Annotated in this window: 57 protein-coding genes and 1 tRNA gene (1 of these 58 cut by a window edge); 27 read left to right on the forward strand and 31 right to left on the reverse strand. The window is 68.7% G+C overall.

What is annotated here, in order from left to right:
• Positions 1–567, forward strand: partial view of a YggS family pyridoxal phosphate-dependent enzyme gene (locus tag FJ694_RS12155; protein ID WP_157267501.1) — the 3' portion only. 147 nt of this gene lie to the left of the window's left edge; the window shows 567 of its 714 coding nt (coding positions 148–714); the start codon falls outside the window, past its left edge; it ends in the stop codon at positions 565–567.
• A 15-nt stretch (positions 568–582) separates the two neighbouring features.
• Here FJ694_RS12155 and FJ694_RS12160 read toward each other — a convergent pair whose 3' ends face one another.
• A complete protein-coding gene (locus tag FJ694_RS12160) occupies positions 583–1554 on the reverse strand; it encodes a Bug family tripartite tricarboxylate transporter substrate binding protein (RefSeq protein WP_157267502.1) in 972 nt (323 codons plus the stop codon).
• A gap of 71 nt (positions 1555–1625) precedes the next feature.
• Positions 1626–2900, reverse strand: a complete 1275-nt coding sequence (locus FJ694_RS12165) for a Glu/Leu/Phe/Val family dehydrogenase (RefSeq protein ID WP_157267503.1) — start codon at positions 2898–2900, stop codon at positions 1626–1628.
• A 176-nt stretch (positions 2901–3076) separates the two neighbouring features.
• On the opposite strand from FJ694_RS12165, the gene proC reads away from it, so the two are divergent.
• Positions 3077–3889, forward strand: a complete 813-nt coding sequence (gene proC, locus FJ694_RS12170; protein ID WP_157267504.1) for a pyrroline-5-carboxylate reductase — start codon at positions 3077–3079, stop codon at positions 3887–3889.
• Positions 3886–4431, forward strand: coding sequence for a chorismate--pyruvate lyase family protein (locus FJ694_RS12175; protein WP_157267505.1), 546 nt, complete (start codon positions 3886–3888; stop codon positions 4429–4431). Before proC ends, FJ694_RS12175 begins: the two co-directional genes overlap by 4 nt.
• Here FJ694_RS12175 and FJ694_RS12180 read toward each other — a convergent pair.
• Positions 4421–5326, reverse strand: coding sequence for an HNH endonuclease (locus FJ694_RS12180; protein WP_157267506.1), 906 nt, complete (start codon positions 5324–5326; stop codon positions 4421–4423). The two genes, FJ694_RS12175 and FJ694_RS12180, sit on opposite strands and share 11 nt — an antisense overlap.
• 101 nt (positions 5327–5427) lie before the next feature.
• Entirely contained in the window at positions 5428–6339 is a 912-nt protein-coding gene (ubiA, locus tag FJ694_RS12185) for a 4-hydroxybenzoate octaprenyltransferase (protein ID WP_157267507.1), read from the reverse strand.
• 131 nt (positions 6340–6470) lie between these two features.
• Between ubiA and FJ694_RS12190 the strand changes: the two genes are divergently transcribed.
• Positions 6471–6911 carry a hypothetical protein gene (locus tag FJ694_RS12190; protein WP_157267508.1) on the forward strand — a complete coding sequence of 147 codons (441 nt, stop codon included), beginning with the start codon at positions 6471–6473 and terminating at the stop codon, positions 6909–6911.
• Positions 6912–6947: 36 nt separating this feature from the next.
• Here the strand turns inward: FJ694_RS12190 and FJ694_RS12195 are convergent, their stop codons facing one another.
• The 5 genes from FJ694_RS12195 to FJ694_RS12210 all read right to left on the reverse strand — a co-directional run bounded on the left by FJ694_RS12195 (position 6948) and on the right by FJ694_RS12210 (position 11919).
• Positions 6948–8564 (reverse strand): peptide chain release factor 3, encoded by a 1617-nt coding sequence (locus FJ694_RS12195; RefSeq protein WP_157267509.1) that lies wholly within the window; start codon positions 8562–8564, stop codon positions 6948–6950.
• 124 nt (positions 8565–8688) lie between these two features.
• Positions 8689–9168 (reverse strand): Dps family protein, encoded by a 480-nt coding sequence (locus tag FJ694_RS12200; protein WP_157267510.1) that lies wholly within the window; start codon positions 9166–9168, stop codon positions 8689–8691.
• A gap of 76 nt (positions 9169–9244) precedes the next feature.
• Positions 9245–9373, reverse strand: a complete 129-nt coding sequence (locus FJ694_RS37595) for a hypothetical protein (protein ID WP_259373163.1) — start codon at positions 9371–9373, stop codon at positions 9245–9247.
• A gap of 38 nt (positions 9374–9411) precedes the next feature.
• The gene (locus FJ694_RS12205; RefSeq protein WP_157267511.1) at positions 9412–10869 is read right to left on the reverse strand and encodes a catalase; all 1458 of its coding nucleotides are present in this window, start codon (positions 10867–10869) and stop codon (positions 9412–9414) included.
• A 126-nt stretch (positions 10870–10995) separates the two neighbouring features.
• On the reverse strand, positions 10996–11919 hold the full coding sequence (locus FJ694_RS12210; RefSeq protein WP_157267512.1) for a LysR substrate-binding domain-containing protein: 924 nt from the start codon (positions 11917–11919) through the stop codon (positions 10996–10998).
• Between FJ694_RS12210 and panB the strand changes: the two genes are divergently transcribed.
• Genes panB through FJ694_RS12230 form a run of 4 tightly spaced genes read left to right on the forward strand, consistent with a single transcriptional unit; the run spans position 11894 to position 14333 of the window.
• On the forward strand, positions 11894–12787 hold the full coding sequence (gene panB / locus FJ694_RS12215; RefSeq protein ID WP_157267513.1) for a 3-methyl-2-oxobutanoate hydroxymethyltransferase: 894 nt from the start codon (positions 11894–11896) through the stop codon (positions 12785–12787). The genes FJ694_RS12210 and panB overlap by 26 nt on opposite strands.
• Positions 12788–12822: 35 nt before the next feature.
• Positions 12823–13650 (forward strand): pantoate--beta-alanine ligase, encoded by an 828-nt coding sequence (gene panC, locus FJ694_RS12220; RefSeq protein ID WP_157267559.1) that lies wholly within the window; start codon positions 12823–12825, stop codon positions 13648–13650.
• A gap of 38 nt (positions 13651–13688) precedes the next feature.
• Positions 13689–14003 (forward strand): nucleotidyltransferase domain-containing protein, encoded by a 315-nt coding sequence (locus tag FJ694_RS12225; RefSeq protein ID WP_157267514.1) that lies wholly within the window; start codon positions 13689–13691, stop codon positions 14001–14003.
• 6 nt (positions 14004–14009) lie between these two features.
• The gene (locus FJ694_RS12230) at positions 14010–14333 is read left to right on the forward strand and encodes a hypothetical protein (protein WP_157267515.1); all 324 of its coding nucleotides are present in this window, start codon (positions 14010–14012) and stop codon (positions 14331–14333) included.
• A 117-nt stretch (positions 14334–14450) separates the two neighbouring features.
• Here FJ694_RS12230 and recG read toward each other — a convergent pair whose 3' ends face one another.
• Positions 14451–16448 (reverse strand): ATP-dependent DNA helicase RecG, encoded by a 1998-nt coding sequence (recG, locus tag FJ694_RS12235; protein WP_232540001.1) that lies wholly within the window; start codon positions 16446–16448, stop codon positions 14451–14453.
• 138 nt (positions 16449–16586) lie between these two features.
• Here recG and queA point away from each other — a divergent pair, with 138 nt between their 5' ends.
• From queA to tgt, 3 genes are all read left to right on the forward strand, one after another.
• On the forward strand, positions 16587–17636 hold the full coding sequence (gene queA / locus FJ694_RS12240; RefSeq protein WP_157267517.1) for a tRNA preQ1(34) S-adenosylmethionine ribosyltransferase-isomerase QueA: 1050 nt from the start codon (positions 16587–16589) through the stop codon (positions 17634–17636).
• Positions 17637–17856: 220 nt separating this feature from the next.
• Complete coding sequence (locus tag FJ694_RS12245; protein WP_157267518.1) at positions 17857–18243, forward strand: c-type cytochrome; 387 nt, start codon at positions 17857–17859, stop codon at positions 18241–18243.
• 146 nt (positions 18244–18389) lie between these two features.
• On the forward strand, positions 18390–19517 hold the full coding sequence (gene tgt / locus FJ694_RS12250; protein ID WP_157267519.1) for a tRNA guanosine(34) transglycosylase Tgt: 1128 nt from the start codon (positions 18390–18392) through the stop codon (positions 19515–19517).
• 155 nt (positions 19518–19672) lie between these two features.
• Here the strand turns inward: tgt and FJ694_RS12255 are convergent, their stop codons facing one another.
• The gene (locus tag FJ694_RS12255) at positions 19673–20365 is read right to left on the reverse strand and encodes a CAAX prenyl protease-related protein (protein WP_157267520.1); all 693 of its coding nucleotides are present in this window, start codon (positions 20363–20365) and stop codon (positions 19673–19675) included.
• 40 nt (positions 20366–20405) lie between these two features.
• The gene (locus FJ694_RS12260; protein WP_157267521.1) at positions 20406–21260 is read right to left on the reverse strand and encodes a 23S rRNA (adenine(2030)-N(6))-methyltransferase RlmJ; all 855 of its coding nucleotides are present in this window, start codon (positions 21258–21260) and stop codon (positions 20406–20408) included.
• Positions 21261–21375: 115 nt separating this feature from the next.
• Between FJ694_RS12260 and FJ694_RS12265 the strand changes: the two genes are divergently transcribed.
• Positions 21376–22470, forward strand: a complete 1095-nt coding sequence (locus tag FJ694_RS12265) for an alkene reductase (protein ID WP_157267522.1) — start codon at positions 21376–21378, stop codon at positions 22468–22470.
• Between the two features lie 30 nt (positions 22471–22500).
• Positions 22501–23601, forward strand: coding sequence for an AbrB family protein (locus FJ694_RS12270; RefSeq protein WP_157267523.1), 1101 nt, complete (start codon positions 22501–22503; stop codon positions 23599–23601).
• 9 nt (positions 23602–23610) lie between these two features.
• On the opposite strand, the gene FJ694_RS12275 is transcribed toward FJ694_RS12270, so the two are convergent.
• Positions 23611–24144, reverse strand: coding sequence for an MOSC domain-containing protein (locus FJ694_RS12275; protein ID WP_157267524.1), 534 nt, complete (start codon positions 24142–24144; stop codon positions 23611–23613).
• A gap of 339 nt (positions 24145–24483) precedes the next feature.
• Here FJ694_RS12275 and FJ694_RS12280 point away from each other — a divergent pair, with 339 nt between their 5' ends.
• From FJ694_RS12280 to FJ694_RS12295, 4 genes are all read left to right on the forward strand, one after another.
• The gene (locus FJ694_RS12280; protein WP_157267525.1) at positions 24484–26352 is read left to right on the forward strand and encodes a phosphoenolpyruvate carboxykinase (GTP); all 1869 of its coding nucleotides are present in this window, start codon (positions 24484–24486) and stop codon (positions 26350–26352) included.
• 134 nt (positions 26353–26486) lie between these two features.
• Entirely contained in the window at positions 26487–27293 is an 807-nt protein-coding gene (locus FJ694_RS12285; protein WP_157267526.1) for a YecA/YgfB family protein, read from the forward strand.
• 50 nt (positions 27294–27343) lie between these two features.
• Positions 27344–28120 carry a metallophosphoesterase gene (locus FJ694_RS12290; RefSeq protein WP_157267527.1) on the forward strand — a complete coding sequence of 259 codons (777 nt, stop codon included), beginning with the start codon at positions 27344–27346 and terminating at the stop codon, positions 28118–28120.
• 101 nt (positions 28121–28221) lie between these two features.
• Positions 28222–28644, forward strand: a complete 423-nt coding sequence (locus tag FJ694_RS12295; RefSeq protein ID WP_157267528.1) for a universal stress protein — start codon at positions 28222–28224, stop codon at positions 28642–28644.
• A 100-nt stretch (positions 28645–28744) separates the two neighbouring features.
• On the opposite strand, the gene FJ694_RS12300 is transcribed toward FJ694_RS12295, so the two are convergent.
• A complete protein-coding gene (locus tag FJ694_RS12300; RefSeq protein WP_157267529.1) occupies positions 28745–29677 on the reverse strand; it encodes a LysR family transcriptional regulator ArgP in 933 nt (310 codons plus the stop codon).
• Positions 29678–29751: 74 nt separating this feature from the next.
• Here FJ694_RS12300 and FJ694_RS12305 point away from each other — a divergent pair, with 74 nt between their 5' ends.
• Entirely contained in the window at positions 29752–30372 is a 621-nt protein-coding gene (locus tag FJ694_RS12305) for a LysE/ArgO family amino acid transporter (protein ID WP_157267530.1), read from the forward strand.
• 101 nt (positions 30373–30473) lie between these two features.
• Positions 30474–31754, forward strand: coding sequence for an Hsp70 family protein (locus FJ694_RS12310; RefSeq protein WP_157267560.1), 1281 nt, complete (start codon positions 30474–30476; stop codon positions 31752–31754).
• Between the two features lie 4 nt (positions 31755–31758).
• On the opposite strand, the gene FJ694_RS12315 is transcribed toward FJ694_RS12310, so the two are convergent.
• From FJ694_RS12315 to FJ694_RS12330, 4 genes are all read right to left on the reverse strand, one after another.
• Entirely contained in the window at positions 31759–32433 is a 675-nt protein-coding gene (locus tag FJ694_RS12315) for a YecA/YgfB family protein (protein WP_157267531.1), read from the reverse strand.
• Between the two features lie 195 nt (positions 32434–32628).
• Positions 32629–33063, reverse strand: a complete 435-nt coding sequence (locus tag FJ694_RS12320) for a hypothetical protein (RefSeq protein WP_157267532.1) — start codon at positions 33061–33063, stop codon at positions 32629–32631.
• Positions 33064–33205: 142 nt separating this feature from the next.
• A complete protein-coding gene (locus FJ694_RS12325) occupies positions 33206–33739 on the reverse strand; it encodes a septal ring lytic transglycosylase RlpA family protein (protein WP_157267533.1) in 534 nt (177 codons plus the stop codon).
• A gap of 197 nt (positions 33740–33936) precedes the next feature.
• Positions 33937–34012: transfer RNA gene (locus FJ694_RS12330), tRNA-Arg, on the reverse strand.
• Positions 34013–34247: 235 nt separating this feature from the next.
• Here FJ694_RS12330 and FJ694_RS12335 point away from each other — a divergent pair.
• Positions 34248–35126, forward strand: a complete 879-nt coding sequence (locus tag FJ694_RS12335; protein WP_157267534.1) for a c-type cytochrome — start codon at positions 34248–34250, stop codon at positions 35124–35126.
• 73 nt (positions 35127–35199) lie between these two features.
• Here FJ694_RS12335 and FJ694_RS12340 read toward each other — a convergent pair whose 3' ends face one another.
• Genes FJ694_RS12340 through purU form a run of 4 tightly spaced genes read right to left on the reverse strand, consistent with a single transcriptional unit; the run spans position 35200 to position 38122 of the window.
• On the reverse strand, positions 35200–35778 hold the full coding sequence (locus tag FJ694_RS12340; RefSeq protein WP_157267535.1) for a DUF2946 family protein: 579 nt from the start codon (positions 35776–35778) through the stop codon (positions 35200–35202).
• A gap of 26 nt (positions 35779–35804) precedes the next feature.
• The gene (locus FJ694_RS12345; protein WP_157267536.1) at positions 35805–36767 is read right to left on the reverse strand and encodes a YheT family hydrolase; all 963 of its coding nucleotides are present in this window, start codon (positions 36765–36767) and stop codon (positions 35805–35807) included.
• Between the two features lies 1 nt (position 36768).
• Positions 36769–37221 carry a YybH family protein gene (locus FJ694_RS12350; protein WP_157267537.1) on the reverse strand — a complete coding sequence of 151 codons (453 nt, stop codon included), beginning with the start codon at positions 37219–37221 and terminating at the stop codon, positions 36769–36771.
• Between the two features lie 16 nt (positions 37222–37237).
• Complete coding sequence (gene purU / locus FJ694_RS12355; RefSeq protein WP_157267538.1) at positions 37238–38122, reverse strand: formyltetrahydrofolate deformylase; 885 nt, start codon at positions 38120–38122, stop codon at positions 37238–37240.
• 53 nt (positions 38123–38175) lie between these two features.
• On the opposite strand from purU, the gene FJ694_RS12360 reads away from it, so the two are divergent.
• Positions 38176–38811: a sigma-70 family RNA polymerase sigma factor gene (locus tag FJ694_RS12360; protein WP_157267539.1), complete on the forward strand. Its 636-nt coding sequence runs from the start codon at positions 38176–38178 to the stop codon at positions 38809–38811.
• A gap of 1 nt (position 38812) precedes the next feature.
• Positions 38813–39517 (forward strand): anti-sigma factor, encoded by a 705-nt coding sequence (locus FJ694_RS12365; protein WP_157267540.1) that lies wholly within the window; start codon positions 38813–38815, stop codon positions 39515–39517.
• 76 nt (positions 39518–39593) lie between these two features.
• Here FJ694_RS12365 and FJ694_RS12370 read toward each other — a convergent pair whose 3' ends face one another.
• The 5 genes from FJ694_RS12370 to radA form a co-directional block, all read right to left on the reverse strand.
• On the reverse strand, positions 39594–39806 hold the full coding sequence (locus FJ694_RS12370; RefSeq protein WP_157267541.1) for a zinc-finger domain-containing protein: 213 nt from the start codon (positions 39804–39806) through the stop codon (positions 39594–39596).
• A gap of 19 nt (positions 39807–39825) precedes the next feature.
• Complete coding sequence (locus tag FJ694_RS12375; RefSeq protein WP_157267542.1) at positions 39826–40749, reverse strand: branched-chain amino acid transaminase; 924 nt, start codon at positions 40747–40749, stop codon at positions 39826–39828.
• A gap of 158 nt (positions 40750–40907) precedes the next feature.
• Positions 40908–42614, reverse strand: coding sequence for a group II intron reverse transcriptase/maturase (ltrA, locus tag FJ694_RS12380; RefSeq protein WP_157267543.1), 1707 nt, complete (start codon positions 42612–42614; stop codon positions 40908–40910).
• Positions 42615–43699: 1085 nt separating this feature from the next.
• Positions 43700–44143: a hypothetical protein gene (locus FJ694_RS12385; protein ID WP_157267544.1), complete on the reverse strand. Its 444-nt coding sequence runs from the start codon at positions 44141–44143 to the stop codon at positions 43700–43702.
• A gap of 27 nt (positions 44144–44170) precedes the next feature.
• A complete protein-coding gene (gene radA, locus FJ694_RS12390) occupies positions 44171–45541 on the reverse strand; it encodes a DNA repair protein RadA (protein WP_157267545.1) in 1371 nt (456 codons plus the stop codon).
• A 142-nt stretch (positions 45542–45683) separates the two neighbouring features.
• Here radA and FJ694_RS12395 point away from each other — a divergent pair, with 142 nt between their 5' ends.
• Positions 45684–46874, forward strand: coding sequence for an SGNH/GDSL hydrolase family protein (locus tag FJ694_RS12395; RefSeq protein WP_157267546.1), 1191 nt, complete (start codon positions 45684–45686; stop codon positions 46872–46874).
• Between the two features lie 31 nt (positions 46875–46905).
• Here the strand turns inward: FJ694_RS12395 and arfB (FJ694_RS12400) are convergent, their stop codons facing one another.
• Positions 46906–47274, reverse strand: coding sequence for an alternative ribosome rescue aminoacyl-tRNA hydrolase ArfB (gene arfB / locus FJ694_RS12400; protein ID WP_157267547.1), 369 nt, complete (start codon positions 47272–47274; stop codon positions 46906–46908).
• On the opposite strand from arfB (FJ694_RS12400), the gene FJ694_RS12405 reads away from it, so the two are divergent.
• The 3 genes from FJ694_RS12405 to FJ694_RS12415 all read left to right on the forward strand — a co-directional run bounded on the left by FJ694_RS12405 (position 47252) and on the right by FJ694_RS12415 (position 50909).
• Positions 47252–48982 (forward strand): recombinase family protein, encoded by a 1731-nt coding sequence (locus FJ694_RS12405; protein WP_198320807.1) that lies wholly within the window; start codon positions 47252–47254, stop codon positions 48980–48982. The genes arfB (FJ694_RS12400) and FJ694_RS12405 overlap by 23 nt on opposite strands.
• On the forward strand, positions 48930–49361 hold the full coding sequence (gene arfB / locus FJ694_RS12410; RefSeq protein ID WP_157267549.1) for an alternative ribosome rescue aminoacyl-tRNA hydrolase ArfB: 432 nt from the start codon (positions 48930–48932) through the stop codon (positions 49359–49361). Before FJ694_RS12405 ends, arfB (FJ694_RS12410) begins: the two co-directional genes overlap by 53 nt.
• 126 nt (positions 49362–49487) lie before the next feature.
• The gene (locus tag FJ694_RS12415; RefSeq protein ID WP_157267550.1) at positions 49488–50909 is read left to right on the forward strand and encodes a hypothetical protein; all 1422 of its coding nucleotides are present in this window, start codon (positions 49488–49490) and stop codon (positions 50907–50909) included.
• A 264-nt stretch (positions 50910–51173) separates the two neighbouring features.
• Here the strand turns inward: FJ694_RS12415 and FJ694_RS12425 are convergent, their stop codons facing one another.
• Together FJ694_RS12425 and FJ694_RS12430 are read right to left on the reverse strand one after the other, a co-directional pair.
• Positions 51174–51644, reverse strand: a complete 471-nt coding sequence (locus FJ694_RS12425) for a hypothetical protein (RefSeq protein WP_157267552.1) — start codon at positions 51642–51644, stop codon at positions 51174–51176.
• On the reverse strand, positions 51645–52010 hold the full coding sequence (locus FJ694_RS12430; protein WP_157267553.1) for a hypothetical protein: 366 nt from the start codon (positions 52008–52010) through the stop codon (positions 51645–51647).
• A gap of 194 nt (positions 52011–52204) precedes the next feature.
• Here FJ694_RS12430 and FJ694_RS12435 point away from each other — a divergent pair, with 194 nt between their 5' ends.
• Complete coding sequence (locus tag FJ694_RS12435) at positions 52205–52783, forward strand: recombinase family protein (protein ID WP_157267554.1); 579 nt, start codon at positions 52205–52207, stop codon at positions 52781–52783.
• On the opposite strand, the gene FJ694_RS12440 is transcribed toward FJ694_RS12435, so the two are convergent.
• Positions 52774–53368 (reverse strand): hypothetical protein (locus tag FJ694_RS12440; protein ID WP_232540002.1); only part of this gene is annotated, 595 nt, incomplete at its 5' end. The genes FJ694_RS12435 and FJ694_RS12440 overlap by 10 nt on opposite strands.

A 53368-nucleotide genomic window follows, 5' to 3' on the forward strand; every position in this document is an offset into this window, starting at 1 on the left:
GGCCAGCGCGCCTTCGGCGAGAACTACGTGCAGGAGGCGCTGGACAAGATCGCCGCGCTGGCCGAGCTGCGGGCGCAGCTGGAGTGGCACCTGATCGGCCCGCTGCAGAGCAACAAGACGCGCGTGGTGGCCGAGGCCTTCGACTGGGTCCACTCGGTGGACCGGCTCAAGATCGCCGAGCGGCTGTCGGCGCAGCGCCCGCCGCAGCTGGCGCCGCTGCAGGTCTGCCTGCAGGTCAACGTCAGCGGCGAGGCCAGCAAGAGCGGCGTCGCGCCGGGCGAGGTGGCGGCGCTGGCGCGCGCGGTGGCGCGGCTGCCCGGGCTGCGGCTGCGCGGTCTGATGTCCATCCCCGAGCCGGCCGAGGGCTTCGAAGCGCAGCGCGCCCCGCACCGCCGGCTGCGCGCGCTGCTGGACGAGCTCAACGCCGAAGGGCTGGCGCTGGACACGCTGTCGATGGGCATGAGCGCCGACCTCGAAGCCGCCGTGGCCGAGGGCGCCACGCTGGTGCGCATCGGCACCGCCATCTTCGGCGGGCGCAGCTACCCGGCGGCGCAGCCCGCGGCCTGACGCGCCCGGGTCACGTCACGGCTCCAGCCGCAGCCCGATGCGGCGGATGATCGTGCCCCAGCGCTGCGTCTCCGCGGCCACCAGCTCGCGGAACACCGCGGCGCTGCCGCCCACGGGCGTAAGCCCCTGCTGCTCCAGCGCGACGCGCACGCCGGCGTCCTGCAGCACCGCATTGACGTCGGCATTGATGCGCCGGACCACGTCCTCGGGCGTGCCCGCCGCGGTGAACAGGCCGTTCCAGGCGAGTGCGTTGACGCCGGGAAAACCCGCCTCGGCCAGCGTGGGCACGTCACGCAGGCCTTCCAGGCGCTGGCGGCTGGTCACGGCCAGCAGCCGCACGCGCCCGGCGCGCACGTGCGGCAACAGCGCCGGCGCGACCATCAGCGTGGCGTCGGTCTCGCCCTGCGCCACCGACATCGCGCTCGGCGGCGAGCCGTTGAAGGGCACGTGCGTGCCCTGGAAGCGGGCCTCGGCCATCAGCAGCTCCATGGTCAGGTGCGAGCTGCTGCCCTTGCCCAGCGAGGCGTAGTTCATGCGCCCGTTGCGCTCGCGGGCCCAGGCCACGAACTCGGCCACCGTCTTCACCGGCAGCGCGGCGTTGACGGCCAGCACGTTGGGCTGCGAGGTCGTCATCACCACCGGCGCCAGGTCGCGCGCCGGGTCGTAGGGCAGCTTCGCGTACATGAAGGGCGCGAAGGCGACGGGGCCGTTGAATCCCAGGGCCAGCACGTGGCCGTCGGGCGGCGCCTTGGCCGCCGCGTCCATGCCCAGTAGCCCGCCGGCGCCGGGCTTGTTCTCCACCACCACGCTCGCGCCCCAGCGGTCCTTGAGCTTGTCGCCCAGCAGCCGGGCCACGATGTCCAGCGAGCTGCCGGGCGGGGCCGGCACGACCAGGCGCACGGTGCGCGTGGGCCAGCCGTCCTGGGCCAGCGTGAGGGAGGCGGGCAGCGCGAGGGCCGCGGCGGCGAGCAGGGTTCGGCGGTGCATGGCGCAGTGGTCAAAACGGAACCGCCGATGCTAAGCCGCTCCCAGCACCGCCCCGGCGTGCGCCAAAGGTGTCAGGGATACAAGCCCCGCTCCTCGCGCGCCGTGAGGATGCGCTCGCAGGCGACGGCGAAGGTGGCGGTGCGCAGGCTGATGCGGTGCTGGTCGGCGGTGTCCCAGATGCGGCGCAGCGCGCCGATCATGATCTTCTCCAGCCGCAGGTTGATCTCGTCCTCGGTCCAGAAGAAGCTGGAGAAGTCCTGCACCCACTCGAAGTAGCTCACCGTCACGCCGCCGGCGTTGCAGATCACGTCGGGCACGACCAGCACGCCGCGCTCGGCCAGCACGTCGTCGCCGTCGGGCGGGGTCGGGCCGTTGGCGCCTTCGAGCACCAGCCTCGCCTTCACGCGTCGCGCGCGCGCGGCCGTGAGTTGCCCTTCCAGCGCGGCCGGGATCAGGATGTCGCAGTCCACGTCCCAGAAGCTCTCGTCGTCGATCGCTTCCGCCCCGGTGAAGCCGCCGACGGAGCCCTGGCGCTGCACCAGCGGCATCAGGTCGCCGAACTCGATGCCGCCGCCGTTGAAGATGGTCCCGGTGTGGTCCTGGATCGCCACCACCTTGGCGCCGGCCTGCACGAACAGCTCGGCTGCCGACGAGCCCACGTTGCCGAAGCCCTGCACCGCCACGCGCGCGCCGTCGAGCGGCAGGTTGATGCGCCGCGCCGCCTCGCGCCCGGTGACGAACACGCCCCGGCCCGTGGCCTTCACCCGGCCCAGCGAGCCGCCCAGGTGGATCGGCTTGCCGGTGACGACGCCGGTGGCGGTGGCGCCGACGTTCATGGAGTAGGTGTCCATCATCCAGGCCATGATCTGGGCGTTGGTGTTGACGTCCGGCGCCGGGATGTCCTGCTGCGGGCCGATGATCAGCCCGATCTCGCTGGTGTAGCGGCGCGTCAGCCGCTCCAGCTCCTTCTTGGACAGCTGCTTGGGCTCGACGCGGATGCCGCCCTTGGCGCCGCCGTAGGGCAGGTTGACGGCGGCGTTCTTGATCGACATCCAGGCGGAGAGCGCCATCACCTCCTCCAGCGTCACGTCCGGGTGGTAGCGCACGCCGCCCTTGCCGGGGCCGCGGCTGAGGTTGTGCTGCACGCGGTAGCCCTCGAAGTGCGCCACGCTGCCGTCGTCGAGCTCGATGGGGATGTCCACGATCAGCGCGCGCTTGGGGCGCTTGAGCGTCTCGACCCAGCGCGCCAGATGGCCCAGGTAGGGCGTGACGCGGTCCACCTGCGACAGGTAGGTCTGCCAGGGGCTGCCGGGAGTCGGGTGCACGAAGGACAGGCTCGAATTCATGGACGGCTCTCCTCGTTGTCTTGACGTTGCTCGTTGTCGCGCGCGGCCGGCCGCGCCGGGCGGCGGCCGCCCGGCCACTGTAGGCGCGGCGGCCTCGCCTTGCGCGCGTGGCGGGGGCAGGGCGCGTGCCGGGTGCCGTGGCGGCACCCCCGGGCGCGGCGCCTAAACTGGCACGCATGAGCACAGTTGCATTCATCGGCGGCGGCAACATGGCCGGCGCCCTCATCGGCGGGCTGCTGCAGTCGGGCCGCCCGGCCTCTTCGATCCTGGTGGTGGAACCCATGGAGGCGCAGCGCGTGAAGCTGCTGCAGACCTTCGGCGTGGTGGCGCTGCCGGCCGCGGCCCCGGCGCTGTCGCAGGCGCAGGTGGTGGTCTGGGCGGTGAAGCCCCAGCTGTTCAGGGAAGCGGCCGCCCCTTGCGCCGGGCGCGTGCAGCAGGCGCTGCAGCTCAGCGTGATGGCGGGCATCCGCAGCGACGCCATCGCCGCGGCCACCGGCAGCGACGCCGTGGTGCGCGCCATGCCCAACACGCCGGCGCTGATCGGCCAGGGCATTGCCGGGCTGTACGCGCGAGCGGCCGTGAGCGCGGCGCAGAAGGGCGAGGTCGAGGCGCTGCTGTCGCCCACCGGGCGCACGCTGTGGGTCGAGCGTGAGGAGGACCTGGACGCCGTCACGGCGCTGTCGGGCTCGGGGCCCGCCTACGTCTTCTACGTGGTCGAGGCCATGATGGCCGCCGCCGAGAAGATGGGCCTGACGGCCGAACAGGGCCGCGAGCTGGCGCTGGCCACCGTGGCCGGCGCCGCGGCGCTGGCGCAGCAGTCCGACGAGAGCCCGGCCGTGCTGCGCGAGCGCGTCACCTCCAAGGGCGGCACCACCCACGCCGCGCTGAGCTCGCTGGAAGCCGACGGCGTGCGCGACGCCTTCGTGCGCGCCCTGCAGGCCGCGCAGGCGCGCGCCCGCGAGCTGGGCGACGAGTTCGGCCGGGCGTGAGCCTGGCGCTGCGGCGCTGGCAGCGCGCGCCGGGCTCGCTCACGGCCCGGCTGAAGGCCCTGGGCGAACGCTTCGAGGTGCGCACGCTGCGCCAGCGTGTGGCGCCGCTGCTGCCCGAGGAGCGGTGCGTCCTCGGCGCCGGGCGGCACCTGGTGCGCGAGGTGGTGCTGTGCGTGGACGGGGTACCGCTGGTGTGGGCGCGCAGCGTGGCGCCGGCGCGCACGCTGCGCGGGCCGTGGCGCGCGCTGGCCGGGCTGGGTACCCGGCCGCTGGGCCAGCTGCTGTTCGACGACGCGCGGGTGGCACGGTCGGCGCTGGTTCCCCATCACTGGCATCGCGGCCACCCGGGCCACGGGCGCGTGCGGCGCGACTGGCTCACCGTCACCGGCGCCGACTGGCCGGCGGCGGTGGTGGCGGGGCGCAGCTCGGTGTTCAAGCGGCGCGGGGCGAAACTGCGGGTGTTCGAGGCGTTCGCGCCGGAACTGATCGAATTTGCCTCCCGGACGAAAAATCAGGCGGCCGGCCCGGAATTCAGGGCCTGAATACCTGCTCGTTATGCCATTGAAGGAAGGCGGGTGAGGGTCGCTGGTTTTCCTGCTTTGGAATGCTGGCCAGCCGGCTTCCATTGAGCCGGTAGTAGGCCTTGCCGTTGAACCATTCTTCGCGGATGCGGCTGCTGATTTGGACGGTCAAATCCGGTGTCACGGTGACCAGTCCCAGGTCGAACAGCTTGTGGAAATCCGTTCTCAGCAGCATGCCGTTGGTGACGGCGTGAGGGCCTTGCTCCGCATAGGGAACGATGTGTGCGGCGTCCAGTACCGGCAGCGTGCTTTCGCCGGTGATGGCGCAGCGTCTTGAATAGGCATCGGTGACCAGTACCCTGAAAGCCCCCTGTCCCAGTCGCGGAGTCACCAGTCGGGGTTCGCCAAAACGTCTTTCGGAGACGTCGAAAACAGCCTGGGATCCCAGGCGTTCCTGAACTTGAGCCCAGAGGGATGCGCCATCCTGAAGCGTCGAATCGTAATAGCGGCCACGAACAATATTGCCGCTCCAGCCCAAGGGTTCCCTGATCCAGAGCCCCTCGGGCCAGAAAAAGGGCATTGTCAGAACCGTACAGCCGATCATCGGATCGGATTTGGCCTCGGACTGAGCAATGCTGCGAATTGAATTCGCGAAAGAAGAAAAGCTTGCGGCGCCGTTTTTTGGTCCGAAGGTATCCCAGGCAACTGAAAGGGGAAGCTCCGTGGATCTCACGAAGAAACCGCCGCCGGCAATGTGGTTGTGCGGTTTCTTGAGTTTGAACAGGAAAAGTGAGCCGGGCTCCAGGCCTTTGTAGGCTACGGCGCCATTGGGCTGCCAGAAGTTGACTTCGTCATGTCCTGATTTTGACTGATATTTGAACCAGGCATTGTCGGTAGTGCCAACCCAGAATTTCACATTGAATCCTTGAATTGAGGGTCTGCCAAATGCCTGTCAATGGACTTGCTTCAAATGTCAAAGCAGGGGCAGTGCAGGCAGTCCCAGGTTCAAATCGTCAATCATTTGAAGAACAAGTCCACCACCGTCCCCGCGAACACCGCGAACCCCAGCCAGTGGTTCAGCCGGAAGGCCTTGAAGCACCCTTCGCGCGTGCGGTGCCGGATCAGCGTCCAGTGCCAGGCCACCTGCACGAGCGCGGCGGCGATGCCGGCCAGGAACCAGGCGCCTAGACCCAGGTGCAGGCCGATCCAGGTCCAGGACGCGAGGTGCAGCAGGTAGAAGGCGGTGACGCCGATCACGTCGAAGCGGCCCAGCGTCAGCGCCGAGGTCTTGATGCCGATGCGGATGTCGTCGTCGCGGTCCACCATCGCGTACTCGGTGTCGTAAGCCAGCACCCAGAACAGGTTCGACAGCAGCAGCGCCCAGGCGATCGGCGGCACCGCGTCCGCCACCGCGCCCGGGCCCCAGGCGGAGCCGCCCAGCACGGCCGAGAAGGCCATCGGGATGCCGAAGCTGAAGGCCACGCCCAGCACCGCCTGCGGCATCGACACCACGCGCTTGGCCCACGGGTAGGCGATGGCAATCGCCAGCGCGGCAAAGGACAGCGTGATGGTCGGCCCGTTGGTGGTCAGCACCAGGAAGAAGGCCGCCAGCGCCAGCGCCGCGCCCACCAGCAGCGCCTCGCGCGTGCCGATGGCGCCACGCGTCACCGGGCGCTGCGCGGTGCGCTTCACGTGGCGGTCGAAGTCCTGGTCGGCCACGTCGTTGACGCAGCAGCCGGCGCTGCGCATGAGGATGGTGCCCAGCACGAACACCGCCAGCAGGTGCCAGCCCGGGAAGCCGTCGGCCGCCATCCACAGCGCCGACAGCGTCGGCCACAGCAGCAGCAGCCAGCCGGCGGGCCGGTTCCAGCGGATCAGGTCGAGGTACAGCGCCAGGCGCGACGGGGGAGTGACGGCATGCGTGCTCATGGCCGCGGATTGTCGCGCGCGCCCATCGGGCGGCTGCGCGCGGAACTTGGGCGCACGGGCCTTGCTCCACGGCAAGGGCGCGCGCCGGTGCCGCGCCGACCATGTCCTCTCAACGCCAGGAGAAACGCCCCATGCCCACCGCCGTCCGCCACACCGACAGCCCCGAAGCCCTGGCCCGCCTGCTGGCGCTTTTGATCGTGGCCGATACCCGGCTCGATCCGCGCGAGCTGGCCATGCTCGACGAGCTCGACGCCTATGCGCGCCTGGGGCTGGAGCGCGCCGACTTCATGCACGTGGCCGGCGCGCTGTGCGACGAGCTCGGCGACCGGCTGCAGCAGCGGCCCTGGCTGTCGCTGTCGGAGCGGGCGCTGATCGACGCCGAGCTGCAGTGCGTGCAGGACCCGGCCAAGCGGCTGCTGGTGGCGCGGCTGGGCGCGGCCATCATCACCGCCGACGGCCGCGTGCAGGACAGCGAGCGCGCGCTCTTCGACCACCTGCTGCTGCGCTGGGGCCTCACGCGCGCGGACGTGACGCAGGCGATCCGGGAGGATCGGCCGGCTCGGGCCCAGTAAGGAGTGAAGCGGCCGGGTGCTCCCGGCCGCGCCTGGTCAAGCCTCCAGCCGCTGCTGGAACATCAGCCCCGCGTGCTCGCGCAGGGCGTGGAACTTGATCTTGGGCCAGTTGTCCTGCATGGCGCGCAGCTCGCCGGCGTATTCCAGCAGCACGCAGGGCGCGTCCACGGCATCGAAGGCGACGCGGTGCGCGTTGTGGTCGATGAAGCGCTGCAGCTCCTTGGGCTCGTCACACGTCACCCAGCGCGCCACGTTGTAGCGCACGGGCTGGATGCGCGCGCGCACGCCGTACTCGTGCTCCAGGCGGTGCGCCACCACCTCGAACTGCAGCTGGCCCACGGCGCCCAGCAGCAGCACCGAGCCGGCGGCCGGGCGGAACACCTGGATCGCGCCTTCCTCGCCCAGCTGCGTCAGGCCCGCACGCAGCTGCTTCGTCTTCAGCGGGTCGGCCACTTCCACGGCGCGGAACATCTCCGGCGCGAAGAAAGGCAATCCGGTGAACTGCAGTGCCTCGCCCTCGGTGATGGTGTCGCCCAGCTGCAGTACGCCGTGGTTGGGGATGCCGATGATGTCCCCGGCAAAGGCCTCGTCCAGCAGCTCGCGGCGCTGCGACAGGAAGCTCACCACGGAGTTCGGGCGCAGCTCCTTGCCGGAGCGCACCACCTTCAGCCGCATGCCGCGCTCGAAGTGGCCGCTGGCCACGCGCAGGAAGGCGATGCGGTCGCGATGCGCCGGGTCCATGTTGGCCTGGATCTTGAACACCACGCCGCTGAACTTGCTCTCCTCGGGCTTCACCTCGCGCTGGATCGCCACGCGCGAGCCCGGCGCCGGCGCCAGCTCCACCAGCGCGTCCAGCACTTCCTTGACGCCGAAGTTGTTGATGGCCGAGCCGAAGAACATCGGCGTCTGGCGCCCGGCCAGGAATTCCTCTTCATTGAAGGCGGGTGCCGCCTCCTGCACCAGCTCGATCTCGCCGGCGGCCTGCTCGTAGGACATGCCGAAACGATCCGCCAGCGCCGGGTTGTGCACGCCCTCGACGATCTCGTCGTCGTCGTGGTGGCGGTCCTCGCCGGGCGAGAACACGCGCATCTGGTCGCGGCGCAGGTCGAGCACGCCGCCGAAATGCTTGGCCATGCCCACCGGCCAGGTGAAGGGCACCACCGACATGCCCAGCTCGCGCTCGATCTCGTCCATCAGCGCCAGCGGCTCCTGCACCTCGCGGTCCATCTTGTTGACGAAGGTGAGGATCGGCGTGTTGCGCGCGCGGCAGACCTGCAGCAGGCGCCGCGTTTGCGGCTCCACGCCGTTGGCCGCGTCGATGACCATCAGCGCGGCATCGACCGCGGTGAGCACGCGGTAGGTGTCTTCGGAGAAATCCTGGTGGCCCGGGGTGTCGAGCAGGTTGATGACGCAGTCGCGGTACTCCATCTGCATCACCGAGGAGGCCACCGAGATGCCGCGCTGCTTCTCGATCTCCATCCAGTCCGAGGTGGCGTGGCGGCTGGCCTTGCGCGCCTTGACGGAGCCGGCGATCTGGATCGCGCCCGAGAACAGCAGCAGCTTCTCGGTCAGCGTGGTCTTGCCCGCGTCGGGGTGGGAAATGATGGCGAAGGTGCGGCGGCGGCGCACCTGGGAGAGGAGGTCGGCGGACATGCGGCGTGCGGCCGCAAACCCGACCGCTCGTGTAGAGGGAAACCCGCGATTATCGCGGGCCCGCCCCGGCCGGGCGGCGCAGCGGGCATTGGCCCGCGCGCCGGGGCCGTGCGCTTGTTCTCCCTTATTCCTCCAGCAGCGAGCGCAGCATCCAGGCCGTCTGCTCGTGCACCGTCAGGCGCTGCGTGAGCAGGTCGGCGGTGGGCTCGTCGCCCGCCTCGTCGGCCTTGGGGAAGAGCTCGCGCGCGGTGCGCGCCACGGCTTCGTGGCCTTCGACCAGCAGCCGCACCATCTCCAGCGCCTTCGGGGGCTGGGCCGGGGCGTCGCCCACCGTGGCGTTCTGGCCGAACTGGCCGTAGGAGCCCTGCGCCGTGTGGCCCAGCGCGCGGATGCGCTCGGCGATCGGGTCCACCGCGTTCCACAGCTCGGTGTACTGCTCCATGAACATCACGTGCAGCGTGTTGAACATCGGGCCCGTCACGTTCCAGTGGAAGTTGTGGGTCTTCAGGTAGAGCGTGAAGGTGTCGGCCAGCAGCTTGTTGAGACCGCCGGCGATGGCGGCGCGGTGCTCTTCACTGATGCCGATGTTGATGGGCGCGGGCATGCGTTTCTCCTTCTGAAGGGATCGAGACAAGGTGCGGCGAGGCGCTGCCGCGCAGGCACAGGGCCCTCGCGGCGGCTCAGGAGCCGCGCGTCAGCAAGGGCAGTGCCTGTGCCAGCGCGTGCAGCGCGCCGGCGCTGAATATCGTCCATCCCGCCATGCGGCGCACCCGGGACAGGTCAAGGCGGGTCAGGGCTTTCGTGTTCATGAGCGTTTCTCCTGGAAGCGGACGGTTGCCGGCAGCCTTCAGGCCTTGAGCGCGCCGCGCTCGCGCAGCGCCGCGCGCACCCCGGCGCCGTAGGCGGCGTCGGCGCGGTCGAAGTGGCCGAGCTGGCGCTGCTGCGTCTCGGCATCCACGCTGGACAGGGCGGCGCCGAGGTTGTCGAAGAGGCGCTGCTTCTCGTCGGCGGGCAGCAGCCGGAACAGGTTGCCGGCCTGGGTGAAGTCGTCGTCCTGGCCGCGCGTATCGAACCGGCCGGTGGTGCCCTCGACCCCCCAGCCCGCGCCCGGGTCGGCCTGGGCCCCGGCGCGCACGCCGCCCGCCGCCACCGGGGCGTAGTTGGGCCAGGAGCCGAAGTTGTCGTAGGCCATGGCGCCGTCGCGCTGGTGGTGGAACACCGGGCAGCGCGGCCGGTTCACCGGCAGCTGCTGGTGGTTGGTGCCGACGCGGTAGAGCTGCGCGTCGTGGTAGGCGAAGAGCCGGCCCTGCAGCATGCGGTCGGGCGAGTAGCCCAGCCCCGGCACCACGTTGGCCGGGCTGAAGGCGGCCTGCTCCACCTCTGCGTGGTAGTTGTGCGGGTTGCGGTTGAGCTCCAGCACGCCCACGGGCTGGCGCGGGAAGTCGGCATGCGGCCAGACCTTGGTCAGGTCGAAGGCGCTCCAGCCGGTGCGCGCTTCCCATTCAAGGCGCTGCGCCTCGGTCATGGTCTGGATGTGCACCGTCCAGCGCGGGAAGTCGCCGCGCTCGATGGCCTCGTACAGGTCGCGCTGGGCGTGGTCGGGGTCGGTGCCGGCGATGCGCACGGCCTCGGCCGCGCTCAGGTTCCTGATGCCCTGCTGGGTCTTGAAGTGCCACTTCACCCAGACGCGCTCGCCGGCGGCATTGACCAGGCTGAAGGTGTGGCTGCCGAAGCCGTCCATGTGGCGGTAGCCGTCGGGCGTGCCGCGGTCGGAGAACAGCATCGTCACCTGGTGCAGCGACTCCGGGGCGCGGCTCCAGAAGTCCCACATCATCTGCGCCGACTTCAGGTTCGAGCGGGGGCAGCGCTTCTGGGTGTGGACGAAGTCGGGGAACTTGACCGGGTCCTTGATGAAGAACATCGGCGTGTTGTTGCCCGCGAGGTCCCAGTTGCCCTCCTCGGTGTAGAAGCGCACCGCGAAGCCGCGCGGGTCGCGCTCGGTGTCGGCGCTGCCGCGCTCGCCGCCCACGGTGGAGAAGCGCACGAAGGTCTCCGTGGTCTTGCCGATGGCGCTGAAGAGCCTGGCCTTGGTGTGGCGGGTGATGTCGTGCGTGACGGTGAAGGTGCCGTAGGCGCCCGAGCCCTTGGCATGCACCACGCGCTCCGGGATGCGCTCGCGGTTGAAGTGCTGCAGCTTCTCGATGAGGTGGAAGTCCTGCAGCAGCACCGGGCCGCGCGCGCCGGCGGTCAGCGAGTTCTGGTTGTCGGCCACCGGGATGCCGGAAGCGGTGGTGAGCTGGTGCATGGGCTTCTCCTTCTCTCTGTCGTCGTATTGCCGGCGCAATGCCGGGATGGAGAGAAGAATAGAAACGCGCTATCGATAAAGCTATTTGAATAGCCTAAAGACGGCGATAGTGTCCGCCATGGCTCCTCACGGGCTCAACCTTGTGACGCCTTCGAGCTCGCAGGCATAGACCGCGTTGCGCAGCGCCGCGATGGCCTCGTAGCGGGTAAAGGTGCGGCGCCAGGCCAGCACCACGCGGCGCGAGGGAATGGGCGGCTCGAAGGGGATGTACTTCACCAGCGACTGCGGCTCGCGCGGCACGGAAAGCTTCGGGACCACGGTGATGCCCATGCCCGAGGCGACCATGTGCTTGATGGTTTCCAGCGAGCTGCCTTCGAAGCTCTTGCGGATGCCCTCGGCAGCGCTGGAGAAGCGCGCGAACTCCGGGCACACCTCCAGCACGTGGTCGCGGAAGCAGTGGCCGGTGCCCAGCAGCAGCATGGTCTCGCGCTTGAGCTCCTCGGCGCCGATGGCCTCGCGCGCGGCCAGCGGGTGGCTCTTCGGCACGGCCACGACGAAGGGCTCGTCATAGAGCGGTGCCAGCGCCAGGCCGGTGTCGGGGAAGGGCTCGGCCATGATGGCGCAGTCGAGCTCGCCGGTGCGCAGCATCTCCAGCAGCTTCACCGTGAAGTTCTCCTGCAGCATCAGCGGCATCTGCGGCGTCAGCTCGATGGCGTGGCGCACCAGCTCGGGCAGCAGGTACGGGCCGATGGTGTAGATGATGCCCAGGCGCAGCGGCCCGCTGAGCGGGTCCTTGCCGCGGCGGGCGATCTCCTTGATGGCGGCGGCCTGCTCGATCACGGACTGGGCCTGGCGGATGATGTCCTCGCCCAGCGGCGTGACGCTCACCTCGTTGCTGCCGCGCTCGAAGAGCTTGACGTCGAGTTCCTCTTCGAGCTTCTTGATGGCCACCGAAAGCGTCGGTTGTGACACGAAACAGGCCTCGGCGGCGCGCCCGAAATGTTTCTCCCGGGCCACGGCCACGATGTATCGCAGTTCGGTCAGGGTCATCCCGGGATTGTGCTCAAATCCCGCCCCGCCCGCGCGAGCCGCGCCGGCTAGGAGTCAAACCATCATGGAACGCAAGCCCCTGACCCTGCACCGACTGCGCGAGCTGCACGCCGCCGGCGAGAAGCTGACCATGTTGACCTGCTACGACGCGGCCTTCGCGCAGGTGCTCGACGCCGCCGGCGTGGAGATGCTGCTGGTGGGCGATTCGCTGGGCATGGTGCTGCAGGGCCAGCCCAGCACGCTGCCCGCGACGCTGGAGGAAATGGCCTACCACACGCGCTGCGTGGCGCGCGGCAACCGCACGGCCTGGATCGTGGCCGACCTGCCGTTCGGCAGCTACCACGAGGGCGAGGCGCAGGCCGTGCGCAGCGCCGTGGCGCTGATGCAGGCCGGCGCGCACATGGTCAAGCTCGAAGGCGGCGGCTGGACCGCGCCGCTGGTGCGCGCGCTGGTGGAGCGCGGCATTCCCGTGTGCGCGCACCTGGGCCTGACGCCGCAGGCGGTGCACGCGCTGGGCGGCTGGCGCGTGCAGGGCCGCAACGACGACGGCGCCGCGACGCTGAAGAAGCACGCGCTGGAGCTGGCGCAGGCCGGGGCGGCCATGGTGGTGCTGGAGCTGATGCCTTCCGCCGTCGGGCGTGAGATCACGCGCGAGCTGCCCATCCCGACCATCGGCATCGGCGCCGGGGCGCACTGCAGCGGCCAAGTGCTGGTGCTGCACGACATGCTCGACATCACGCGCGGCAGGAAGCCGCGCTTCGTGCGCAACTTCATGGAAGGTGCGCCCAGCATCGAGGCCGCCGTGCGCAGCTACGTGCGCGAGGTCAAGGCGGGCACCTTTCCCGACGACACGCTGCACGGTTACTGAACGAAGAGACTGAACAAGAAGGACGCTTGAACCCCATGCAAGTGCTGCACCGCATCGCCGACCTGCGCGCCGCGCTGGCCCAGGGCCCGCGCCCGGCCTTCGTGCCGACCATGGGCAACCTGCACGAGGGCCACCTGGCCCTGGCGCGCCAGGCCAAGGCCTCGGGCCGCCCGGTGGTGGCGAGCATCTTCGTCAACCGCCTGCAGTTCGGCCCCAACGAGGACTTCGACCGCTACCCGCGCACCTTCGAGGCCGACTGCGCGCTGCTGCAGGCCGAGGGCTGCGACTTCGTGTTCGCGCCGGACGAGGCCGAGCTGTATCCCGAGCCGCAGGCCTACAAGGTGCAGCCGCCGCCTGAGCTGGCCGACATCCTGGAAGGCCACTTCCGCCCGGGCTTCTTCACCGGCGTGTGCACGGTGGTGCTCAAGCTCTTCAACATCGTGCAACCCGAGGCGGCCTACTTCGGCAAGAAGGACTACCAGCAGCAGCTGGTGATCAAGTCGATGGTGCGGCAGCTGGCGCTGCCGGTGCGGATCGTGGCGGGCGAGACCTGCCGCGCCGGCGACGGCCTGGCGCTGTCCTCGCGCAACGGCTACCTCAGCCCGGCCGAGCGCGCCGAGGCGGTGGAGCTGCACCGGCTGCTGGACAACATCGCGCGCGTGGTGCGCGACGGTCGCACCGACGTGGCGCACCTGGAGCAGGAGGCGATGGCCACGCTGCAGCGCCGCGGCTGGCAGCCCGACTACGTCGCCATCCGCCGCCAGGCCGACCTGCTGGAGCCGCACGGCCTGGACGAGCCGATGGTGGTGCTGGCCGCGGCGAAGCTGGGCAAGACGCGGCTGATCGACAACGTGGAGATCTGAAGCTGGTCTCTCCGCTCTGCATGCGGATACTGGAACCCATGCGAGTCAGCCCTGCCGAACGCCAAGCCGTCGAGGCCGCCTGCCGGGAGGCCTTCCCGCCGGGAACGCGGGTGCTGCTCTTCGGCTCGCGCCTCGACGATGCGCGCCGCGGCGGCGACATCGATCTGCTGGTGGAGTTGCCCGCCGCGCTGCCCGCGGCGGACCAGGTGGCGCGCCGCTCGCGCTTCATCGCCCGGCTGTACCGGCTGCTCGACGAGCAGCGCATCGACGTCGTGATGGCCGACCCGCAGGGCGACGAGCGGCCCGTGCTGGCGGCGGCGCGGCGCCAGGGCGTCGAGTTGGCACGCGCCTGACGCCGCATGAACAAGCTGCAGGTGGCGCTCTGGGAGGCTGACCGCCATGCGGAGGCGCTTTCCGACGCCCTGTCCGAATGGGACGCCACGCCCGTCATGAGCCTGGAACAGCTGGAGCAGGACCGGCTCAACCGCCTGGAGAAGCTGGGTTATCTGAACGTCGATGACTGGCTGCGCTGGCGCGAGCTGCGCAACCGCCTGGCGCACGAATACCCGGACCAGCCCGAGCTGCGCTTCGCCACGCTGCGGGCGGCGGCTGGGGCCGCGCATGAACTGGTGGCGGCGTATGGGGCGTGGCGGCAGCGGCTGGCTGGTGCAGGCTTGGCCTGACAGCCTTCCTGGATAGCAGGGCAGGTGCTTTTTCCGCATGGCGTGCGGAGATTGCGGGGCCTATTCGCCGCACGGCACCGCGTGGGACCGGAGGAGTCCTGTGAAAGGACTCTTGCTTCACGCCTTCAAGAACTCCGCCTTGCTCCCCAGCCACCGCGTTACGTGCGCCTGCGCCGCGTCGGGGTATTGATCCAGCAGCTTCGGCGCCAGCAGCCGCGCGCGCTCCAGCAGCGCGGTGTCCTCCAGCAGGTCGGCAAATCGAAGCAGCGCGTCGCCGCTCTGGCGCGCACCCATGAATTCGCCAGGGCCGCGGATTTCCAGGTCGCGCCGGGCGATCTCGAAGCCGTCGGTGGTTTCGGCCATGGCACGCAGGCGTGACTTGCCGGTCTGCGACAGCGGCCCGGTGTAGAGCAGCACGCACACGCTGGCCACCGCGCCGCGGCCCACGCGCCCGCGCAGCTGGTGCAGCTGGGACAGGCCGAAGCGCTCGGCGTGCTCCACCACCATCAGGCTGGCGTTGGGCACGTCCACGCCGACCTCGATCACCGTGGTCGCCACCAGCAATCCCATGTGTCCCGCGGAGAACTCGGCCATCACGGCTGCCTTCTCGGCCGCGGCCATGCGGCCGTGCAGCAGGCCCACCTTCACGCCCGGCAGCGCGGCCTGCAGCTCGGCATGCGCTTCCGTCGCGTTGCGCAGGTCCAGCGTCTCCGACTCCTCGATCAGCGGCAGCACCCAGTACGCCTGCCGCCCGCTGGCCACCTCGTCGGCGATGCGGGCGATGACCTCGTCGCGCCGCGTGTCCGAGAACACCTTGGTGACGATGGGCGAGCGCCCCGGCGGCAGCTCGTCGATGGTGCTCACGTCCAGGTCGGCGTAGTAGCTCATCGCCAGCGTGCGCGGGATGGGCGTGGCGCTCATCATCAGCAGGTGCGGCTCCAGCGCCTCGTGCGCCAGCTTCTTGCGCAGCTCCAGCCGCTGTGCCACGCCGAAGCGGTGCTGCTCGTCCACGATGGCCAGGCCCAGCCTGGCGAAATGCACGTCCTGCTGGATCACGGCGTGCGTGCCCACCACCAGCCGCGCCTCGCCGCTGGCCACGCGTTCGACCATCTGCTGCCGGGCCTTGCCCTTGCGGCTGCCGGTGAGCCAGGCGATGCCCACGCCCAGCGGCTCCAGCCACTGCACGAGTTTGCGGAAATGCTGCTCGGCCAGGATCTCCGTAGGCGCCATCAGCGCGCATTGCCAGCCGGCGTCCATCGCCACCGCCGCGGCCAGCGCGGCCACCACGGTCTTGCCCGAGCCCACGTCGCCCTGCAGCAGCCGGTGCATGGGCTGCGACAGCGCCAGGTCGGCGGCGATCTCGTCCACCACGCGCTGCTGCGCGCCGGTAAGTCCGAAGGGGAGTTGCGCCAGCAGCTGCTCTCTCAAGCCCCCGGCGCGCGCCACCAGCGCCGGCGCGGCCAGCTTGGCGCGCTCGCGCTGCGCCTGCAGCTGGCTGAGCTGCTGCGCCAGCAGCTCCTCGAATTTCAGCCGCTGCCACGCCGGGTGGCTGTGGTCCTCCAGCGTGGCCATGCTCACGTCGGGCGGCGGGTGGTGCAGGAAGTCCAGCGCCTGGCGCAGCGTCGGCAGTCCCGTGGGCACCACCTGCGGCGGCAGCAGCTCGGCCAGCGGCGCGCGCGACAGCGCCGACACCACGGCCTTGCGCAGGTAGGCCTGCGGCAGCTGGGCGCTGGCCGGGTAGACCGGGGTGAGCGCGGTGGCCAGCGGCGCGCCGGGCTCCACGGCGCGGAACACCGGGTGCACCATCTCGCGCCCGAAGAAGCCGCCGCGCACCTCGCCGCGCACGCGCACGCGGGTGCCCGGTGCCAGGACTTTCTGCTGCGCGGCGTAGAAGTGGATGAAGCGCAGCGTCAGCGAGGCGCTGCCGTCGGACAGCCGCACCACCAGCTGGCGCCGCGGCTGCAGCTCGACCTGCGCCTGCTGCACCAGGCCCTCGATCTGCACGTGGTCCCCCTCGCGGGCCTGGGCGATGGGGGTGATGCGGGTTTCGTCCTCGTAGCGCAGGGGCAGGTGCAGCGCCAGGTCGATGTCGCGCACCAGGCCCAGTTTCAGCATCGCCTTGCCTGCGGGGCTGGCCGTACGCCCGGACGGGGCAGGGCGTTGCGTCAAAGGCACGGACTCGGTGGAGACAGGCATGGAACAATTCTGCCTTCCCCCACCCACACGCCCTTCCAGGCCGGTACAGCCTGCGCCATGACGACTTCCCACACCCTCAGCGATTTCGATTTCGACCTGCCGCCCGAGCTCATCGCGCAGCAGCCCGCCGCCGAGCGCAGCAGCTCGCGGCTGCTCGACGGCCGCGGCGCGCTGCCGGTGGACCGCGTGTTCCGCGCGCTGCCCTCGCTGCTGCAGCCCGGCGACCTGCTCGTCTTCAACGACACCCGCGTCATCAAGGCGCGCCTCTACGGCGAGAAGCCCACCGGCGGCGCGGTCGAGGCGCTCATCGAGCGGCTGCTGCCCGGCAACGAGGTGCTGGCGCACCTGCGCGCCAGCAAGTCGCCCAAGGCCGGCGGCACCATCCGCTTCGGCGACGACCCGGCCCAGGGCTTCGAGGCCGAGGTGCTGGGCCGCAGCGGCGTGGACGGCTCGCTGTTCCACCTGCGTTTCCCCGGCGACCCGCTGGCGCTGCTGGAACGCTTCGGCCACGTGCCGCTGCCGCCCTACATCACCCACGCCGACCAGGCCGAGGACGCGCAGCGCTACCAGACGGTGTTCGCCGCGCGCCCCGGCGCGGTGGCCGCGCCCACGGCCTCGCTGCATTTCGACGCCGAGGTGCTGGCCGCCCTGCAGGCGCGCGGCGTGCGCCGCGCCGGCGTGACGCTGCACGTGGGCGCGGGCACCTTCCAGCCCGTGCGCAGCGAGAACCTGGCCGAGCACCGCATGCACAGCGAGTGGTTCGAGGTCGGTACCGACACGGTGGCCGCCATCCAGGAAACGCGCGCCGCCGGCGGGCGCGTCGTCGCCGCGGGCACGACCACGCTGCGCGCGCTGGAGTCGGCGGCCATCGGCGGCCGGCTCGAAGCGGGCGCGCGCGACACGGACCTGTTCATCACCCCGGGCTTCGAGTTCCGCGTGGTGGACCTGCTGGTGACGAATTTCCACCTGCCCAAGAGCACGCTGCTGATGCTGGTGAGCGCCTTCAGCGGCTACGACCACGTGCGCGCGCTCTACCGCCACGCCGTGGAAGCGCGCTACCGCTTCTTCAGCTACGGCGACGCGATGCTGCTGCAGCGCAACCGCTGAGGCGCCAAGCGCCGTTCCAGGCGCCACCCGACGGGCCGTGACAAAAGTCGCGTGCCCGTTTTTTGCATGCTGCTCCGCCCTGGAGCAGCCCGGTTGCTCCCGTTGCGCTGTCCTTGCTCCACCCTGGCAAAAGCGCCGCGGCCATTGATGGCGGTCAAATCCCCGGCTCCCTGCGTGCGTACCGTGGCGACATTCATCACCGCACAAGAGGGGTTTCACCATGAACAAGCAAGCGCTGTGTCTGCTGGCCGGGCTGGCCGTGGCTTCCACCGCCGCCTTCGCCGCCGAGAAGGACGACGCCATGCTGGCCCTGGCCAGCAAGAGCGGCTGCATGACCTGCCACCACATCGAGCCCGGCGCCAAGGGCCCGGACGGCCTGGCGCCCATCGGCCCGGCCTGGAAGGACGTGTCGGCCAAGTACAAGGGCGTCAAGAGCGCGGAAGAGGATCTCACCCGCACCGTGCTCAACGGCTCCAACCCCTACGAGAGCCACTGGAAGGGCAAGGTTTCGGGCCTGGCCATGCCGCCCAACCACGTCGCCATCAAGGACGCCGAGGCCAAGCAGCTGGTGAAGTGGATCCTGGCTCTGGACGCCGCCAAGAAGTAATGCATTGACGCGCCGGCCCGCCCCCGCGGCGGCCCGGCACCCGCATCCCACGCCGCCGCCCCGGCCGTGCCTCAGTGCACGCCGGGGCGGCGGCGTTTTTGTCCCCCCGCGCCGGGCGCGCGGCGGGGCTGCGGGACAATTCCCGCATGTTGAAATTCGACCTGCTCAAGACCGACGGCCTGGCGCGCCGCGGCCGCCTGACGCTCAATCACGGCGTGGTGGAGACGCCGATCTTCATGCCCGTGGGCACCTACGGCACCGTCAAGGGCGTGCTGCCCGCCTCGCTGGAGGAGATGGGCGCGCAGATCATCCTGGGCAACACCTTCCACCTCTGGATGCGCCCGGGCCTGGACGTGCTCAAGCAGTTCGGCGGGCTGCACCGCTTCGAGGCCTGGAACAAGCCCATCCTCACCGACAGCGGCGGCTTCCAGGTCTGGAGCCTGGGCGAGATGCGCAAGATCAGCGAGGAGGGCGTCAAGTTCGCCTCGCCGGTCAACGGCGACAAGCTCTTCCTCACGCCCGAAGGCAGCATGCAGATCCAGACGGTGCTGAACTCGGACATCGTCATGCAGTTCGACGAGTGCACGCCCTACGAGACCAAGGGCCACCTCACGACCGAGGCCGAGGCGAAATCGTCGATGGAGCTGAGCCTGCGCTGGGCGCGGCGCTGCTTGGCCGAGTTCCAGCGGCTGGAGAACCCCAACGCCCTCTTCGGCATCGTGCAGGGCGGCATGTTCGAGCACCTGCGCGAGGCGTCGCTGGCCTCGCTGGTGGAGCTGGACCTGCCCGGCTACGCCATCGGCGGCGTCAGCGTGGGCGAGCCCAAGGCGGAGATGCAGCGCATCGTGGCGCACACGCCGCACCGACTGCCTGCGAACAAGCCGCGCTACCTGATGGGCGTGGGCACGCCGGAGGACCTGGTCAACGGCGTGGCGCACGGCGTGGACATGTTCGACTGCGTCATGCCCACCCGCAACGCGCGCAACGGCCACCTCTTCACCCGCTTCGGGGACCTGAAGATCCGCAACGCGCGCCACAAGACGGACGAGCGCCCGCTCGACGAGAGCTGCAGCTGCCACACCTGCCGCCACTTCAGCCGCGCCTACCTGCACCACCTGGACCGCTGCGGCGAGATGCTGGGCCCGATGCTCACCAGCATCCACAACCTTCATTACTACCTGAACCTGATGAGCGAGGTGCGGCTGGCGCTGGACACCGGCACGTTCAGCCAGTTCCAGCAGCAGTTCGCGGCGGACCGGGCGCGCGGGGTTTGAGGCAACCCGTCAAGGTTTGAATCAGAACCCGTTCGCACTGAGGTATCGAAGTGCGAATCCGCCAGGCGGTGATGGCGGCGTTGCGGCCGGGGCCGTTCAACCCTTCGATACCTCAGGGCGAACGGAAATACCTCATCCGCGCGCAGCAGGCTGTTTCACCAGAACTGCCAGTTCCCCGTCGCCACCACCCAGGCGCCCAGCGCGCCGTTGGTGACGGCGTGGGCGATGACGGCGTTCCACAGCCGCCCGGTGCGCGCGTACAGCAGCGCGTAGGCCAGGCCCGCCACGACGGCCGCCAGCCACAGCGTGTGCGCCAGCATGAACAGCGCCGTGGAAATCGCGATGGCGCGCAGGCCCGTGCGGCGCGGGTCCACGGTCTCGAACTCGGGCTGCTGCAGCCAGCGCATCAGGAAGCCGCGCCAGAACAGCTCCTCCATCACCGGCACCAGCAGCGCCGCGCCGAGCAACCGCACGGCAATCAGCCCCCAATCGAGCCGACCGGCGGCGTCCAGCGGCGCGAAGGCGGCGGCGGGCTCGCCGAGCTGCATCCAGGGCGCGTCGAGGTGGATCCACAGCCCGAACACCACCAGTCCCACCGCCACCGACAGCAGCGCCTCGCGCAGCGGCGGGCGCTCGCGCAACTCGGCGTACTCGCGCCACCACCACCACAGCAGGCCGCCGACCAGCGGCAGGTTCAGGGCGTAGAGCCAGCGCGCGTCGAGGGACGCGCCGGTGGCGGTGTCGGGGGCGGCGGCGCCGCGCAGCGCCAGCAGCGCCATGAACACGACGAAGGGCGCGCAGCGCACGAGCGCGGCGCGGCGGGGCATCCAGGCGGCGGTGGCGGTCATGGCGGCGCAGTATCGGGGCGCCGCCCGCCTGAAAGGCGCTTCAGGCCGCCTGCTGCTCGATGCTGAAGCGCGCGCCGTCGTACTGGCCGAGCTTCTCGACCAGTACCGGCAGGCTCTGCGCCAGCGCGTCGTGCAGCGTCCAGGGCGGGTTGATGACGAACATGCCGCTGCCGGTCATGCCGAAGCCGTTGGGCCCGGACTCGGCCACGCTCAGCGAGGCGTTGAGCCAGCCCTTGGGCGCGGCGGCCGCCGCGGCGGTCAGGCGCTTGGGCAGCTGCGCCGCTTCCACCAGCTGCAGCTGCGGGTACCAGACCAGGATCACGCACTGCGCGAAGCGCTGCAGCGCGTCGCGCACCGCGTGCACCACCTGGCCGTAGTCGGTCTTGAGCTCGTAGGACGGGTCGATCAGCAGCACGCCTCGGCGCGAGGGCGGGGGCAGCTCGCGGCCGATGGCGTCGAAGCCGTTGCTCATGTCCACGTGCGTGTGCGGCCGGCTGCCCAGGAAGGACTCCAGGATGCGGAAGTCGGTGGGGTGCAGCTCGTAGAGGCGCAGCCGGTCGGTCTCGCGCAGCAGCCGCTGCGCGAAGGCCGGCGAGCCGGGGTACTGCACCAGCTTGCCGCCGTCGTTGAAGTCGCGCACCAGCTGCACGTACTCGGCCAGCGGCGCGGGCAGCCCGGAGGCCTCGTTCCACAGCGGCTTGATGCCGGTTTCGGACTCTTCCTTCTTGTGCGCGTAGCGGCCCTGCAGCGAGTAGCCGCCGGCACCGGCGTGGGTGTCGATCAGGGTGTAGGCCTTGTCCTTCTCGTTCATGTAGCGCAGCACCTGCATCAGGACCAGGTGCTTGAGGACATCGGCGTGGTTGCCGGCGTGAAAGGCGTGTCGGTAAGCGAGCATGCGCGGCACTGTAGCCGCTGGCCTGCCGGGCCTTACGTCGGCAGGGACTGCGGGTCAACCCTGAATCGCTTAGGCTTCGAACCTTCTCGCATTCAGTGTACGAACCCGCTATCCCATGCCCAGCCTGTTCGATCCCATCCGCATCGGCGACATCGCCCTGGACACCCGCGTCGTGATGGCGCCGCTGACGCGCAACCGCGCGCCCGGCCACGTGCCCAACGCTCTGATGGCCGAGTACTACGCGCAGCGCGCGCAGCCGGCCACCGGCGCCGGGCTGATCATCACGGAGGCCTCGCCGATCTGCGAGTTCGGCCACGGCTACCTCGACACCCCGGGCATCTACACGCCGGAGCAGGTCGAGGGCTGGCGCAAGGTGACGGACGCGGTGCACGCGCGCGGCGGGCGCATCGTGATCCAGCTCTGGCACGTGGGCCGCATCTCGCACGTGTCGCTGCTGCCGGGCGGGCAGCCGCCGGTGTCGGCCACCGCGCGCGCGGCCAACACCAAGACCTACACCGCCCGCGGCTTCGAGCCGGTGAGCGCGCCGCGCGCGCTGGCGACCGCGGAGATCCCGGGCATCGTCGCGGCCTACCGCCACGCGGCGCGCTGCGCCATCGAGGCCGGCTTCGACGGCGTGGAGATCCACGCCGCCAACGGCTACCTGATCGAGCAGTTCCTGCGCGACAGCTGCAACGACCGCACCGACGCCTACGGCGGCCCGATCGAGAACCGCACCCGGCTGCTGCGCGAGGTGGTGAAGGCGGTGACGGCCGAGATCGGCGGCGGCCGCACCGGGTTGCGCCTGAGCCCGGTGACGCCGGCCAACGACATCGGCCAGGACAGCGACCCACAGGCGCTCTACGAGGCGGCGCTGGCGCAGCTCGCGCCCTATGGCCTGGCCTTCGTGCACGTGGTCGAGGGCGCCACCGGCGGCCCGCGCGACGTGGCGCCCTTCGACTACGCCGCGCTGCGCCGCCAGACCAATGCGGCCTGGATGGTCAACAACGGCTACGACCGGCGCCTGGCGATGGAGGTCGTCTCCAGCGGCGCGGCCGACCTGGTGGCCTTCGGCAAGGCCTTCATCGCCAACCCGGACCTGGGCCTGCGCCTGCAGCGCGGCGCGGCATTGAATCCGCTGGACGCCGCCACGCTCTACGGCGGCGGCGCGCGCGGCTACATCGACTATCCCGTGCTGGCCGCCACGGCCTGAGCCCCGGGCAAAAGGTCGGGAAGGCCAGGCATGGGCGCGGTGGCGGCGGCAGGGCGCACTTCGGTCGCCGCCTGGGCGCGCGGCGCGCTGACGCTGGCGCTGGCCGGCGCGGCGGCGCTGCTGTGCGAGCGGCTGCGCGTGCCGCTGGCCTGGACGCTGGGGCCGCTGCTCGTCACGGCGCTGGCCTGCTCGGCCGGGGCGCGGCTGCGCGTGGCGCCCGAATTGCGCCACGGCGGCCAATGGGTGATCGGCACCGCGCTGGGCCTGCACTTCACGCCCGAAGTGCTGCGCCAGCTGCCAGGCCTGGCGCCGGCGCTGCTGGCCGGGGTGCTGTGGGCGCTGCTGCTGGGCGCGGCCTTCTCCCGGCTGCTGCTGCGCAGCGGCGCGCCGGACCGGGCCACGGCCTTCTTTGCCGGGGCCATCGGCGGCGCCTCGGAAATGGCGGTGCTGGCCGAGCGCCACGGCGGCCGGGTGGACCGCGTCGCCGCGGCGCATTCGCTGCGGGTGCTGATCGTGGTGGTGGCCGTGCCCTGGGGGCTGCAGGCGGCGGGATTCCATCCGCTGGAAGCGCGCGCCGCCGGCGCGGCCGTGCTGCCGGGGCCGCTGCTGGCCGGGCTGTGCGTGGCCACGCTGGCCGGCGCGCTGGTGATGCGGCGCCTGGGCAGTCCGAACCCCTGGGTGCTGGGCGCGCTGCTGGCGGGGCTGGCGCTGGTGGGCAGCGGCACGCTGCCCGAAGCGGTGCTGCCGCAGCCGATGACCAACGCCGGGCAGCTGCTCATCGGCGTGTCGCTGGGCACGCGCTTCACGCCGGCCTTCCTGCACGCCGCGCCGCGCTGGCTGGCCGCGGTGGCGCTGGGCACGCTGGGCATGCTCGCGGCCTCCACCGGCTTCGCCTGGGTGCTGGCCTGGGCCATGGGCCTGGCGCCGGCGGTGGTGCTGCTGGGCAACTCGCCCGGCGGCATGGCGGAGATGTGCATCACGGCGCAGGTGCTGCAGCTGGGCGTGCCGCTGGTCACGGCCTTCCACGTGGTGCGCTACGTGGCGGTGCTGGTGCTGATGAGCCCGCTGTACCGCTGGCAGGAGCGGCGGCGCCAGGCCGCCGGCGTGGCGCCGCCCCTGTCCGGCCGCTGACGGGGCGCCTCAGCCGCGGCGCTGGCGGAACAGCTCGGCGATGTTCACGTCGCGGGGCCCGGGACGCAGCGTGAAGCGGTCGCCGCTGCGCAGCGTGCCGCCGACGCGCACGCCGAGGTGGAAACCGCAGAAGGCCGACTGCCACATCATCCGCGCCGCGTGCCTGAAGCCCAGCGCCGCATCCAGCTCCGGGCCGGGCACGTGCGGCTCGCTCACGGCCAGTTCGCAGCCGCTGTCGAACACCAGCACGTCGCCGACGCAGGCCTGTGCCTCGGTCAGGCCCTGCAGCGTCAGCGCCTCGCCCAGGGCGCCGTGGGGCAGCGGCTCGCCCCACTCGGCCGCGCGCGCCTGGGCGCGCAGGGTCTGCCACAGCGGGTAGTGCTCGATCGGATAGGCGTAGAGCGCGCGCGCCGGCGTGGCCGCCGGGGGTTCGCCGTCAAGGCCGTAGCGCTCGACGGCGTGGGGCTCGGCCGTGGGTCGGCGGCGCGGCTCGGCCGCGCCGCGGGCGTCCAGGACCAGGGTGTTCAGGCTCAGGATTCGCATTGCAATGGTCGGGTTCGGGGGGCGGAATTGCACCACGGCATGTCACTTGCCTGACGGCTGCTCCCTGGCGTGGATTCAGCGTGACAGACCCCACAACACTGCCTTTCCTGATGCACCGACCTTGCGCTATCCCAGGTCCCGGGCAGTTACGGCCCCATTACACTGCCGCCACACTGCACGCCCGGCGGCTCGAATCAGCAGGCCGTACCCGGGTGAAACCGCCCCTGAGATCCAGGGCGCTGCGCGACGCTCGACGGTATTCGGCCAGCCTTGCGACGAGGGCGAGGTTGACCCAATGCCGCCTCTTCTTTTTTCAATAGCTTGTTGATCGGAGTTCACATGAACCAACCCGCCATGGAAGGCTTGCGTCTGAACGTTCCCGCCTACGTCCGCCACAGCCGCCTGATCGCCTGGGTCGCCGAGATCGCCGCCCTGACCGAAGCCCGCGACGTGTACTGGTGCGACGGCTCGCAGGAAGAGTACGACCGGCTGTGCCAGCAGCTGGTGGATGCCGGCACCATGAAGCGCCTGGACCCGGCCAAGCGTCCCAACAGCTACCTGGCCTGGAGCGACCCCAGCGACGTGGCACGCGTCGAGGACCGCACCTTCATCTGCTCCGAGACCGCCGAGGGCGCCGGCCCGACCAACAACTGGATGGCCCCGGCCGAGATGCGCGCGCTGCTGCAGACCGGCGAGAACGCGCTGTTCCGCGGCGCGATGCGCGGGCGCACCCTCTACGTCGTGCCGTTCTCGATGGGCCCGCTGGGCTCGCCCATCAGCCAGCTCGGCGTCGAGCTCTCCGACAGCCCGTACGTGGCCGTGAACATGCGCATCATGACCCGCATGGGCAAGCGGGTGCTGGAGCTGCTGGGCACCGATGGCGAATACGTGCCCTGCGTGCACACCGTGGGCGCGCCGCTGGCCGAAGGCCAGGCCGACGTGGCCTGGCCCTGCAACAAGACCAAGTACATCGTCCACTACCCGGCCACGCGCGAGATCTGGTCCTATGGCTCGGGCTATGGCGGCAACGCGCTGCTGGGCAAGAAGTGCTTTGCGCTGCGCATCGCCTCGAACATGGGCCGCGACGAGGGCTGGCTCGCCGAGCACATGCTCGTCCTGGGCGTGACCGACCCGGCGGGGAAGAAGCACCACGTGGCCGCCGCCTTCCCCAGCGCCTGCGGCAAGACCAACTTCGCGATGCTGGTGCCGCCGGCGGGCTTCGAGGGCTGGAAGGTCACGACCATCGGCGACGACATCGCCTGGATCAAGCCCACGGCCGACGGCAAGCTGCGCGCGATCAACCCCGAGGCCGGCTACTTCGGCGTGGCCCCGGGCACCAACGACAAGACCAACCCCAACTGCATGGCCTCGCTGCAGCGCGACGTGATCTTCACGAACGTGGCGCTGACCGACGACGGCGACGTGTGGTGGGAAGGCATGACCGACGCTGCCCCGGCGCACCTGATCGACTGGCAGGGCCAGGACTGGACGCCGCAGATCGCCAAGGAAACCGGCCGCAAGGCCGCGCACCCGAACGCGCGCTTCACGGTGGCCGCCACCAACAACCCCGTTCTCGACCCCGAGTGGGACAACCCCGAGGGCGTGGTCATCGACGCCTTCATCTTCGGCGGCCGCCGCTCCACCACGGTGCCGCTGGTGACCGAGGCGCGCGACTGGGTCGAGGGCGTGTACATGGCCGCCACCATGGGCAGCGAGACCACCGCCGCCGCCGCCGGCCAGCAGGGCATCGTGCGCCGCGACCCGTTCGCGATGCTGCCCTTTGCCGGCTACCACATGGGCGCCTACTTCAAGCACTGGCTCAACCTGGGCGCCAGGCTGCAGGAGCAGGGCGCGACGCTGCCGGGCATCTTCTGCGTCAACTGGTTCCGCAAGGGCGCCGACGGCAAGTTCACCTGGCCGGGCTACGGCGAGAACATGCGCGTGCTGCAGTGGATCCTGGGCCGCGTGGACGGCACCGCGCCGGCCGGCGAGGAGCACCTGTTCGGCACCACGCCGCGCTACGAGGATCTGAACTGGACCGGCCTGGACTTCTCGCGCGAGCAGTTCGCCAGCGTCACCAGCATCGACCGCGAGGCCTGGCAGCAGGAGATCAAGCTGCATGACGAGCTGTTCGAAACGCTCAAGAGCCACCTGCCCGCCGAGCTGGCCGAGGCCAAGGCCCGCCTGGAAAAGCACCTGACGGCCTGACGCCGCAGCCAGAAGACTTTCTCCTTGAAGGCCCGCGCCCCGCGCGGGCCTTTTCTTTTCCCGCTGACGCCGCCCGCCCCGGCACCGGCCTTGCCGCGGCGGGCGGCGTCACCCATCGCCGACAATCCGCCCCCATGAAACAGGACCTGACCGACAACGAGCTCGCCGAGCTCGACGCGCTGCTTGCCGAAACGCCCGAGCCGCTGCAGCCGCTGGACATCGTGATGCTCGACGGCTACCTCTGCGGCGTGCTGGTGCAGCCCGAGCTGATCGAGGAGGCGGACTGGATGCCGCCGATCTTCGACATCGAGCGCACGCCGCTGCCCGGCGACGTCGATGCCGAATGGCTGCAGCGCTGCCAGGCGCTGATCCGCCGCCGCTACGAGGCGCTCAATCGCGCGCTGGCCGAGGACGGCGCCTTCGACCCCGTCATCCTCGACACCGAGGCGCAGGACGGCGAGGACGCCGAGGGCGAGGGCAAGGACGCCGCCGCCGCCAACGACGACCTGCCCGTGAGCGAGTACGAGCAGCAGGCCATCGACGATGCCAAGGCGCTGCAGGAGTCGCTGCCCGAGGCCTCGCGCCCGCTCATGCCGTGGGTGGTGGGCTTCCAGCACGCGACGCTGTGCTTCCCCAAGCTCATGGAGGAGTCCGACGACGACGCCGTGGACCTGACGCTGGCGCGCGTGTTCCGGCACCTGCCGGCGCAAAGCGACGACGAGCGCGAGCTGCTGGCCACGATGGAGAAGGAGCTGCCGCTGGCCAGCGTGGACGAGGCCATCGACGACCTGATCATGGCCGTGGCCGAGCTGTGGGACCTGACCGAGAACCAGCGCTACGCCGTGCAGCAGGTGCGGCGCGAGACGCCCAAGGTCGGCCGCAACGATCCCTGCCCCTGCGGCAGCGGCAAGAAGTTCAAGCAGTGCCACGGCAAGGGCTGAGGCCCGCCGCGTTGCTCCCCCCGACTGGCTGAAGGAAAGGCTCCCGGCGCATGCGGCTGCAGCTGCTCTCCGACCTGCACCTCGAAACCGAGCACTTCACGCCCGAAGCCGCGCCGGGCGCGGAGCTGCTGGTGCTGGCCGGCGACATCGACAGCCGCTGGAAGTCGCTGGAGCTGTTCGCGCACTGGCCGGTGCCGGTGCTGTTCGTGGCCGGCAACCACGAGTTCGACCGGCGCGACCTCGACGAGGCCTGGACGGCGCTGCGCGCGCGCTGCGCGGAGCTCGGCTTGCGGCTGCTGGAGCAGGAGCGCTTCGTCTTCGAAGCCGCCGACGGGCGCCGCGTGCGCTTCGCCGGCACCGTGCGCTGGAGCGACTTCGAGGTCTTCGGCGCGGCGCAGCGCGTCAAGGCGCAGCGCGCGGGCGGCTACTTCGCGCGCGTGCAGCAGTCCACCCGCGGCGGGGCGCTGTTCGATGCCGCCGCGGTGCGCGAGGAGGGGCTGCGCTGCCGCCAGTGGCTGGAGCGCGAGCTGGCCGAGCCGGCGCAGGGGCGCTGGGACGCCACCGTGGTGGTGACGCACTTCGCCCCCAGCCTGCGCAGCGGCGACCCGCGCTACGGCCGCCAGGCCAGCACCGCCAGCTTCTGCAACGCCGACGACGACCTGTTCCCCGGCGTGGACCTGTGGCTGCACGGCCACGTGCACCGGCGCCACGACTACGTGGTGGAGCACCCCGACGGGCGCCGCACGCGCGTGGTCTGCCAGGCGCGCGGTGCCGCCGACAAGGGCGAGCCCGAGGGCTTCGAACCTCTGCGCCTGATCGAGCTGTAGGCGGCGGCGCGGCCGTGCCGGCCGGCTTGACGTTGGACAAGGGAACCCGGGAGCCGCGTGCGACACTGACCAGCTCCCCAACAGAAGGAGGGCCCGTCCCCATGAAAATTCTCGTCCCTGTCGATGGCAGCCCCTACACCAAGCACATGCTGGCCTACCTGGCGGAGCACGAGGAGTGGCTCTCCGGGGCGCACCAGTACACGCTGCTGCACGTGGTGCCCGCGGTGCCGCCGCGCGCCGCCGCGGCGCTGGACAAGGAAGTGTTGAAGGCCTACTACGACAGCGAGGCCGAGAAGGTGTTCAAGCCCATCCGCGCCTTCTTCAAGAAGCAGGCTGCCGAGATCGAGTACGTGGCCAAGGTCGGTCATGCCGCCGACCTCATCGCCGCGCTGGCCGACAAGGGCAAGTACGACCTGCTGATCATGGGCTCGCACGGCCACAGCGCCCTGGGCAACCTGGTCATGGGCTCCGTCACCACCAAGGTCATGGCGCACTGCAAGACGCCGGTGCTGCTGGTGCGCTGAGAGCCCGTTTTCGCGGCCAGGTGCGGTCGCGAAATTTTATGAATCCTCGTTTCAAACACCATGGTGAAAAATTCACCGGTGTTTGAAACCGGATAGTGATTCATTCACCTGATGCCGACGCTGGCGCCGGCTCCAGCACCTGCCGCGCCTGGGCTGCCAGTGCCTGGCCGATGCGGTCCAGCAGCGGCGGCGCGCCGGCCGGCGCGGCCAGCGCCCACTGGTGCCAGTACAGCGCCACGGGCAGGCGCAGCCCGGGGTGCAGCGGCAGCAGCTCGCCGCGCGCCACCGCCTCGCGCGCCTGCAGCAGCGGCAGCACGCCGATGCCCCAGCCCAGCACCGTGGCGCGCTGGTAGGCCTCGCTTGACGGCACGTGCCGCTCCAGCAGCCGCGGCGCGCGCAGGCCCAGCGCCGCCTCCACCCAGCGCAGCGACATCTGGTCCTTGCGGTTGAAGACGACGAAGGGCGTCGTGGCCAGGTTGCCCGCGTGCAGCCCTTGCGGCAGGCGCCGGCGGATGAAATCCGGGCTGGCGAAGGCGCCGTAGGGCATCAGCCCCAGCGCGCTCGCGACGCAGCCGCGCAGCGGCTCGCCCTGGGTGCTGACGCAGCCCAGCACTGCGCCGTCGCGCAGCCACTCGTGGGTGAACTCCTGGTCGTCCACCAGCAGCTCCAGCGCCAGCGCAGGCTCCTCGGCCACCAGCGCGTCGAGCGCCGGCAGCACCCAGGTCGCCAGGCTGTCGGCGTTGACGGCGATCGGCACCTTCAGCTGCGGCAGCGGCAGGCCCAGCTCGGCCGCGGCGTCCACGCGCAGCGCCTGCCACTGGCGCGCCAGCCGCAGCAGCACCTGCCCGGCGGGCGTCAGGCGCAGCGGGCGGGAGCGCACCACCAGCGGCCGGCCCAGCTGCGACTCCAGCGCGCGCAGCCGCTGCGACACCGCCGATTGCGTCAAGCTGAGCCGCTGCGCCGCGCGCTCGAAGCTGCCCTCGTCGGCCAGCGCCGCGAGGCAGTCCAGGCCGGAGGTATCCAGGTCTTTCATTAGCGTTCCTGATGGTGGCGCATGAATTTTCAGAAGTATTCATGCAGCAGGCCGGCCTGCCGACAATCGTCGCCATGTCTCCGCCGAATCTTTCCGCCCTGTCCGGGCCCTTCATCCAGGGCTGGCTGGCCATGGCCGGCCTGATCGTCGCCATCGGCGCGCAGAACGCCTTCGTGTTGCGCCAGGGCCTGCTGCGCGCGCATGTGGCGCCGGTGGTGGCGCTGTGCGCCGTGTCGGACGCGCTGCTGGTGTTTGCCGGCGTGTTCGGACTGGGGCGGCTGCTGCAGTCGGCGCCGGCGCTGATGGCGCCGCTACGCTGGGCCGGCGCGGCGTACCTGCTGTGGTTCGGCTGGCAGGCGGCGCGGCGCGCCTGGCGCGGCGGCAGCGGCCTGGCCGCCGGCAGCGCGGTTGAAAGCCGCGCCGGCGTGCTGCTGACCACGGCGGCGCTGACCTGGCTGAACCCGCACGTCTGGCTCGACACGGTGCTGCTCATCGGCACCCTGGGCGCGCAGCACGCCCAGCGCGGCGCCTTCGCGTCGGGCGCGGCCACGGCCTCGCTGATGTGGTTCACGGCGCTGGGCGCCGGCGCCGCGGCGCTGGCGCCGAAGCTGGCGCAGCCGCGCACCTGGCGGGTCATCGACGCGCTGGTGGCGCTGGCCATGGCGGCCGTGGCCGGGCAGCTGCTGATGGCGTGAAGCCCGTCGCGCCGCGTACCGGGCGGTGCCGGGGGGGTAGATCGGCGCCCCTACAATCGCGCCCTTTTTGCCCGGCCGCCCGGCGGCGGCGCGTGTTTGCCATGTCCTTTTGCGCCATCGATTTCGGCACCTCCAACTCCGCCGTGGCCGTGCCCGATGCCGCCACTGGCGCCACGCGTCTGGTCGCGCTCGAAGGCGGCCAGCCCACGATGCCCACCGCGGTGTTCTACGCCGTCGAGCCCGGCTCGCCGCAGCTGCCGGAGCTGCACTACGGCCGTGCCGCGCTGGCGGCCTACGTGGACGGCTTCGACGGCCGGCTCATGCGCTCCATGAAGAGCGTGCTGGGCTCGCCACTGGTGACGCAGGACACCGACATCGGCGCCGGCCACCGCGTGAAGTTCCAGGACGTGATCGCCGCCTTCCTGCGCCGGCTCAAGGCGCAGGCGGAAAGCGAGCACGGCGCCCCGATCCGCCGCGCCGTGCTGGGCCGGCCGGTGTTCTTCGTGGACGAGGACGCGGCGCGCGACGCCGCGGCGCAGTCCGCGCTGGAGGCGGCGGCGCGCTCGGTGGGCTTCGACGAGGTGCGCTTCCAGTACGAGCCGATCGCCGCGGCGCTGGACCACGAGCGCACGGTCGAGGGCGAGGAACTCGTGCTCGTGGCCGACATCGGCGGCGGCACCTCGGACTTCTCCCTGGTGCGCGTGGGCGCGCGGCGCGCGGCGCGGCTGGAGCGGCAGGACGACATCCTGGCCAGCCACGGCGTGCACGTGGCCGGCACCGACTTCGACCGCCGCGTCGAGCTGCTGTCGGTGTTGCCGAGCTGCGGCTACCGCGGCGTGGGCCCGGGCGGGCGCGAGGTGCCCAGCCGCGTCTATTTCGACTTGGCGACCTGGCACCTGATCAACACCGTCTACACCGCGCCGCGCGTGGCCGAGCTGCGCGGCATGCGCGACTTCTACGCCGACCCGGCCCAGCACCGGCGCCTGATGAAGGTGGTGCAGCAGCACCTGGGCCACGCGCTGGGCGCGCTGGCCGAGGGCGCCAAGATCGAGGTGGCGCAGTCGGGGCGCGCGCGCATCGACCTGTCGCTGCTGGAGCCGGGCCTGGCGGCCGAGCTCGACGAGGCGCAGGCGCTACAGGCGCTGGATGCGGACCTGCAGCGCATCGCCGATGCCGCCACCGAGACGGCACGGCGCGCCGGCGTGGCGCCCTCGCAAGTCGATGCCCTGTATTTCACCGGCGGCTCCACCGGGCTGAAGCCGCTCACGGACCGCATCGCCGCGGCCTTTCCCAACGCGCGCAGCGTGCGCGGCGAGCGCTTCGCCAGCGTGGCGCAGGGACTCGGCCTGCATGCGGCGCGCTGCTTCGGCGCCGCGGGCTGATCGATCAGCGCCGCGGCGGCGGCCGGCGTCCCTGCGGCGGGCCGGGGCGCCGCGCCGGGGCCTTGCGCGCGGGCGGGGGCGCCTTGCGCGGGCGCGACACATCGGCCAGCAGCAGGCTGGCGCGCACGAGCATCTCGACGGCCTCGGCCATGTCGGCGGGCGGCTCCAGGGTCTCGATCTCGGCCAGCAGGTCGTCGGCGTCTTCGAGGTCCTCGGGGTCGAGGTGCATGAAGAGCTGCGCCAGCGGCTCCAGCAGCGCGGGGGCGTCCAGGCGCATGAGCCCGGGGAAGAACTCCATGGCGGTGGCGAAGCCCGCCACCCAGGGCAGCACCGCCTCGGACGGGCTGGCGTCCTCGTCGAGCTCCCAGACCCACGGGTCGAACCACTGGCGCTGCGCGATGGCCTGGGCCAGCTCGGCATGGCGGCGCAGCACGAGGGTGTGCAGCCGCTGCAGCGCGGCTCCGGCGGGCGCCTCGCGGCCGTCGGCGTCGGTGACGTGGCGCAGCCACTGCGTCAGCGGCACGGGCTGCGGCTGCAGCAGCACGCCGACCAGGAAGCCGTCGGTCATGGACACGTCCAGGGGCTCCAGCGGCGCGGGCACGGCGTCGAGCAACTGCTCAAGCTCTTCCAGCTCGCGTTCGTCCAGTGGGGAAACTTCGGGTGCGGAACGCGGGGTCATGGCGTCATTGTCCCCGGTCTCGGGGGACTGGTTGCCGTGGTCCTTGCCTAAATTGAGCTTGTTGCCCGGGACGCGCCGCGTGGCGCACCCGGCCTGCCGATCCCAACGACGTCCTTTTCCGAGGACTTGAAACGCCTTCCCCGCAAGGGGCAGGCGTTTTTTTTGGCAGGCCGGGTGCCGTGGCGGGGACGGCGTTCAAACGCGCCAGTCCAGGCGCTGGGTCTGCGAGCCCATGTGCAGGCTGCGTTCCTGCTGCGCGCCGCCGACGCGCGCCTGCACGCGGTAGTCGCCCGGGGGCAGGTTGAGCATCAGCATCGGGCCGGCCTGCGCCACCTCCAGCACCACGGCGCCCTGGGCGTTGGTGACGCGCACGCTGTCGGCCACGGCGTAGGCGCCGCCCGCGGCGCTGAAGACGATCAGCAGCGGGAATTCCTTCCACTGCGACATCAGCTGCGATCGCTCCTCGTCGCCGGCGCCGCCGTTGAGGTACTTCACGGCGTCGGGCGTGGCGGGCGCCGTGTGCGTCGCGGCGCCGTCGGCCGGTGCCTGCTGCGCCCAGGCCGCGGCGCCGCACAGCGCCAGCGCGCAGGCCGCCAGGCGCCAATGCCGCTTGTTCTGCATGCCGTTCATGGAGTGCTCCAGGGCCTTGCGTGTGACGAGGCAGCCTACGCGCGCGGCCGGGGCGGGGTCTGTCAGGCGAAGGCGCCGGCGCTTGTGGGATGCGGCTGACAGGCGCGCCGCAGCACCGTCCGGGACGAAGGCGGCCGCCCGCTCAATCCTGCGCCGCGGCGGCGACGTTGCGCCGGGAGCCGGTGGCGATAGGCTCGATCTCCACCTCGCGCGGGCCATACACGATGCCCAGCAGCCTGGCCGCGGCGTGGCTCACGTCGATGACGTGGCCGCGGCTGAAGGGGCCGCGGTCGTTGATGCGCACCACCACCTCGCGGCCGTTGGCCGGGTTGCGCACGCGCGCATAGCTGGCGATCGGGAGCGTCGGGTGCGCCGCCGTCAGCGCGTGGCGGTCATAGGGCTCGCCGCTGGCAGTGCGGCGGCCGTGGAAGCGGTGCGCATACCAGGAGGCGCGGCCGCGCTGCAGCAGCCGCGTCGCGAGCGACGGTTGAGCCGCGGGGCGCGCGGCCGGGGCGGTATCGTGCGGCGCCTCCGCCGAGGCCTCGGCCTGCGGCTGGAGCGACGCCACGACGGCCGGCATCGGATCGGCAGGCGGCATCTCGGCCAGGACGGGACCGGCAACGCACGCGGCGAGCAGGGCCAGCAGCACGGGCAGTCGGGACGTGGAGCGTTGCATCGGCGGCACCTTTCGTGGAGGCGGCGCGGAGGTCGCTGGCCGAGGGGAGGAGGCAGGGCAACCGGATCACGCCGCAGTGCGGGCCGGGACTACGCACACCCGACCTGGAGGACTGCAAGGGGATTGTTCAGACCCTCCCGGAGAACCGCGGCCCGTTGCAGGCCGGAGGCGTCTGTGACTGCTTGACTTGTAGTTATTGGCGCGCCTGGCTGGGATCGAACCAGCAACCCCTGCCTTCGGAGGGCAGTACTCTATCCATTGAGCTACAGGCGCAGAAGCCGCGATTGTAGCCGCCCGCGCGCGGCACCCGTCGCGCGCTCCCTGCAAAGGCCCAGCGCGGCGCTGCGGATGGGCTTGATGCAGCGTTCACATGTCGCACTCCGGCGCTCGTGCAAGACGGCAGTTCCCGGGCGATCAAGGGGTGCTCCCTATAATTCCGGGGTTTTTTTGCGCCCCGCCGGCGCAGCCCGCCATTACCGGCCGCACCCGGAAAGTCTCCCGAGGAACCATGACCACCGACAGCCACCACACCCCCGACCACGAAGCGCCGCACGATGGTCCGATCAAGACGCCCAGGCAGCTGGTCTGGGCCGTGCTGTTCGCGTTCATCGTGCCGATCATCGGGATCATCCTGCTCGTGACCTACGTCGGCGCGGGCAAGAAGCCCGGCGCGGGCACCGACTTCATGGCCGAGGAAGCCGTGGCGCGGCGCATCCAGCCCGTGGGCACCGTGGAGATCCGCTCCGCCGCTGCCGGCGGCGGCGTGCTCAGGACCGGCGAGCAGGTGTTCCAGGCCCAGTGCTCGGCCTGCCACTCCAGCGGCGCCGCCGGTGCGCCCAAGGTGGGCGACGAGGGCGCCTGGGCCCCGCGCATCAAGACGGGCTACGAGGCGCTGCTGACCTCGGCGCTCAAGGGCAAGGGCGCCATGCCGCCGCAGGGCGGCGCCGCGGCCAGCGACGTGGAAATCGGCCGCGCCGTGGTCTACATGGCCAACCAGGCCGGCGCCAAGTTCGCCGAGCCCAAGGCCCCGGCCGGTGCCGCCACCGCTGCCGCGCCGGCTGATGCGCCCGCCGCCGCTGCCGCACCGGCCGCTGCCACGGCCACGGTGGCTGCCGCCGCGCCGGCCGCGGCACCTGCCGCCGCCCAGGGCGCTGCCGCCCCGGCCCTCTACGCACAGGCCTGCCAAGCCTGCCACGCCGCCGGCGTCGCCGGCGCGCCCAAGACCGGCGACAAGGCAGCCTGGGCCCCGCGACTGGGCCAGGGCGTCGACGCGCTGACCGCCAGCGCCATCAAGGGCAAGGGCGCCATGCCGCCCAAGGGCGGCTCCGCCGCCTCCGACGCCGAGATCAAGGCGGTCGTGACCTACATGGTCAACGCCTCCAAGTAAGCATCCGGGATTCTTCGGACAAGGCAAAGCCGGCCCTCGGGCCGGCTTTTTCATGGGGGCAACGTTGCCGCGTTTAGCCCTGCGGCGGGCGCGGCGGCTGCGGCGCGTGGGCCGCCTGCTCCCAGCGGTCCACGAGCGCGGCCGGGCTGAGCCGGTAGTTGAAGCGCGCGGGCAGCTCCTCGAAGCGCAGTTCGCCGCTCAGCGTCCAGCGGCCGTCTTCGAGCGCCTGCGCCGCGCGGTGCACGTCCTGCGAATGCACCAGGCCCAGGCCGAGGTCGGTGTCCAGGAACAGGCGCCCGTCCTCGTCGAGCCAGGCGCCGCGCCACTGCGCCGGCGCGCCGGTGTGCGACAGCAGCGCGAAGGCGTCGTCGATGCGCCAGACCCAGGGCGCGGCTTCGAGCTCCACGTACACGCGCTGCGGCCCGTTCTGGAAGAACCAGGCGCCGGCGCCGTCGCACAGGTAGTTGCGCCCGATGAAGGCGCACAGCGGCTCGTGCTCGATGCGGCTGCCGCGCGATTGCGGAAAGCCGCCCGCGGCCTGCGTGGCTGTGTCGCGCAGCCACCACTGGCCGCGCGCGTCCAGGCCGAGCCAGCCGCGCGCGGCCGGCACGTCGGGCCACTTGCGCAGCGCTGCCTTGACGATGTCATCCATGGCGCGTGTGTGTCCTGGTGAGAGTTTCAGCGCGGCGCTTGCAGCCAGCGCGTCACGGCGCCGGGCAGCGTCATGACGTGTCCGGGCCAGTTGCCGTGCGGGAAGCCGACGTGGCCGCCGTCCAGCGGCTGCCACAGCGTCACCCAGTCGCCGACCTCGGCCTGCGTGGGCAAGCTGTGGGCCGGGATGAAGGGGTCGTTGCGGGCATTGACCACCAGCGCCGGCACGCGGATGAGGTTCAGGTGCGGCTTGGAGGAGGCGCGCTGCCAGTAGTCCTCGGTGTCGCGGAAGCCGTGCAGCGGCGCGGTGAAGACGTTGTCGAACTCGTAGAGCGTGCGCGCGGCCAGCACCTTGTCGCGGTCGAACAGGCCCGGGTGCTGCGCCAGCTTGGCCAGCGCCTTGGGCTTCATGGTGCTGAGGAACAGCCGCGTGTAGACCAGCCGGTTGAAGCCCGCGCCGATGTGGTGCCCGCCGGCCACGAGGTCCAGCGGCGAGCTGATGGCCGCCACCGACTGCACCATGCGCGCGGCGCCGGTGCCGCATTCCTCGGCCCAGCGCAGCAGCGCGTTGCCGCCCAGCGACACGCCCACGGCCATGAGTGGCCGGCCATGGCGCTCGCGCAGGCGCTGCAGCATCCAGCCCACCTCGGCGTGGTCGCCGGAGTGGTAAGCGCGCGGCGCGAGGTTGATCTCGCCCGAGCAGCCGCGGAAGTGCGGCACCGCGTAGCTCCAGCCCAGGGCGCGCGCGGTGGCGGCGAAGGCCTGCGCGTAGTGGCTGCGCGAGGAGCCTTCCAGGCCGTGGAACAGCACCAGCAGCGGTGCGCCGGCGGGGCCGTGCTGGAAGTCGATGTCGATGAAGTCCCCGTCCGGTGTGCGCCAGCGCTCGCGCTGATAGTCAGGAGCGGGGCCTTCGAACCGGCGCGAGAAGAGCGCCGGCCAGATGGTCTGCAGGTTCCCCCCGGGCAGCCAGTACGGAGCGCAATAGTCCATGTCAGTGCAGGACGGTGGGTGGCACTTCGGAAATCTCCGGCGGCTCCTCCCTGGAACCGCCGCTTGCATGGTGTGCCACCAGGCGCCACCCGAGCGCACCCTTCACGTAGACGTTGGTGGCCATGACCCATGCGGTCAGGGTGCCTTCGTCGGTCAACACCTCCACCCGCTCCAGGAGGTTGTGCACGGCGCAGCCGGGGCCGATCACGCGGCGCACCTGCTCGGGCCGCACCCGCACCGGCCCGTTGGAGAAGATGGCCTCGAAGGTGGCGCGCACCGCCGCCGGCCCGACCACGCGCGGGCCGCCCGGATGCACGCACACGATCTCGTCGTCGTCGCCCCACACGGCCATCAGCCGCTCGATGTCGCCGCGCTGCAGCGCCTCGTAGAACTCGGCCTCGATCTCCTCGGGCGAGGCCAGCAGCGCGGCGGCCTCAGGCTTGGGTCGCGCCATGGCCCAACACCTCCCTTCAGCGGAACACGACGCTCTTGTGCCCGTTCATGAGCACGCGGTGCTCGACGTGCCAGCGCACCGCGCGCGCCAGCACCACGCACTCGACGTCGCGGCCCACGGCCGTGAGGTCCTCGGCGGAGAGGGCATGGTCCACGCGCTCGACGTCCTGCTCGATGATCGGGCCCTCGTCGAGGTCGGCCGTGACGTAGTGCGCCGTCGCGCCGATGAGCTTGACGCCGCGCGCATGCGCCTGCGCATACGGCCGCGCGCCCTTGAAGCTGGGCAGGAAGCTGTGGTGAATGTTGATCGCGCGACCATGCAGCACCTGGCAGAACTCGGGGCTGAGGATCTGCATGTAGCGCGCCAGCACCACCAGGTCGATGCGCTCGCGCTCGATCAGCGCCTCGATCTCGCGCTCCTGCGCGCGCTTGGCCTCGGCGCCCGCGCCCGCGGCCAGCGGCAGGTGGTGGAACGGGATGCCGTAGCTGGCGGCCAGCTCGGCGAAGTCGGGATGGTTGGAGACGATGGCCGGGATGTCCACCGCCAGCTGCCCGCTGCGCCAGCGGAACAGCAGGTCGTTGAGGCAGTGGCCGAACTTGCTGACCATCAGCAGCAGGCGCGGGCGCGCGTTGACGGCGTGCAGCTGCGCGTCCATGCGGAACTGCTGGCGCAGGTTGCCCAGCAGCCGCTCCAGCGTGGCGGCGTCCGACAGGTGCGCCGGTGCCTCGAAGTGCACGCGCATGAAGAACAGGCCCGTCGCGTCCTCCGCGCCGACGTCGCCGAACTGCTGCGAGTCGATGATGTTGCAGCCGGCCTGGTACAGCAGCCCGGAGACGGCGTGCACGATGCCGGGCTGGTCCTGGCAGGACAGGGTGAGGATGAATTCCTGGTCTCGGGGCATGTCAAATCTTCCTTGCCCCGAATTGTAGGGACGGGCCATGATGGCCCTCGCCCATGAAGACCGAACCCCAGGACTGGAACGAGCGCAGCCGCGAGCTGGCGCTCCTGCTCTCGCGCTGCGCCCTCGGCGAGCGCCGCGCCTTCGCCACCCTCTACCAGCGCAGCAGCGCGCATCTGTTCGCCGTGGTGCTGCGTATCCAGCGCGACCGGGCGCAAGCCGAGGAACTGCTGCAGGAGATCTACGTGAACATCTGGAAGGCCGCGGCCAGCTTCGACCCGGCGCACAGCCAGCCGCTGACCTGGATGACCAGCATCGCGCGCCACCGCGCCATCGACAGCCTGCGCCGCGCCCAGGCCCAGCCCCAGCTCGTGGCAGCTCCCGCGCGCGACGACGACGATCCCGCCCCCGAGCCGCCCGCGCCCGAAGGCGGCGGGCCGCTGGAGCTGCTGCAGCGCGCCAGCGAGACGCGCGCGCTCACGCATTGCGTCGAGGCCCTCACGCCGCAGCAGCGCCAGAGCGTGGCGCTGGCCTTCTACGACGGCCTGAGCCACGCCGAGGTCGCCGAGCACCTGTGCCAGCCGCTGGGCACCGTGAAGTCCTGGGTGCGGCGCGCGCTGCAGACGCTGCGCCAGTGCCTGGAGCGCGCCGCCCAGCGCGACGCCGCCGCGCAGCCGGGCGAGGCCAGCTGACATGGACTACGCCCGACCCGAACGCGCCGAGGCCCTGGCCGCGCAGTACGCCGCCGGCACCCTGCGCGGCCCGGCGCGCCGCCGCTTCGAGAGCCTGCTCGCCGGCCACCCGGCGCTGCGCGCTGCCGTGCGCGCCTGGGAGCGCCGGCTCATGCCGCTGAGCGTGGCGCTGCCGCCCGAAGAGCCGCCGCCGCACGTGTGGGACGGCATCGAGCGGCGGCTGTGGCCGCGCGAGGCCGCGCCGGCGCCGCTGCCCTGGTGGCAGCGCCTGGGCCTGTGGCGCGGCGTCTCAGCACTCGCCGGCGCGGCCGCGCTGGCGCTGGCGGTGCTGGTGGTGCGCCCGCAGGCGAGCCCGCCGCCGGTGATCGTGGTGCTGCAGGGCGCCGCGGGCACGCAAGCCGGCAGCCCGGCCTTCGTGGCCAGCTTCGCCGGCGACGGCCGCTCCCTCGTGACGCGCCCGCTGCTGCCGGTGAGCGTGGCGCAGGACCGCACGCTGGAGCTGTGGGCGCTGCCGCCGCAGGGCGCGCCGCGCTCGCTGGGACTGATCTCGCCCGAAGGCGTCACGGTGCTGCCGCGCGAGCGGCTGCCCGCGGCCGTGCTGGGCCCGGGCACCGCAGCCCTGGCGGTGAGCCTGGAGCCCACCGGCGGCTCGCCCACCGGCGCGCCCACCGGCCCCGTGCTCTACAGCGGCCGGCTGCAGCTGTAGCGCCACGCGCGCCGGCCGGGCAGAAACGACAAAGCCGCCCGCGGGCGGCTTTGTCATGCGTGCGAGGGCAGGGCGCTCAGTGGTGCGCCGACACCTGCTCGCCGGCCTTGAGCCGGTAGTGCGTGCCGCAGTAAGGGCACCAGCCCTCGCCGGTGGTGGCCACGTCGATGAAGACGCGCGGGTGCGTGCTCCACAGCGGCATCTTCGGGTTCGGGCAGAACACCACGCCCGGGCCCTGCAGCTCGGAGGCGGAGACTTCGACGACGGACTTGGCTTCTTCGGTGCTCACTTCGTTTTCTCCCTGGGTCTCAGACCTTGGTCAGCCACTCGGCGTATTTGGCGTTGCGGCCGTTGACGATGTCGAAGAACGCCGCCTGGATCTTCTCGGTGATGGGCCCGCGGCTGCCGCGGCCGATCTCGATGCGGTCGAGCTCGCGGATCGGCGTGACTTCGGCCGCCGTGCCGGTGAAGAAGGCCTCGTCGGCGATGTAGACCTCGTCGCGCGTGATGCGCTTCTCCACCAGCTTCAGGCCCAGGTCCTGGCAGATGGCGAAGATGGTGTTGCGCGTGATGCCGTTGAGCGCGCCGGCGGACAGGTCGGGCGTGTAGACCACGCCGTTCTTGATCACGAAGATGTTCTCGCCCGCGCCCTCGCTGACGAAGCCCGAGGCGTCGAGCAGCAGCGCCTCGTCGTAGCCGTCGTCCGTGGCTTCCATGTTGGCCAGGATCGAGTTGCTGTAGTTGCTCACCGCCTTGGCCTGCGTCATCGTGATGTTGACGTGGTGGCGGGTGTAGCTGCTGGTCTTGACGCGGATGCCGCGCTTGAGGCCTTCCTCGCCCAGGTACGCGCCCCAGGGCCAGGCCGCGACCATGACGTGGATCTGGTTGCCCTTGGGGCTCACGCCCAGCTTCTCCGAGCCGATCCACACCAGCGGGCGCAGGTAGCAGCTCTCCAGGTTGTTGACGCGCACCACCTCGCGCTGCGCCGCCTCGACCTGCTCGACCGAGAACGGGATCTTCATGCGCAGGATCTTGGCGCTGTTGAACAGCCGCTCGGTGTGCTCGCGCAGCCGGAAGATCGCCGTGCCGTTGACCGTGTTGTAGGCGCGCACGCCCTCGAAAGCGCCGCAGCCGTAGTGCAGCGTGTGGGTCAGGACATGGATCTTGGCGTCACGCCAGTCGACGAGCTCGCCGTCCATCCAGATCTTGCCGTCGCGGTCGTGCATGGACATCGTGGACTCCGAAGGAATTTGCGTGTGGGGAGGCGGGTAGGGACAGGCCATTGCTGGCCCATCCCCCCCTAAGAACCGGACTTGCGACTTTCACCGCATCCGGCTCAAGCACAACATCTGGTATCGGTTAAACCGGAAATTTTAGCCCGGCCGACACCCTAAGCCCCTTTCGGGGCCGGCTTCGCCACTGACAAACCTTCGGCGTGCACTTGTGCATGGCAGACCGGATGCAACAGCACCCGGTTGGACAACCGGTCCGACCCGCCCGCCACCCGAGGAATCAGGTGGTGGTCGTGCCAGCCGGTCTCCATCGTGATGGGCTCCTTGCACAGGACGCATCTCCCACGCTGGGACAGGAACAGCGAATAGCACTGCTTGCGATACCCCATGCGTTGCTTCATGCGGATCGCGCGCAGCTTCTCCTCGTCCTCTTCGCACTTCGGATCGAAGGGGTTGAAGTCTCCCTTGACCTTCACGTGCCGCACGATTTTCGTGTCGGCCAGCTTGTACAGACGCAGCCACACAGGCTCCCCGTCCACGAACTCCGTCCGCACCGCGAACTCGGTTCGTTTGGCTATGGTCGTCCAATACTTCTGGGCTACCCATCGCCGGGACTTGTTCGGATGCCTGCGCAAGCCCCATCGCATCAATCGCCACCACAGCAGCGAATCAACACGGCTGAAAGCCTCTTTCGCCACCACCGGATGGTGGTACTGCGCCCAACCCTTGAGGATTGGGTTCAGCAGCTTGATGAGTTCCGCCTGCTGCACCATGAGATGGCTCTGCACGACTTCCTTCAGCTTGCCGTAGAACGCTTTCACGTTCTTGCGACTCGGCTTGATGAGCAGCTTCCCGGAGTATTTCCGGAAGTTCCAGCCCAGGAAGTCGAAGCCCTGGTCAATGTGCGTGACGCGAGTCTTGGCCGGCGACAGTCGCAGTCCTCTTTGTGAGAGGAAAGCTTCCACCCAAGGCCGGACTTCGGTTTCCAGCAAGTCTTTCGACTGGCCGGTAATCACGAAGTCGTCGGCGTACCGGACGACATTGACTTTCAGCTTTCTGGTTTTCGTCGGGCCGAACCGCGCCTTGATGTGCGCGATCAAGCCTGATTCCAACCCGTTCAGTGCCACGTTCGCCAAGGTTGGCGAAATGATGCCGCCTTGCGGCGTGCCCGCTTCGGTAGCCGTCAGTTGGCCTTTGTAGACCACCCCAGCCTTCAACCACTTGTGGACGATGCGCCGGTCCATGTGGACGTGGCTCACCAGCCATTCGTGATTGATATGGTCAAAGCAGCCTTCAATGTCCGCCTCCAGAACCCACTCGGCCGAAACCTTTGCGGATAAGCAGACGAACAATTGCTTCATGGCATCAGCCGTGCAGCGGTTCCGACGAAAGCCGTAGCTGTTCGGATCGCTTTGCGACTCCACGACCGGCTCCAGGCCCAGCAGGTGTAAAGCCTGCATCGCCCGGTCCTTCATGGTCGGAATGCCCAATGGACGCTCCTTGCCGTTGGCCTTGGGGATGTAGACCCGCCGCAGCGGCTGCGGCCTGTACCCCCGTTGCTGCTTCAGTTCACTGACGGCCGACCACTTCGCGGTCGGCGTATCCCACAGCTTGCGATCGACGCCTGCCGTTCGTTTGCCCTGGTTCTCAGTCACCCGTCGCACCGCCAGTGCCCTGGCGGGAAACGAGCGGACCAGCGACCGTTGTAGGGCTTTCACCCTGCGCCAGTCACCGGCCTGCGTTGCCTTCGCAATCCGTATCTGCGTCGTTCTCACCTGCTGTTCCACCCGCTGCCAATCAATGGCATGCCAGGAGTCGGGCAGGCGTGAGGACGCAGAACCGTCATCGCTGACGATCTCTTCCATGCTTTCCTCATCGGGTTGGGCCCGTTGAGGACGCACCAGCCCCCGAAGGGATTGGGCGTCCCTTCGGGGCGTTGCAGAACTCAGACAACCGGCTTGCGACGGTTGCACCACGTGGAAGTCAGCTCGCTTTCACGACAGGGCATCAGCCCCTATCCCGGCCGTTACAGCCGGGCCTTCGCTTTTTCCACGATCCCATACCCCCTCACCCAACAGGTCGCCTTGCGGCTTCCCTGCCGGCATGCCGAAGCACGCCGGCGGGCAGTGGGGCTTACCACGTTCCTCGGACTACCGACCCCATTGCTGGAGCCTGTCTGGTTAGGGCCCGTCTTTCCCGGGGCTGCACAACGGCGACGTGCATCCACGTTCTACGGATGCAACTTGGCAGCTATGCCATTTTGGCTATGGCCTGTTAACAGGCGTAGGCCATGTAATCGTGACCCGGGTTCAACCGACGATTCACTTGTGTTGCCCCTACAGAACTAGCCTGGCCCCTTCTTCGTCACCTGTTGACGAATCACACGCCGGCCCTCGCGGGTCAAACGTGCCGTTGGTACGGGGGTACGTTGTCAGGTGGGCTTCACACAAGGCCGTTGCCAGCCTTGCATGCCACCGTAGGCTACTGTTGGTCGCACAACAGGTCATAGCCACATCTCACGACGGGTATGACGAGGTAATCCGAAGCTTCAGCGCTCTTCGGACTCAACGGAGCAAAAGCACCCCTCACGCCCGTTCCTCCGAAAAGGAAGGCGCGCATGTGAGCCGGCCACTTTTGATGGTGACTCACCTGTAAAGAACAGCAAGAGAGGTACTCAAGGCTTGCGCCTCTTGTTCTCCTGCTTATATAGCCCCACTCTCGTAGAAGCTATGGTGCATCTCGGGTATTTCTACCCTTGGCCTTCTCACTAAAAGTAAAAAAGGCACTCCGTTAAGGCTTGCTTTTGGGTCTACTTTTTAAGGGTAAACCCCTCGTCTGCCAGCTACGAGGAAGAGCGACATAAGACGTGTCGCACAAAACGCACGATTCTACGAGGGCGCCTTTGCCGCGCCGGCCGCGCGGCGCGGAAGCAGCGGCGGGCGTGTCGGTACTAAGCCACGCCGCGCGCGGCATCCGGCGCCGCGCCGTCACCCGCATCGCCCGCGTCCCCGCCCTCGCGCAGCAGCTTCCAGCGCCGGCAGCGCCCGCCCTGCATCTCCACCTCCACGCTGGCGCCGCCGTCGTCGCGCCAGCGCCAGCGCTCGGCGCCGCCTTCGCCCGCGTCCTCCAGGCGCTGGCCCAGGCTGCGCGTGAGCGTGACGATGTCGAGCATGCGCATGCCCGGCTTGAGCCGGGCGTTGAGCATCACCGCGCTGGCCACGTGGCCCACCGGCGACTGCCCGGCGTTGCGCATCACGCGCAGCGCCCGGTTGAACTGCAGCACCAGCCAGAACGCCACCACGGTGCCGCCCAGCAGCGCGCCGCGCCAGCCGTACTGCGCATAGCCCAGCGCCAGCACGCCCAGCGCCAGCGCCCATCCGATCCACGGGTTCATCTCGTCTTGCCTCGTCGTTGTCGTTGTTCAGTCCAGCCCGCGCAGCACCTGGATCGACTCCTCGATGCGCTCCACCGGGTGGATGGTCAGCCCCTCAATGGGCTTCCTGGGCAGGTTGGCGCGCGGCACCACCGCCACGCTGAAGCCGAGTTTCGCCGCTTCCTTGAGCCGCTCCTGGCCGCGCGGCGCCGGGCGCACCTCGCCGGCCAGGCCGACCTCGCCGAAGGCGATGAAGCCGCGCGGCAGCGGCTTGCCGCGCAGGCTGGAGTGGATCGCCAGCAGCACCGCCAGGTCGGCCGCGGGCTCGCTGATGCGCACGCCGCCCACGGCGTTGACGAACACGTCCTGGTCCATGCACGACACGCCCGCGTGCCGGTGCAGCACCGCCAGCAGCATCGCCAGCCGGTCGCGGTCCAGGCCCACCGACAGCCGCCGCGGGCTCGGTCCGCCCTGGTCCACCAGCGCCTGCACCTCCACCAGCAGCGGGCGTGTGCCTTCGAGCGTCACCAGCACGCACGAGCCCGGCACCGGCTCGCCGTGCGTGCTCAGGAAGATGGCACTGGGATTGGCCACGCCCTTGAGGCCCTTTTCCGTCATGGCGAACACGCCGATCTCGTTGACCGCGCCGAAGCGGTTCTTGATGGCGCGCACCAGGCGGAAGCTCGAATGCGTGTCGCCCTCGAAGTACAGCACCGTGTCCACCATGTGCTCAAGCACGCGCGGACCGGCCAGCGCCCCTTCCTTGGTGACGTGGCCGACCAGCACGATGCTGGTGCCGCCGCCCTTGGCCGCGCGCGTGAGGTGCGCGGCGCACTCGCGCACCTGCGCCACCGACCCCGGCGCGGAAGTGAGCTGCTCGGAGTAGAGCGTCTGGATCGAGTCGATGACGCAGAACGCCGGGCGCTCGGCCTCGATGGTGGCCAGGATCTTCTCCAGGTTGATCTCGGCGATCACGCGCACGCGCGCCCCCTCCAGGCCCAGCCGGCGCGCGCGCAGCGCCACCTGCGCGCCGGACTCCTCGCCGGTGACGTAGAGCACGGGCATCTGCTGCGACAGGGCGTCGAGGGCCTGCAGCAGCAGCGTGGACTTGCCGATGCCCGGGTCGCCGCCGATGAGCACCACGCCGCCGGCGACGATGCCCCCGCCCAGCACCCGGTCGAGCTCGTCGATGCCCGTGGGCGTGCGCGCCACGTCGGCGGCCTCGATCTCGCTGAGCGTGGCCACGGGCTGGCTCTTGGCCAGGGCCTGGAAGCGGTTCTTCGACGCGCCGGCGCCGCCGCCCTCGGCCGGCCCCTCCACCAGCGTGTTCCAGGCGCCGCAGGCCGGGCAGCGGCCCAGCCACTTGGCGCTGGTGCCGCCGCATTCGGTGCAGGTGTAGATGGTCTTGTCTCTTGCCATGGCCCCGATTGTCCGGGGCCGGCCATGCCCGCGCCCGGGCGCGGCCAAGGCCTGCACGCATGCATCCTTCGGGCCGTCACGGCTGGCCGCCGGCCGGGCCTGCCGGCACACTGCTCCCCTCTGTACGGGAGGAGGCATTGACATGCGCATGAAGCAGTGGATTCGCAACACGCTCGCGGCGGCCGTGACGGCCGCGCTGCTGGCCGGCTGCGGCGGCGGCGGTGGCGGCGACAACGACGACGACAGCGGCCCCGTGCCGAGCTACGCGCGGCTGGTGTCCTTCGGCGACAGCCTCAGCGACGTGGGCACCTACCGCACCGCGGGCTTGGCGGCGCAGGGCGGCGGGCAGTTCACCATCAACGACTTCAATCCCGCCACGCGGCCCAAGGCCGGCACCAACTGGACCGAGCAGCTGGCCTACGAGCTGGCGCTGCCGGCGCCGTGCGCGGCGCGTACCGGCTTGAATGCGTCCGGCTCCCTGGCCGGGCTCGCGCAGGCGCAGGCGGACCACGCCGGCTGCTTCAACTATGCCCAGGGCGGCGCCCGCGTCACGGAGGCCATAGGGCCGGGCAACGCGGCGCTGTTGCTGATGACGCCGCCCAACCTCGACGGCGAGCTTGGCGCACTGACCCAGCCGGTGAAGGATCAGATCGCGCACCACCTGGCCGTGTCCGGCGGCAGCTTCGCCGCCACCGATCTCGTGACCGTGCTGGCCGGCGGCAACGACGTCTTCATGCAGGTCGCCGCGCTGCGCGCCAAGGTGGCCGCCGGTGCCGACCCCACCGTGGCCGCGCAGGAGGCCGGCGCGGCGCTGCAGCAGGCCGGGGGCGAACTCGCGGCACTGGTGCTGGGCCAGATGGTGGGCAAGGGCGCGCAGCGCGTGGTGGTGGCGCTGCTGCCCGACGTCGGCGCGTCGGCGCGGGCCAAGGCGCTGCCGCCGCAGCAGCGCGAGCTGCTGTCGCGGCTGTCCCTGGCCTTCAACGCGCCGCTGGTGGCGGCCCTCTCCGGCAACCCGCGCGTGCTGGTGGTGGACGCCTACACCGCCAGCGAGCTGCAGGCGCTCGACCCGGCGCGCTACGGGCTGACCAACGTCTCGCAGTCGGCGTGCCTGGTGGACACGGCGCTGTTCTGCTCGGCCGCCACGCTGCGCCCGGGCGTGGACGTCTCGCGCTACTGGTTCGCCGACGACATCCACCTCACGCCCTACGGCTACCAGCTGCTGGCGCGCACGGCGACGGACACGATGACCAAGGCCGGCTGGCTCGCGCCCTACGGGCAGCGCCCGTGCAACGGCACCACCGGGTTCAGCTGCGCGCTGGCGCCGCTGCCCTGATCGATGCAGGCCGGGCGGCCCTGGAGGCTCTTCAAGCGTCCACCCGCCCGCGCAGCGCCTTGATCGCGCCGTGGCGCGCCTTGCCCTCCACGCGCCGGCGCTGCGAGGCGCGCGTGGGCTTCGTCGGGCGGCGCGCCTTGGGCGCCTGGGCCACGCTGTCCACCAGCGCCTGCAGCCGGGTGAGGGCGTCGGCGCGGTTCATCTCCTGGCTGCGGTGCTCCTGCGCCTTGATCACCACCACGCCCTCGCGCGTGATGCGCGCGTCGCCCAGCGCCAGCAGCCGCTCCTTGACGTCCTCGGGCAGCGAGCCGGCGTGGATGTCGTAGCGCAGGTGGATGGCGGTGGAGACCTTGTTGAAGGTCTTGCACAATACACCTATGACGCTTGCTTTCTCGTACATCCGCTTCTCCACCCCTGAACAAGCCAAGGGTCGATCACAAGCACGTCAGATCGAAGCCTGTGAGCAGTACTGCCGAGAGCATGGGTTGCAGCTTGCAATGGGCCGGGAATACACGTTCCTTGACGCGGGCCGGTCAGCCTACAAAGGCGAGCACCTTGACGCTAAGGGAGAGCTTGCGCGGTTCCTTGCGCTGGTGGACGAAGGGCAGATCGAACGGGGTTCAACACTCATTGTTGAGTCGCTGGACCGACTGAGCAGACAGGACGTATGGACAGCCGTTTCACTGCTGGTGCAGTTGCTGAACAAAGGCATCCGCGTTGTTACGCTGGCGGATCGGCGGGAGTACACGGACCCCAAGGATGAACAAAGCCTGATCCTGAGCATCTTCATCCTCTCCCGTGCCCATGAGGAAAGCAGCACCAAGGCCAAGCGGCTGACGGATGCCTTCAGCAAGAAGCGCGAACTTGCCAAGACCGATAAGAAGCCGATGGGGCAGGTCTGTCCGATGTGGCTGAAGCTGACGGACGATGGCACGGGCTATGAGCCAATCCCGGAGCGGGTGGAAGCTGTGCGCCGTGCCTTTGAGCTTGTGATTGCTGGGTACGGGAAGCACACGGTTGCCCGGATGCTCAATGCCGAAGGAGTGCCGACATTCAAGAGCGTCAAGGGCTGGGGCAGCAGCACTGTGAGCCATGTTGTGACCAATCGGGCTGTGCTGGGCGAGTGGCAGCCGTTCTCACGGACACTGGACCCTGCCCGGAAGAAACGCCAGCCGATAGGCGAGCCAATCAAAGGCTACTTCCCGGCTGTAGTGTCGGAAGCCGTCTTTTACGAGGCTCAAGCTGCCGTGGCTGGCAGGCGTGTGTCACAGGCAACGAAGCAAAGCGTGAAATTCAACGTCTGGCAGGGCATCGGGAAGTGCATTCACTGCGGCAGTGCGATGCACATGGTCAACAAAGGCAAGCCACCCAAGGGCACAACTTACATTGAATGCTCCATCGGTCGAAAAGGGCTGTGCGAGTCTCACAGGCTAATTCGGCTGGATCACTCCGAAGCGGTATTCCGGTTGATGCTGGCGCGTCTGGATTCAATGGCGTTGGTGAAGGATTCAGGCGCCAAGTTGGCTCGGGAACTAAAAGCGACGGAAGGCAGGTTGCTGGAGCAGCAAGAAGCACTGGCGGGATACATGGAAATGGCCCGGAACCGGCAGTCGAAGGCTGTAGCAGCACTAATGTTTGAGGCCGAAGACAAGATTGCCGAATTGGAAAGAGAGCAGGAGCGGCTACGGGGTGAACTTGCAGCGGAAGACGCCATCGGGTTCGATACTTTCATGCAGCGTCTCGACCTTGAGACTTACGAAGGCCGATACCGGGCCAATTCGTTGCTGAAGCGACTCAATGTGCTGGTGTTCGCAGGTAGGGAAGGCTTTATGGTCAGCGAGGCAGGCCGAATGCTGTTTGGTGTTGCGTACCAAAACGGAAAAGCGGGCTACCGAGAGTTAAGCCTGTGGCCCAAGAATCGTCAATTGCCCGATGAGCGTTTGCATGTGGCTGCGCTAAAAGTTTTGATGAAGGCTGGCCCCGTGCACTTCGTCGCACCGCTGGAAGCTGGAAGGGCTGCTTACGCCCTTGAGGAAGAGAGGGCGCAGGAGTGGTATGACTCACTTCCAGACGAGGGCCAAAGTGAACCGTTCTATCACCATTCCTGAACACGAGATTGAGTTCAGCGCCATCCGTGCTCAAGGGCCGGGAGGGCAGAACGTCAATAAAGTTTCGAACGCCGTCCACCTGCGCTTTGACATTCGGGTTTCTTCGCTACCGCAGGAGGTGAAGGACAGGCTTCTTGCCCTGCCGGATCAGCGTGTGACCAAGGAAGGCATCATCGTCATCAAGGCACAGACCGCACGTAGTCAGGAAAAGAATAAAGCGGAAGCCTTGGCACGGCTGGAAGAAATGGTGGCCCAAGCATCGCATACACCGCGAGTGCGGCGAACAACTAAGCCGACACATGCTGCAAAGCAACGTCGCCTGAAAAGCAAGACGCTGCGTTCTGAGGTTAAGGCTGGGAGGAATAAAGTAGTTGAGTGAGAAGTTTGAGTTGATGCTGCTGAAAATAAATTACGCACTCATGGTGCTCGTTGCAATTGGATGCATCACAATTGTTTGGTTGTAGTATGGCTGCGTGCAGCTTAACTGAAAGTCATGGGGCTTTTTATGAGTAAAGAATCGGAGATTGTAAAAGGTGGTTTGTCGGAGGCGCGTACAACTGTCTTAATTGTTGGGGATTTTACGCACGAGGGTTTAACTGCAAAAATCCAGGGACTTGGTTTTGATGTTGTAAAGAAGCACCTTCGATCAAGTCCTGCAAACTGGCTTAGAATTGTCGAAATTGCAAATACTTTGCAGGCAGAAGGCCGCTTGGCGGTCATATTTGCGTACCTTCCTACTCCTAGCCTTCTTCATCTGGTTCATAGTCAATATGATGAAGTTAGGGGTGCGCTAATTGACTGCTTTGAGAAAGCAGGCGCGTTATTGTTTGTTCACGAGGATAATTTCACCGGAAAGATTGAGCCTGCGCCGTGGGAGATAACTGAACTCGATGAGGAAACAATGGAGCGCCTTGACATGCCTTGGCCGACTGATACGGCGGCTTCAAGCTTTGTCTATACGCGCGAGCGTTGGTTGGAGGATAATGCTGGTTGCATAACAAAGGCATTGGATTTTCTTAATGAATTACAGCGGAGGAAGCTTGCATTAGTGCCTTTCCGCAAGCGGAGTGATGTAACTCTTAGAATGTTTGAGGCATTGGAGGATGCTCAGGCCGGCGTATTCCTGCGCTTATATGTGCCGCACGGTAGGTATCAAAGCGAGCAATTTGAAGACTTCCTTACCATGTTTTCGCGTTACTTGCGTGATGTGGAAGGGAAAGAATTTTCAATCGATGCAAATCGAACGTTAAGAGGAACTACGTACATTTTCAAAGGTCGAGGTGATGTGGTAAATGTAGAGGAACTGCAAGAAGCTGCAAATCGATTTGATCGCTTCCTTGCTTTATCCGAGTCTGATCCACATGCCGCAACCAAGATGTTGGAGCAGGCTGGTATTAGCAGTACAGAGGCTGCGTTCGCTGTATCGAAGTATGCGCGTGGTTTGCGTCGCCTTAATATGGAGGTAAGGCATGAATTTCAGCGTCGTCGTCTAGTGTTGAACCAGAATCTTGAGTCCGAATTGCTGGACGCTAAGGAGGCGGTGCTGCTGCCTATGCCTATGGAGAAGGCGCCATCTTCGCTTTTTGCGGTTGTGGGGAATACGGCGCCAGTGACTATCAATATTGAAGGCTCTACTTTATCGGGCGTCCTTGTGCAGGCGATAAATGGAAATGTTAACTATACTGTTGAAGATAAAAGAATTATTGGTCTAATTGAGGAGATAGGTGATAAGGTCGAGGCGCTTCGTCTTCGTTCAGAACTTGACCGGTTGAAAGATAAGGCAACGCAACCAGAAGAGAGACGTACGGCTGTTCAAAAGCTGAAGTCGTTTCTCTATGGGGCGGCGAAGTATGCAGGCGCAAAGATTGACGAGGTGGGAACGGAATTATTGATTAAATACTTGGAGCAAATAATAGGCGGTGGTTAATCGGCTTGCTCTTTGTGGCGGTCGCGTGAATTGAATGGCAATAATAATTGATGCTGCCTGTTTTGCTTCAAAGCCGTGTGAGGTGAATCGGTGCTGCAGCCTTTGCCAGCATCATGTTTAATACTGCTCCGCCAAATGCGAGCCAACTTATTGATCTTTAAGAAAAAATCCTTGTCCAAAACGTTTGAAAATACTCCTAAATCAATGCGATACCTGTCTACATGGCGAAGTAGTGTTAATGAGATTTGGTAAGCAATATATGAATCAAGAGGATTGAGTATTCCTTGTGGCAGAGGAATCGGTTTGGTCATCCTTTTTGGTGGGTTGATCGCTTTTTCCAAGGAGGTAGCCTACTATAGTGCCGAGCAATCCCATAACCGGGGCAATCTGCTTATCATCGTAGCCGGCAACCACAAGAAATAACGCCGCAACAATGATTAGCAATGTTCCAAATACCCTAAGGGTCGGCTCAGCACCATTTCCCCATCGAATCATTGCTGCGGCAAGCGTGCAAATAAGCAAGCCAAACACCAATACAGATGCACTCATTGTCATCGCATTGGTATTGGACCACCAACTAGCAGAGTTCGCCTGTGCCTGTACGGCACTCGCCATTTGGCTTACATTTGCGCTTGCTGCAGTTGTGTGCGCGCTTGCAGAGGCGGCTTTTTGGGTTGTATTGGCAACATTGGCCCTTAATGCCGCCAACGCTGCGTCACTTTGAGCGTCCGCCATTCATTTCCTCTTTTCCAATCTTGAAATTCTTTGCTCCAACGCAGCTATAAGTTCCTGTTGTTGTTTGACAAGAGTTTTCAGTTCGCCATTTTCTTTTTCAAGCGCAGAATAATAGTCTAATCTCCCCAAGGCAATATCAATGCCTCCCGTCTTTTCAATGGCATTGCTTGGAATGTTGCCGAGAAGTGGTGACGGTGGCTTGGGCGAACTCGAACCAATACCAACTGATGCGTGTCCTGGAATGCTGAGTGGAGGACTTTGAGAGAGGTTTGGCCCCGCGCCTCCTATCTGCGCCATAGCTTGATCAAATGGATATGCGCACAAAAGTGAAGCTATGGCCGCAGTGGTTGCCATAGTTTTTTTCATGATGCACCTCCAGATGGATCGCATTGACTCTTGAGAGCGTATTCAAAACGTACTGGCAGGGCAATTAGGCAAAGGTCATGTGTTCAGAAACGTCCGTTTGTGGGCATGGTCCGGGCAACTGTTCAAAAAATAGGTGGACAGCATTGTGAACAGGCATCACAATACGAACACCGTTTACGAACACTTTGCCTGCCATGTCCCGTACCTTCTGCTACTGCCGCGTAAGCACCGAGAACCAGACCACGGACAACCAAGTCAAGGAAATCCGGGAAGCGGGCTTTGCCATCGAACCGCACCGGATCGTCTGTGAGACTGTCTCGGGCAGTCAGGCAGCGGCCAAGCGTCCGGGCTTCAAGAAGCTGGTTGAGAAGCTGGAGCCGGGTGATGTGCTGGTGGTGACGAAGTTGGACCGACTCGGCAGAAGTGCTCTTGATGTGCGGGCCACGGTGGACATGCTGGCCGCGAACAAGGTCCGGGTTCACTGCCTTGCGCTGGGTGGCGTTGACCTGACCAGTGCTGCCGGGAAGATGACGATGCAAGTCATCGCGGCTGTGGCGGAATTTGAGCTTGATCTACTCAAGGAACGCACCAAGGCCGGACTTGATCGGGCCAAGGCTGAGGGCAAGAAGCTGGGGCGCCGTTCCAGCTTGAGTGAGGGCGACATTGCCGAAGTTCGCACGCTCATCAAGCAACCCGGACAGACTGTTTCAGGACTGGCGAAGAAGTACGAAGTCAGCCGGGCAACGATCCTGCGGGCTGCTGGTCAGCTTTGAAGGGCCGGGCTGGCGCTGGGCTTTTTCAAGGTCAGCACTGCACTGGTTTCCTTCTTGGACCCGCGTTTCAGCCGATAGCCCTGCACCTTCAGACTCTCAATCTCAATCTCAAGAGCCTCGCTGTTCCTGCACCGGACTTCGATGCTCAAGGGCGGCTCTTGTGGCGGTTGTGGCTTGAGGAACGGGGAAACGGCGGCCAGCAGATCACGGCACCGCAGGTAGCCTTGAAGCTCGCTGCTCTTGAGCCAGAAGACACCATGCTTCTCCAAGCGGTTCACGGTCGTCACTGTGGTTTCGGGCAGCTTGCCTTTACGTTTTCCGCGAGTCCGGAGCTTGAAGTTTTCATCGGGCAAGGTCACTACGATGGCACCCGGGTCGAGAGTCCGCTGCACGATGGCGTTGTTGACTACCGAGTTTGACCAAGACGTTTCTGCAACGTGCCATTGGTCGGAGCGTCCGTAAGCGGTCGCCCTGCGGCGTCCTTCACCGCGGCCTTGCCATCCGAACAATGCCCTCATCGGTAACGCATGAGGAGCGACAAGGATGGAAGCAGGCAGGCAAGTCGTCAGGCGGCGGCGGCTGGAC

It is taken from the genome of Azohydromonas aeria (genome assembly GCF_009760915.1).
In the GTDB taxonomy this organism is placed as follows: Bacteria; Pseudomonadota; Gammaproteobacteria; order Burkholderiales; family Burkholderiaceae_C; genus Azohydromonas; species Azohydromonas aeria.

Excerpts from the sequence above, each read along its gene's own strand:
- purU (WP_157267538.1), bottom strand. The coding sequence starts at position 38,122 with ATGCCCCGAGACCAGGAATTCATCCTCACCCTGTCCTGCCAGGACCAG.
- FJ694_RS12315 (WP_157267531.1), bottom strand. The coding sequence starts at position 32,433 with ATGACCCCGCGTTCCGCACCCGAAGTTTCCCCACTGGACGAACGCGAG.
- FJ694_RS12275 (WP_157267524.1), bottom strand. The coding sequence starts at position 24,144 with ATGCGAATCCTGAGCCTGAACACCCTGGTCCTGGACGCCCGCGGCGCG.
- FJ694_RS12395 (WP_157267546.1), top strand. The coding sequence starts at position 45,684 with ATGCGCATGAAGCAGTGGATTCGCAACACGCTCGCGGCGGCCGTGACG.
- ubiA (WP_157267507.1), bottom strand. The coding sequence starts at position 6,339 with ATGAGCACGCATGCCGTCACTCCCCCGTCGCGCCTGGCGCTGTACCTC.
- FJ694_RS12415 (WP_157267550.1), top strand. The coding sequence starts at position 49,488 with ATGAGTAAAGAATCGGAGATTGTAAAAGGTGGTTTGTCGGAGGCGCGT.
- FJ694_RS12335 (WP_157267534.1), top strand. The coding sequence starts at position 34,248 with ATGACCACCGACAGCCACCACACCCCCGACCACGAAGCGCCGCACGAT.
- FJ694_RS12290 (WP_157267527.1), top strand. The coding sequence starts at position 27,344 with ATGCGGCTGCAGCTGCTCTCCGACCTGCACCTCGAAACCGAGCACTTC.
- FJ694_RS12405 (WP_198320807.1), top strand. The coding sequence starts at position 47,252 with ATGACGCTTGCTTTCTCGTACATCCGCTTCTCCACCCCTGAACAAGCC.
- FJ694_RS12340 (WP_157267535.1), bottom strand. The coding sequence starts at position 35,778 with ATGGATGACATCGTCAAGGCAGCGCTGCGCAAGTGGCCCGACGTGCCG.
- FJ694_RS12430 (WP_157267553.1), bottom strand. The coding sequence starts at position 52,010 with ATGAAAAAAACTATGGCAACCACTGCGGCCATAGCTTCACTTTTGTGC.
- FJ694_RS12225 (WP_157267514.1), top strand. The coding sequence starts at position 13,689 with ATGCGAGTCAGCCCTGCCGAACGCCAAGCCGTCGAGGCCGCCTGCCGG.
- ltrA (WP_157267543.1), bottom strand. The coding sequence starts at position 42,614 with ATGGAAGAGATCGTCAGCGATGACGGTTCTGCGTCCTCACGCCTGCCC.
- FJ694_RS12345 (WP_157267536.1), bottom strand. The coding sequence starts at position 36,767 with ATGGACTATTGCGCTCCGTACTGGCTGCCCGGGGGGAACCTGCAGACC.
- FJ694_RS12350 (WP_157267537.1), bottom strand. The coding sequence starts at position 37,221 with ATGGCGCGACCCAAGCCTGAGGCCGCCGCGCTGCTGGCCTCGCCCGAG.
- FJ694_RS12200 (WP_157267510.1), bottom strand. The coding sequence starts at position 9,168 with ATGCCCGCGCCCATCAACATCGGCATCAGTGAAGAGCACCGCGCCGCC.
- FJ694_RS12305 (WP_157267530.1), top strand. The coding sequence starts at position 29,752 with ATGTCTCCGCCGAATCTTTCCGCCCTGTCCGGGCCCTTCATCCAGGGC.
- panB (WP_157267513.1), top strand. The coding sequence starts at position 11,894 with ATGTATCGCAGTTCGGTCAGGGTCATCCCGGGATTGTGCTCAAATCCC.
- FJ694_RS12425 (WP_157267552.1), bottom strand. The coding sequence starts at position 51,644 with ATGGCGGACGCTCAAAGTGACGCAGCGTTGGCGGCATTAAGGGCCAAT.
- FJ694_RS12375 (WP_157267542.1), bottom strand. The coding sequence starts at position 40,749 with ATGTCCATGCACGACCGCGACGGCAAGATCTGGATGGACGGCGAGCTC.
- recG (WP_232540001.1), bottom strand. The coding sequence starts at position 16,448 with ATGCTGAAACTGGGCCTGGTGCGCGACATCGACCTGGCGCTGCACCTG.
- FJ694_RS12285 (WP_157267526.1), top strand. The coding sequence starts at position 26,487 with ATGAAACAGGACCTGACCGACAACGAGCTCGCCGAGCTCGACGCGCTG.
- FJ694_RS12260 (WP_157267521.1), bottom strand. The coding sequence starts at position 21,260 with ATGCTCGCTTACCGACACGCCTTTCACGCCGGCAACCACGCCGATGTC.
- FJ694_RS12280 (WP_157267525.1), top strand. The coding sequence starts at position 24,484 with ATGAACCAACCCGCCATGGAAGGCTTGCGTCTGAACGTTCCCGCCTAC.
- FJ694_RS12295 (WP_157267528.1), top strand. The coding sequence starts at position 28,222 with ATGAAAATTCTCGTCCCTGTCGATGGCAGCCCCTACACCAAGCACATG.
- FJ694_RS37595 (WP_259373163.1), bottom strand. The coding sequence starts at position 9,373 with ATGAACACGAAAGCCCTGACCCGCCTTGACCTGTCCCGGGTGCGCCGC.
- FJ694_RS12310 (WP_157267560.1), top strand. The coding sequence starts at position 30,474 with ATGTCCTTTTGCGCCATCGATTTCGGCACCTCCAACTCCGCCGTGGCC.
- FJ694_RS12210 (WP_157267512.1), bottom strand. The coding sequence starts at position 11,919 with ATGACCCTGACCGAACTGCGATACATCGTGGCCGTGGCCCGGGAGAAA.
- FJ694_RS12195 (WP_157267509.1), bottom strand. The coding sequence starts at position 8,564 with ATGTCCGCCGACCTCCTCTCCCAGGTGCGCCGCCGCCGCACCTTCGCC.
- FJ694_RS12205 (WP_157267511.1), bottom strand. The coding sequence starts at position 10,869 with ATGCACCAGCTCACCACCGCTTCCGGCATCCCGGTGGCCGACAACCAG.
- proC (WP_157267504.1), top strand. The coding sequence starts at position 3,077 with ATGAGCACAGTTGCATTCATCGGCGGCGGCAACATGGCCGGCGCCCTC.
- FJ694_RS12300 (WP_157267529.1), bottom strand. The coding sequence starts at position 29,677 with ATGAAAGACCTGGATACCTCCGGCCTGGACTGCCTCGCGGCGCTGGCC.
- FJ694_RS12365 (WP_157267540.1), top strand. The coding sequence starts at position 38,813 with ATGGACTACGCCCGACCCGAACGCGCCGAGGCCCTGGCCGCGCAGTAC.
- radA (WP_157267545.1), bottom strand. The coding sequence starts at position 45,541 with ATGGCAAGAGACAAGACCATCTACACCTGCACCGAATGCGGCGGCACC.
- FJ694_RS12245 (WP_157267518.1), top strand. The coding sequence starts at position 17,857 with ATGAACAAGCAAGCGCTGTGTCTGCTGGCCGGGCTGGCCGTGGCTTCC.
- queA (WP_157267517.1), top strand. The coding sequence starts at position 16,587 with ATGACGACTTCCCACACCCTCAGCGATTTCGATTTCGACCTGCCGCCC.
- arfB (WP_157267549.1), top strand. The coding sequence starts at position 48,930 with ATGACTCACTTCCAGACGAGGGCCAAAGTGAACCGTTCTATCACCATT.
- FJ694_RS12230 (WP_157267515.1), top strand. The coding sequence starts at position 14,010 with ATGAACAAGCTGCAGGTGGCGCTCTGGGAGGCTGACCGCCATGCGGAG.
- FJ694_RS12265 (WP_157267522.1), top strand. The coding sequence starts at position 21,376 with ATGCCCAGCCTGTTCGATCCCATCCGCATCGGCGACATCGCCCTGGAC.
- FJ694_RS12325 (WP_157267533.1), bottom strand. The coding sequence starts at position 33,739 with ATGCAACGCTCCACGTCCCGACTGCCCGTGCTGCTGGCCCTGCTCGCC.
- FJ694_RS12360 (WP_157267539.1), top strand. The coding sequence starts at position 38,176 with ATGAAGACCGAACCCCAGGACTGGAACGAGCGCAGCCGCGAGCTGGCG.
- FJ694_RS12165 (WP_157267503.1), bottom strand. The coding sequence starts at position 2,900 with ATGAATTCGAGCCTGTCCTTCGTGCACCCGACTCCCGGCAGCCCCTGG.
- FJ694_RS12270 (WP_157267523.1), top strand. The coding sequence starts at position 22,501 with ATGGGCGCGGTGGCGGCGGCAGGGCGCACTTCGGTCGCCGCCTGGGCG.
- FJ694_RS12385 (WP_157267544.1), bottom strand. The coding sequence starts at position 44,143 with ATGAACCCGTGGATCGGATGGGCGCTGGCGCTGGGCGTGCTGGCGCTG.
- FJ694_RS12160 (WP_157267502.1), bottom strand. The coding sequence starts at position 1,554 with ATGCACCGCCGAACCCTGCTCGCCGCCGCGGCCCTCGCGCTGCCCGCC.
- arfB (WP_157267547.1), bottom strand. The coding sequence starts at position 47,274 with ATGTACGAGAAAGCAAGCGTCATAGGTGTATTGTGCAAGACCTTCAAC.
- FJ694_RS12320 (WP_157267532.1), bottom strand. The coding sequence starts at position 33,063 with ATGAACGGCATGCAGAACAAGCGGCATTGGCGCCTGGCGGCCTGCGCG.
- tgt (WP_157267519.1), top strand. The coding sequence starts at position 18,390 with ATGTTGAAATTCGACCTGCTCAAGACCGACGGCCTGGCGCGCCGCGGC.
- panC (WP_157267559.1), top strand. The coding sequence starts at position 12,823 with ATGCAAGTGCTGCACCGCATCGCCGACCTGCGCGCCGCGCTGGCCCAG.
- FJ694_RS12255 (WP_157267520.1), bottom strand. The coding sequence starts at position 20,365 with ATGACCGCCACCGCCGCCTGGATGCCCCGCCGCGCCGCGCTCGTGCGC.
- FJ694_RS12435 (WP_157267554.1), top strand. The coding sequence starts at position 52,205 with ATGTCCCGTACCTTCTGCTACTGCCGCGTAAGCACCGAGAACCAGACC.
- FJ694_RS12190 (WP_157267508.1), top strand. The coding sequence starts at position 6,471 with ATGCCCACCGCCGTCCGCCACACCGACAGCCCCGAAGCCCTGGCCCGC.